Origin of the sequence: Mycoplana sp. MJR14, assembly GCF_029210525.1 — a bacterium.
GTDB lineage: Bacteria > Pseudomonadota > Alphaproteobacteria > Rhizobiales > Rhizobiaceae > Mycoplana.
In genome coordinates this window covers 223,703-280,183 of the sequence record NZ_JARGEO010000006.1, presented here as the reverse complement: position 1 = coordinate 280,183, position 56,481 = coordinate 223,703, and the positions used below count along the sequence as shown (strand labels likewise).

At 66.3% G+C, this 56,481-nt stretch carries 51 protein-coding genes (2 of these 51 only partly in view); 36 read left to right on the top strand and 15 right to left on the bottom strand.

All coding sequences use genetic code 11. The annotated features are described in order from the left end of the window. The 4 genes from P0086_RS16560 to P0086_RS16545 all read right to left on the bottom strand — a co-directional run. Window positions 1-231, bottom strand: the 5' portion of a protein-coding gene (locus P0086_RS16560) for a hypothetical protein (protein ID WP_275787455.1). It extends 177 nt beyond the left edge of the window; the window shows 231 of its 408 coding nt (coding positions 1-231); it begins with the start codon at window positions 229-231; the stop codon falls past the left edge of the window. After that, complete coding sequence (locus tag P0086_RS16555) at window positions 228-1,178, bottom strand: phosphatidate cytidylyltransferase (RefSeq protein WP_112612455.1); 951 nt, start codon at window positions 1,176-1,178, stop codon at window positions 228-230. Before P0086_RS16555 ends, P0086_RS16560 begins: the two co-directional genes overlap by 4 nt. Then, window positions 1,175-1,840, bottom strand: coding sequence for a lysophospholipid acyltransferase family protein (locus tag P0086_RS16550; protein ID WP_275787545.1), 666 nt, complete (start codon window positions 1,838-1,840; stop codon window positions 1,175-1,177). Before P0086_RS16550 ends, P0086_RS16555 begins: the two co-directional genes overlap by 4 nt. A 214-nt stretch (window positions 1,841-2,054) precedes the next feature. Beyond that, window positions 2,055-3,614, bottom strand: coding sequence for a hypothetical protein (locus tag P0086_RS16545; RefSeq protein WP_275787452.1), 1,560 nt, complete (start codon window positions 3,612-3,614; stop codon window positions 2,055-2,057). A gap of 360 nt (window positions 3,615-3,974) precedes the next feature. Between P0086_RS16545 and P0086_RS16540 the strand changes: the two genes are divergently transcribed. The 16 genes from P0086_RS16540 to P0086_RS16465 all read left to right on the top strand — a co-directional run bounded on the left by P0086_RS16540 (window position 3,975) and on the right by P0086_RS16465 (window position 19,006). Further along, window positions 3,975-4,865, top strand: a complete 891-nt coding sequence (locus tag P0086_RS16540) for a VOC family protein (protein ID WP_275787449.1) — start codon at window positions 3,975-3,977, stop codon at window positions 4,863-4,865. 1 nt (window position 4,866) lies between these two features. Further along, window positions 4,867-5,706 (top strand): 3-deoxy-8-phosphooctulonate synthase, encoded by an 840-nt coding sequence (gene kdsA, locus P0086_RS16535; RefSeq protein WP_112610895.1) that lies wholly within the window; start codon window positions 4,867-4,869, stop codon window positions 5,704-5,706. A gap of 142 nt (window positions 5,707-5,848) precedes the next feature. Further along, on the top strand, window positions 5,849-7,123 hold the full coding sequence (gene eno, locus P0086_RS16530; protein WP_275787445.1) for a phosphopyruvate hydratase: 1,275 nt from the start codon (window positions 5,849-5,851) through the stop codon (window positions 7,121-7,123). 339 nt (window positions 7,124-7,462) lie between these two features. After that, a complete protein-coding gene (locus P0086_RS16525; RefSeq protein WP_112610897.1) occupies window positions 7,463-7,771 on the top strand; it encodes a septum formation initiator family protein in 309 nt (102 codons plus the stop codon). A gap of 149 nt (window positions 7,772-7,920) precedes the next feature. Then, window positions 7,921-8,967 carry a pyruvate dehydrogenase (acetyl-transferring) E1 component subunit alpha gene (gene pdhA / locus P0086_RS16520; protein WP_275787440.1) on the top strand — a complete coding sequence of 349 codons (1,047 nt, stop codon included), beginning with the start codon at window positions 7,921-7,923 and terminating at the stop codon, window positions 8,965-8,967. 19 nt (window positions 8,968-8,986) lie between these two features. Beyond that, the gene (locus P0086_RS16515; protein WP_275787437.1) at window positions 8,987-10,384 is read left to right on the top strand and encodes a pyruvate dehydrogenase complex E1 component subunit beta; all 1,398 of its coding nucleotides are present in this window, start codon (window positions 8,987-8,989) and stop codon (window positions 10,382-10,384) included. A gap of 15 nt (window positions 10,385-10,399) precedes the next feature. Beyond that, the gene (locus tag P0086_RS16510) at window positions 10,400-11,749 is read left to right on the top strand and encodes a pyruvate dehydrogenase complex dihydrolipoamide acetyltransferase (RefSeq protein WP_275787434.1); all 1,350 of its coding nucleotides are present in this window, start codon (window positions 10,400-10,402) and stop codon (window positions 11,747-11,749) included. Between the two features lie 15 nt (window positions 11,750-11,764). Then, on the top strand, window positions 11,765-12,406 hold the full coding sequence (locus tag P0086_RS16505) for an SGNH/GDSL hydrolase family protein (RefSeq protein WP_112594032.1): 642 nt from the start codon (window positions 11,765-11,767) through the stop codon (window positions 12,404-12,406). A 79-nt stretch (window positions 12,407-12,485) separates the two neighbouring features. Next, on the top strand, window positions 12,486-12,746 hold the full coding sequence (locus P0086_RS16500) for a YdcH family protein (protein WP_112610903.1): 261 nt from the start codon (window positions 12,486-12,488) through the stop codon (window positions 12,744-12,746). Between the two features lie 90 nt (window positions 12,747-12,836). Further along, window positions 12,837-14,282 (top strand): dihydrolipoyl dehydrogenase, encoded by a 1,446-nt coding sequence (gene lpdA / locus P0086_RS16495; protein ID WP_148192303.1) that lies wholly within the window; start codon window positions 12,837-12,839, stop codon window positions 14,280-14,282. 464 nt (window positions 14,283-14,746) lie between these two features. Then, window positions 14,747-14,992, top strand: coding sequence for a GlsB/YeaQ/YmgE family stress response membrane protein (locus P0086_RS16490; RefSeq protein WP_148149041.1), 246 nt, complete (start codon window positions 14,747-14,749; stop codon window positions 14,990-14,992). Between the two features lie 47 nt (window positions 14,993-15,039). Beyond that, window positions 15,040-16,014 (top strand): lipoyl synthase, encoded by a 975-nt coding sequence (gene lipA / locus P0086_RS16485; RefSeq protein WP_112594036.1) that lies wholly within the window; start codon window positions 15,040-15,042, stop codon window positions 16,012-16,014. A 72-nt stretch (window positions 16,015-16,086) separates the two neighbouring features. Beyond that, entirely contained in the window at window positions 16,087-16,680 is a 594-nt protein-coding gene (locus P0086_RS16480) for an AAA family ATPase (RefSeq protein ID WP_275787429.1), read from the top strand. A 157-nt stretch (window positions 16,681-16,837) separates the two neighbouring features. After that, entirely contained in the window at window positions 16,838-18,247 is a 1,410-nt protein-coding gene (locus P0086_RS16475; protein ID WP_275787427.1) for a pyridoxal-dependent decarboxylase, read from the top strand. 82 nt (window positions 18,248-18,329) lie between these two features. Next, on the top strand, window positions 18,330-18,779 hold the full coding sequence (locus P0086_RS16470) for a type II toxin-antitoxin system RatA family toxin (RefSeq protein ID WP_112594039.1): 450 nt from the start codon (window positions 18,330-18,332) through the stop codon (window positions 18,777-18,779). A 62-nt stretch (window positions 18,780-18,841) separates the two neighbouring features. Beyond that, a complete protein-coding gene (locus tag P0086_RS16465) occupies window positions 18,842-19,006 on the top strand; it encodes a hypothetical protein (protein WP_162714773.1) in 165 nt (54 codons plus the stop codon). 16 nt (window positions 19,007-19,022) lie between these two features. Here P0086_RS16465 and P0086_RS16460 read toward each other — a convergent pair whose 3' ends face one another. After that, a complete protein-coding gene (locus P0086_RS16460) occupies window positions 19,023-19,517 on the bottom strand; it encodes a CinA family protein (protein ID WP_275787542.1) in 495 nt (164 codons plus the stop codon). A gap of 2 nt (window positions 19,518-19,519) precedes the next feature. Then, entirely contained in the window at window positions 19,520-20,731 is a 1,212-nt protein-coding gene (locus P0086_RS16455; protein ID WP_275787424.1) for a bifunctional 2-C-methyl-D-erythritol 4-phosphate cytidylyltransferase/2-C-methyl-D-erythritol 2,4-cyclodiphosphate synthase, read from the bottom strand. A gap of 170 nt (window positions 20,732-20,901) precedes the next feature. Here P0086_RS16455 and dusB point away from each other — a divergent pair, with 170 nt between their 5' ends. The 8 genes from dusB (at window position 20,902) to hflX (ending at window position 31,656) form a co-directional block, all read left to right on the top strand. After that, complete coding sequence (gene dusB, locus P0086_RS16450; RefSeq protein WP_275787422.1) at window positions 20,902-21,909, top strand: tRNA dihydrouridine synthase DusB; 1,008 nt, start codon at window positions 20,902-20,904, stop codon at window positions 21,907-21,909. Next, window positions 21,906-23,054: a nitrogen regulation protein NR(II) gene (locus P0086_RS16445; RefSeq protein ID WP_112594043.1), complete on the top strand. Its 1,149-nt coding sequence runs from the start codon at window positions 21,906-21,908 to the stop codon at window positions 23,052-23,054. The genes dusB and P0086_RS16445 overlap by 4 nt, the downstream gene beginning before the upstream one ends. A 3-nt stretch (window positions 23,055-23,057) precedes the next feature. Then, window positions 23,058-24,512: a nitrogen regulation protein NR(I) gene (ntrC, locus tag P0086_RS16440; RefSeq protein ID WP_112594044.1), complete on the top strand. Its 1,455-nt coding sequence runs from the start codon at window positions 23,058-23,060 to the stop codon at window positions 24,510-24,512. A gap of 191 nt (window positions 24,513-24,703) precedes the next feature. Continuing rightward, window positions 24,704-26,977: a PAS domain-containing sensor histidine kinase gene (locus P0086_RS16435; protein ID WP_275787419.1), complete on the top strand. Its 2,274-nt coding sequence runs from the start codon at window positions 24,704-24,706 to the stop codon at window positions 26,975-26,977. Further along, the gene (locus P0086_RS16430; protein ID WP_112594046.1) at window positions 26,967-28,334 is read left to right on the top strand and encodes a sigma-54 dependent transcriptional regulator; all 1,368 of its coding nucleotides are present in this window, start codon (window positions 26,967-26,969) and stop codon (window positions 28,332-28,334) included. Before P0086_RS16435 ends, P0086_RS16430 begins: the two co-directional genes overlap by 11 nt. A 30-nt stretch (window positions 28,335-28,364) precedes the next feature. Next, the gene (gene trkA / locus P0086_RS16425) at window positions 28,365-29,741 is read left to right on the top strand and encodes a Trk system potassium transporter TrkA (protein WP_112594047.1); all 1,377 of its coding nucleotides are present in this window, start codon (window positions 28,365-28,367) and stop codon (window positions 29,739-29,741) included. Window positions 29,742-30,016: 275 nt separating this feature from the next. After that, the gene (hfq, locus tag P0086_RS16420; RefSeq protein ID WP_112594048.1) at window positions 30,017-30,259 is read left to right on the top strand and encodes an RNA chaperone Hfq; all 243 of its coding nucleotides are present in this window, start codon (window positions 30,017-30,019) and stop codon (window positions 30,257-30,259) included. Between the two features lie 47 nt (window positions 30,260-30,306). Then, window positions 30,307-31,656 (top strand): GTPase HflX, encoded by a 1,350-nt coding sequence (hflX, locus tag P0086_RS16415; protein WP_275787415.1) that lies wholly within the window; start codon window positions 30,307-30,309, stop codon window positions 31,654-31,656. Window positions 31,657-31,692: 36 nt separating this feature from the next. Here hflX and mazG read toward each other — a convergent pair whose 3' ends face one another. Together mazG and P0086_RS16405 are read right to left on the bottom strand one after the other, a co-directional pair. After that, window positions 31,693-32,526, bottom strand: a complete 834-nt coding sequence (gene mazG, locus P0086_RS16410; RefSeq protein WP_112612438.1) for a nucleoside triphosphate pyrophosphohydrolase — start codon at window positions 32,524-32,526, stop codon at window positions 31,693-31,695. A 21-nt stretch (window positions 32,527-32,547) separates the two neighbouring features. Next, window positions 32,548-33,135 (bottom strand): nucleoside deaminase, encoded by a 588-nt coding sequence (locus P0086_RS16405; RefSeq protein WP_275787412.1) that lies wholly within the window; start codon window positions 33,133-33,135, stop codon window positions 32,548-32,550. A 209-nt stretch (window positions 33,136-33,344) separates the two neighbouring features. Here P0086_RS16405 and cysG point away from each other — a divergent pair, with 209 nt between their 5' ends. From cysG to P0086_RS16380, 5 genes are all read left to right on the top strand, one after another. Beyond that, entirely contained in the window at window positions 33,345-34,784 is a 1,440-nt protein-coding gene (cysG, locus tag P0086_RS16400; protein ID WP_275787410.1) for a siroheme synthase CysG, read from the top strand. Between the two features lies 1 nt (window position 34,785). Next, window positions 34,786-35,103, top strand: coding sequence for a DUF2849 domain-containing protein (locus P0086_RS16395; protein WP_112594053.1), 318 nt, complete (start codon window positions 34,786-34,788; stop codon window positions 35,101-35,103). Window positions 35,104-35,113: 10 nt separating this feature from the next. Continuing rightward, window positions 35,114-36,787, top strand: coding sequence for a nitrite/sulfite reductase (locus tag P0086_RS16390; RefSeq protein WP_112594054.1), 1,674 nt, complete (start codon window positions 35,114-35,116; stop codon window positions 36,785-36,787). Window positions 36,788-36,799: 12 nt separating this feature from the next. Then, the gene (locus P0086_RS16385) at window positions 36,800-37,300 is read left to right on the top strand and encodes a DUF934 domain-containing protein (protein ID WP_275787407.1); all 501 of its coding nucleotides are present in this window, start codon (window positions 36,800-36,802) and stop codon (window positions 37,298-37,300) included. 220 nt (window positions 37,301-37,520) lie between these two features. After that, the gene (locus tag P0086_RS16380; RefSeq protein WP_112594056.1) at window positions 37,521-38,333 is read left to right on the top strand and encodes a ferredoxin--NADP reductase; all 813 of its coding nucleotides are present in this window, start codon (window positions 37,521-37,523) and stop codon (window positions 38,331-38,333) included. A gap of 143 nt (window positions 38,334-38,476) precedes the next feature. Here the strand turns inward: P0086_RS16380 and P0086_RS16365 are convergent, their stop codons facing one another. The 6 genes from P0086_RS16365 to P0086_RS16340 form a co-directional block, all read right to left on the bottom strand. Next, entirely contained in the window at window positions 38,477-40,414 is a 1,938-nt protein-coding gene (locus P0086_RS16365; protein ID WP_345799316.1) for a M10 family metallopeptidase, read from the bottom strand. Window positions 40,415-40,956: 542 nt separating this feature from the next. Next, a complete protein-coding gene (glp, locus tag P0086_RS16360) occupies window positions 40,957-42,213 on the bottom strand; it encodes a gephyrin-like molybdotransferase Glp (RefSeq protein ID WP_275787404.1) in 1,257 nt (418 codons plus the stop codon). A gap of 2 nt (window positions 42,214-42,215) precedes the next feature. Then, a complete protein-coding gene (moaC, locus tag P0086_RS16355; protein WP_275787537.1) occupies window positions 42,216-42,713 on the bottom strand; it encodes a cyclic pyranopterin monophosphate synthase MoaC in 498 nt (165 codons plus the stop codon). Beyond that, the gene (gene trpC / locus P0086_RS16350; RefSeq protein ID WP_275787401.1) at window positions 42,713-43,528 is read right to left on the bottom strand and encodes an indole-3-glycerol phosphate synthase TrpC; all 816 of its coding nucleotides are present in this window, start codon (window positions 43,526-43,528) and stop codon (window positions 42,713-42,715) included. Before trpC ends, moaC begins: the two co-directional genes overlap by 1 nt. Window positions 43,529-43,537: 9 nt before the next feature. Beyond that, the gene (trpD, locus tag P0086_RS16345; protein WP_275787399.1) at window positions 43,538-44,560 is read right to left on the bottom strand and encodes an anthranilate phosphoribosyltransferase; all 1,023 of its coding nucleotides are present in this window, start codon (window positions 44,558-44,560) and stop codon (window positions 43,538-43,540) included. A gap of 21 nt (window positions 44,561-44,581) precedes the next feature. Next, a complete protein-coding gene (locus P0086_RS16340) occupies window positions 44,582-46,465 on the bottom strand; it encodes a peptidylprolyl isomerase (protein ID WP_275787396.1) in 1,884 nt (627 codons plus the stop codon). Window positions 46,466-46,804: 339 nt separating this feature from the next. Here P0086_RS16340 and P0086_RS16335 point away from each other — a divergent pair, with 339 nt between their 5' ends. The 5 genes from P0086_RS16335 to P0086_RS16315 all read left to right on the top strand — a co-directional run bounded on the left by P0086_RS16335 (window position 46,805) and on the right by P0086_RS16315 (window position 53,155). Beyond that, window positions 46,805-48,448, top strand: a complete 1,644-nt coding sequence (locus P0086_RS16335) for a Na/Pi cotransporter family protein (RefSeq protein WP_275787393.1) — start codon at window positions 46,805-46,807, stop codon at window positions 48,446-48,448. Window positions 48,449-48,522: 74 nt separating this feature from the next. After that, window positions 48,523-49,902: a bifunctional UDP-N-acetylglucosamine diphosphorylase/glucosamine-1-phosphate N-acetyltransferase GlmU gene (gene glmU, locus P0086_RS16330; protein WP_275787391.1), complete on the top strand. Its 1,380-nt coding sequence runs from the start codon at window positions 48,523-48,525 to the stop codon at window positions 49,900-49,902. Window positions 49,903-50,111: 209 nt separating this feature from the next. After that, entirely contained in the window at window positions 50,112-51,938 is a 1,827-nt protein-coding gene (gene glmS / locus P0086_RS16325) for a glutamine--fructose-6-phosphate transaminase (isomerizing) (RefSeq protein ID WP_275787388.1), read from the top strand. Beyond that, window positions 51,935-52,435 (top strand): N-acetyltransferase, encoded by a 501-nt coding sequence (locus tag P0086_RS16320; protein WP_275787386.1) that lies wholly within the window; start codon window positions 51,935-51,937, stop codon window positions 52,433-52,435. Before glmS ends, P0086_RS16320 begins: the two co-directional genes overlap by 4 nt. A gap of 21 nt (window positions 52,436-52,456) precedes the next feature. After that, window positions 52,457-53,155 carry a DUF502 domain-containing protein gene (locus P0086_RS16315; protein ID WP_275787383.1) on the top strand — a complete coding sequence of 233 codons (699 nt, stop codon included), beginning with the start codon at window positions 52,457-52,459 and terminating at the stop codon, window positions 53,153-53,155. Between the two features lie 3 nt (window positions 53,156-53,158). Here P0086_RS16315 and recG read toward each other — a convergent pair whose 3' ends face one another. Then, the gene (gene recG / locus P0086_RS16310; protein ID WP_275787381.1) at window positions 53,159-55,264 is read right to left on the bottom strand and encodes an ATP-dependent DNA helicase RecG; all 2,106 of its coding nucleotides are present in this window, start codon (window positions 55,262-55,264) and stop codon (window positions 53,159-53,161) included. A gap of 263 nt (window positions 55,265-55,527) precedes the next feature. Here recG and P0086_RS16305 point away from each other — a divergent pair, with 263 nt between their 5' ends. Next, a complete protein-coding gene (locus P0086_RS16305; protein WP_112598987.1) occupies window positions 55,528-55,845 on the top strand; it encodes a succinate dehydrogenase assembly factor 2 in 318 nt (105 codons plus the stop codon). After that, window positions 55,842-56,481, top strand: partial view of a transcription-repair coupling factor gene (gene mfd / locus P0086_RS16300; RefSeq protein ID WP_275787378.1) — the 5' end (the start) only. The gene runs 2,873 nt beyond the window's last position; only the first 640 of its 3,513 coding nucleotides appear in the window; its start codon is at window positions 55,842-55,844; its stop codon lies off the right edge, out of view. The genes P0086_RS16305 and mfd overlap by 4 nt, the downstream gene beginning before the upstream one ends.

Sequence of the window (56,481 nt, the reverse complement as noted above, 5' to 3'; positions counted from 1 at the left end):
GGCCGAGGCACCCCGGAACCTTCGGGCCAGCCGTTCGACCGCCGACTTGAGGAAAAGCGTGAGCAGCGCCGAAAGCGTGCCCTGGACGGCGGCGGCGGCCAGCATGCGGGCAGGGCTGTGGCCGCGATTGGCAAGAAGCGCCCATCCGCCCATGGCGAGGAACGCCACCGCCATGTGGAAGCTCGTCCTGCCCGCCATCCGGCGGATTGCGGCGTGCGCGCCGAGGCTCATGTCAGCGACCAGCCGTAGCGGACGATGTGGAAGAAGATCGGCGCCGAGAAGATCACCGAATCGAGCCGGTCGAGCAGGCCGCCATGGCCCTCGACGATGTGGCCCCAGTCCTTGACGCCACGGTCGCGCTTGATCGCCGACATGACGAGGCCGCCGAAGAAGCCCATCAGCGTGATGACGAGCGCGAGAAGCCCGGCCTGTAGCGGCGTGAACGGGGTGATCCACCAGAGCGCGGCGCCGATCAGCGTGGCGCTGGCGACGCCGCCGACGAAGCCCTCCACTGTCTTGGAGGGGGACAGGCGCGGGGCGATCCTGGTCCGGCCGAACAGCTTGCCCCAGACATATTGCAGCACGTCGCTCATCTGCACGACGATAACGAGGAAGGCGATCAGCAGCACATTGCGTCCCTCGTAGCCGGGGATCTGCAGCGTCAGCAGCGCCGGCACGTGCGAGATGCAGAAGACGCAGATCATCAGCGCCCACTGCACTTCGGCGACGCGGTCGAGGAAGCGTTCCGTGTCGCCGCGCAGCACCGACGCGATCGGCATCAGCAGGAAGGCATAGACGGGGATGAAGATCGCATAGAGGCCATACCAGTCCGTGGCGACGAGATAGTACTGGACGGGGAGCACGACGAAGAACGCGGCTGCGAGCGCCCAGTGGTCGGCGCGGCGGGTGTGCGTCAGGGTGACGAATTCACGGAGCGCTGCGAACGAGCAGAAGGCGAAGAGCACGATCACGCCGGCGCGGCCGGCGAGAAAGGCGATCCCGATCAGCGCCACCATCACCCACCAGGCGTTGATGCGGGCGTTCAGGTTCTCGATCGCCGCGTTGCTGCGATCGGGCGACAGGCGTCGTTGCAGGATCTGGCCGATGGCGGTCGCGACGACCAGGAAGGCGCCGATGGCGAGCACCAGGGTGAGGAGATCGGAGCGGGCCTCGGTCATGCGGCGGTGTCCGTGTGCGGCGATAGCGAGAGGAGGGCCAGGCGGGCGCGGTCGAGGAAAGCCTGCTTCTGCTCGTCCTCCCGCAGGCGCAGGGGTTCGCCGAAGGTCACGGTGCAGATCAGCGGGATCGGCACGAACTCGCCCTTGGGCATAACGCGGTTGAGGTTGCTGATCCAGACCGGAACGAGCTCGACATCCGGGCGCAGCTTCGCCAGGTGGTAGAGCCCGCTCTTGAACGGCAGTAGCGGGTCGTCGGTCTGGTTGCGGGTGCCCTCGGGAAAGAGGATCAGCGAGGCGCCCTCGTCGAGCGTGCCGGCCATGCGGGCGACCGGATCCTCGCTGCGGGTCTCCTGCTGGCGTTCGATCAGCACCGCGTTGAAGACGTGGCTGCCGATGAAGCGGGTGAGCGGTGACTTCAGCCAGTATTCCGCACCGGCCACCGGCCGCGTTCTGCTGCGCGCGCGCGGCGGCAGGACGGTCCAGATCAGGATGAAATCGCCATGGCTGCTGTGGTTGGCGTAGTAGACGTGCTGGCGCCGTGGCGGGCCGTCGGGCGACCAGTGGGCGCGGACCGCCGTGACGGCGCGGGCGAACAGGACGATCAGCGTGGCGACCGGGCCTGCGGCCCAGCGTCGGCTGCGACTGCGCGCGTCGGCGGATATCTCGTCAGGGGAAGCCACGTCCGTGCCCGTCGCCGTTCTTCATTGTGTCAGGGCCTCGAGACCCGGGATCGGGCCAAGGCCTGTCGCTCTCACGTTTGAAGCGGCCGGATTATTCCGGCGAAATCGCCCGCCGGTCGATCACGGCCGGCGGGCGACGTGGAAACGGCCTTGCCGGCGGAGGACGTCATGTCCCCCACCGGCAATCCGGCTGGCTTCACTCAGCCGGCGGCAACTCGCTGACATCCATCGTCTGCAGCCTGTCGCCGATTGGGGATGTGTCACCCGGCGCGGCCCGGCCGCGCAGGGAATTCTCCGAGATATCGATGATCGGCTGCGATGCCCCGGTCCGGGACACCGACAGCACGGATTCGAGATCGCCGTCCTGGTGGCGAGGCGCGGGGACGGCGCCAGCCCGGTCGCCGCGGGCGGCCTCCAGCTGCCCCGTCAGGATCGCCCGGTCGGTGCGAAGCTGCCGGATCTCCGACTTGGCGATCTCCAGGCTCGTCCGCAGCTGGCTGATCTCGTGGCGATCGGATTCCGCGCGCGTCTCCATGTCCCGGCGCGCTTCCTCCCAGTCGCGATCGCGCTGGTTGCGCACGCCTTCGTATTCGCGCAGCTTCAGCACGAGTTCGCTGTGCTGCATGGCCAGTTCGCGGCGCGCATTCTCGCTCTCGCCGCCGGCTGCACGGGCGCGGGCAAGCTCGTCGGCGAGCCGTTCGGCGCGCGCGGTCGTTGACTGCATCTCGCTCTTCAGGCGCTTCAGTTCCGCGCGGGTCGTGCGCAGTTCCTCGTCGGTCATGCGGTTGCGGCCATTGGCCGTCGCCAGCAGCTTCTCCGCCAGCTCGGCCTTGGAGCCGATCGCCTCCTGGCGCGTGTTCATATGGGCGATCTGCAGCGCGGTCGCGTTCTGGACGCCCTCCAGTTCCTCCTCGAGGTTGCGGTTCTTCTCCTCCAGGACGGTGATCTCCTGGCGCAGGCCGGCAACGCTCGCCTGCAGGCTGCGGACGAGGGTCTCCTGCTGGGTCAGCGTGTTCTTCAGCTGGCTCTTTTCCTCGTTGAGGCGGGTCATCTCGCGCGCCTGGGCGGCGGTCTCCCGGCGCGAGGTCTCGATCAGCAACTGATGGGCCGTCGATTCGACGTCGAACTTCTCCCGCAGCGCGGCGAGTTCGCGGCTGCGAACCTCGAGCTCCTTCTGCGTGCGCTTCATCAGCGCGTTCGCCTCGTCGAACTGGCTGCTCCTGTCGGACATCTCGCGTTCGGCGTCGGCCAGACGCATTTCCACGATCGAGAGCTCCTCGCAGGTCACCCCGTGCAGCGCCTGGAGCTTGACGAACTCCTGCCTTATCGCGTCGATCTCGACACGCAACTGGGCGTTGTTCGCGCGCACTTCCTTGTTGTCGGACGTGAGCCGGCTGTTGTCCTGCTCGAACCGCTTGCGCGCACCGGTCTCGTGTTCCAGGAGCGAGCCGAGGCGGTTGCATTCCGACCGCAGCCCGCCGACTTCCGACAACAGGCGCGCATGGCCGGTGACCAGCGTCGATACGCGGTCCTGCACCAGGGCGAGGGTGGAGACGAGTTCTTCGGAGGACTGCTTGCTTTCCTCGAGCGCCAGGCCGAACGCCTCGAAGTCGAGCGGATCGGCCGACACTGCGGGCACGGACGGATCGGCGGACGGCGTTGCGGGACCGCTTGTCGCAAGCCCGTCCGGGACGTAGCCGGATCCCGGACGGTTCGCATGGATGCGATTGTCCTCACTGCGACGAAAAAGGTTCATGACCATCCCTCAGCCCCCGGGCGACGTCAAAATATCCGGCAATCCGCCACCCGCCCCAAGGGTCACGCATTGCGCATTTGCTTCCGTATTCCAGCCTGTTCGCACAGTCAGCCCACTGCCTGTCCGTTGGCGAGCAGAAAAGACGCTCGCGGTAAAATTGTCAAAACGGGACAGCGTGCCGATCAGGGCAACTGCGCGTAATCAACAGCTTTTTTCGGCCGTTGAAGCCGTTCTGGAACCTGCCGTTAGGGTAGTTTAGCGGTTGCTTTTTCGCGCCGGGGTACGCCTGTGCGCGCCGCCCTTGCAATACGGTCCCAAAAAGGGCAAAGCACGGCCCATGGATGAGCCCGGATCACCTTCATGAGTGCGAAGCCCAGGACAGCGCGTCCGATCGATCACCTGGTCCTGCCGGTCTGCGAGATCGCAACGGCGCGGGCGCGGCTGACCCTGCTGGGGTTCACCGTCGCCCCCGATGCGCGCCATCCCTTCGGGACCGAGAACTGCTGCGTGTTCCTCGGCGACGGCAGCTACCTGGAACCGCTCGGGATAGCCAACCGGGAAGAATGCGAGGCGGCAACTAGGGCCGGCAACGTCTTCGTTTCCCGCGACCAGGCCTTCCGCTTCCGCCGCGGCGACGACGGCTTTTCGGCCATCGCCATGGCGACCGGCGATGCGCACGAGGACGACGCCCGCTATCGGGCAGAGGGCCTTTCGGGCGGGGAGATGCTGGCGTTTTCAAGAGACATGCTTCTGCCGGACGGCAGCAGCGCCACCGGCAGCTTCCGGCTCGCCTTCGCAGCCGACCTGCGCTCGCCCGATTTCTTCTTCTTCTCCTCGCAGCGGGTCGTGGCCCTTCCGTCGGATCGCGCGACGCTCGAGGCGCATGCCAATGGCGCCGTGGCGCTTTCGGAGGTCGTGCTGTCGGAGCAGAACCCGACCGATTTCCAGTATCTCCTGCAGGCTGCGGCCGATGAACGCGCGGTCGAGGCGCATTCATTCGGCATGAGCGTGGATACGCCGCGCGGTCGCATCAGCGTGCTCAATTTCGCCGGGATGCGGGGCTTCTATGGCGTCGAGCCTGCGTCGGCCGATCGCGGCCTGAAGGGAGAGGCCGTCGTGTTCCGGGTGAAGGACCTCGGCCATTGCCGCCGCCACCTGGAGGGCAACGGCATCGAATTCGTGGAACGCGGCGGGCGCCTGATCGTCCCGGCCGCACCGGGGCAGGGTGCCCTTTTCGTCTTTGGAGAATGACATGGAAACCAATGCAGTCGTCACCGCCGGGGAAGGCAAGGGCAAGGTCACGTTCTCGCAGAAGGAGCGGCTGACGCTGATCGCCGGCCCCTGCCAGATGGAGACGCGCGACCATGCCTTCATGATCGCCGGCACGCTGAAGGAACTGTGCGACAAGCTCGGCATCGGGCTGGTCTACAAGTCGTCCTACGACAAGGCCAACCGCACTTCGCTGTCGGGCAAGCGCGGCATCGGCCTGGAGAAGTCGATGGAGGTCTTTGCCGACCTGAAGAAGGAGTTCGGCTTTCCGGTCCTGACCGACATCCACACCGAGGAACAGTGCGCGCTGGTGGCACCGACCGTGGACGTCCTGCAGATCCCGGCCTTCCTGTCACGCCAGACGGACCTGCTCGTCGCCGCCGCCAAGACCGGGCGCGTCATCAACGTCAAGAAGGGACAGTTCCTGGCGCCCTGGGACATGAAGAACGTGCTGGCGAAGTTCACCGCCAGCGGCAACCCGAACGTACTTCTGTGCGAGCGCGGCGCCTCGTTCGGCTACAACACGCTCGTCTCCGACATGCGCTCGCTGCCGATCATGGCCTCGCTCGGCGCGCCGGTCGTCTTTGACGCCACCCACTCCGTGCAGCAGCCGGGCGGGCAGGGCGGCTCCTCCGGCGGCCAGCGCGAGTTCGTCGAGACGCTGGCGCGGGCGGCGGTCGCCGTCGGCGTCGCCGGCGTCTTCATCGAGACGCACGAGGATCCGGACAATGCGCCTTCCGACGGGCCGAACATGGTGCCGCTGAAGGACATGCCCCGGCTTCTGGAAAAGCTGCTCGCCTTCGACGCCGTCGCCAAGGGTTGAGCGGCGCCGTGGCATTGCCATCACGATGGTGTCACAAGGCTCGGCTAGCCGGAGACGGCGCGCTTGCAATTCCGTCCGCTTCGATTAAGAGCTTTTAATCGATTAGATCATCGCTGACCCGCTTAAGACAGGGAAGAGTACCATGACCGCTATCATCGACATCACCGGCCGCGAGATCCTCGACAGCCGCGGCAATCCCACCGTCGAGGTGGACGTCCATCTCGAGGACGGCAGCTTCGGCCGCGCCGCGGTTCCCTCGGGCGCCTCGACCGGTGCGCATGAAGCGGTCGAACTGCGCGACGGCGGTACCCGCTATCTCGGCAAGGGCGTCGAGCGCGCCGTCGAGGCGGTGAACGGCGAGATCTTCGAGGCGATCGGCGGAATGGAGGCCGAAAACCAGATCGAGATCGACCAGACGATGATCGAGCTCGACGGCGCGCCGAACAAGGCCCGCCTCGGCGCCAACGCCATCCTCGGCGTCTCGCTCGCCGTCGCCAAGGCGGCTGCGGCTGCCGCCGGCCTGCCGCTCTACCGCTATGTCGGCGGCCCGAACGCCCGCGTCCTGCCGGTGCCGATGATGAATATCATCAACGGCGGCGCGCATGCCGACAATCCGATCGACTTCCAGGAGTTCATGATCGTGCCGGTCGGCGCCGACACCATTCGTGACGCCGTGCGCATGGGTTCGGAAGTCTTCCACACGCTGAAGAAGCAGCTCGCCGCCGACGGCCACAACACCAATGTCGGCGACGAGGGCGGCTTCGCGCCCGGCCTCGCATCCGCGCCGGCCGCGCTCGACTTCATCATGAAGTCGATCGAGAAGGCCGGCTACAAGCCGGGCGACGACATGTTCATCGCGCTCGATTGCGCCTCGACCGAGTTCTTCAAGGACGGCAAGTACGTGCTGGAAGGCGAGGGCCGCACGCTGGAGCCGGGCGCCATGGCCGAATATCTCGCCGAACTGACCGCCAAGTACCCGATCTTCTCGATCGAGGACGGCATGGCCGAGGACGACTGGGACGGCTGGAAGCTCCTGACCGACAAGATCGGCTCCAAGGTGCAGCTCGTCGGCGACGACCTGTTCGTCACCAATTCCGCCCGCCTGCGCGACGGCATCAAGATGGGCGTCGCCAACTCGATCCTCGTCAAGGTCAACCAGATCGGTTCGCTGTCGGAGACGCTCGACGCCGTCGAGACCGCGCACAAGGCGAGCTACAGCGCGGTGATGTCGCACCGCTCGGGCGAGACCGAGGATTCCACGATCTCCGATCTCGCGGTCGCCACCAACTGCGGCCAGATCAAGACCGGCTCGCTGGCGCGCTCGGACCGTACCGCGAAGTACAACCAGCTGATCCGCATCGAGGAGCAGCTCGGCCTGCAGGCGCGATACGCCGGCCGGTCGATCCTGCGCGGCTGAGACGCCGACCCTTGCGGGTGAGGCGCTTGCCTTCACCCTGGCCCTCTCCCCGCAGGCGGGGAGAGGGGATGCGGCCCGAGCCGCGACCTTCCCTCTTCTCCATCGTTCGGGTCATGCCTCTGTCCGCCATCTCGCGCCTTGAGCAGGCAACGGAGCGGGCGCCGCATTGCCACATTGCCACATTGTCCCCTCGGCCCGCTTGCGGGGAGAAGGTGCCCGGCAGGGCGGATGAGGGGCGAATGCTCCGGCAGGCAGGCCGTCTCCCAATTCCCACATGGTCAACGCTCGGTTAACCGATCGCGGCTAGAGTGGTCCCGTACTGCGTATCGGGACCTTTCCATGTGGACCAAGCATCACAAGAAGCGCCGGCTCGGCCGTTTCATCGTTCCGGCGATCACCATCGCCTTTCTGTCCTATTTCAGCTATCATTCCGTCCACGGCGACTTCGGCCTGCGGGCGATGGAGAAGTTCGAGCGCACGCGCGTGACCCGGCAGGCGAAGCTCGACGTGCTCATCGAGGAGCGGAAGCGGCTGGAGCGCGAGGTGTCGCTGATGAGCGACGGGTCGCTGGAACGGGACATGCTGGACGAGAAGGCGCGCTTCGCGCTGAACATGTCGAGAGCCGACGAGATCGTGATTTTTCACTGATCGAGGCGATTAACCGAAAATGGGTTAATTTTAAATAATTGAATAATTTCAATTATTTAGCACGAATGCGAGCCATGCATTTATGGCATTGCTGAGGTCGCTTTCTTCCCCTATGTTGCCGCCAAAGGCAGAAACTCGGGGAGGATTGTATGGCTCCGCGCAAGACCGCGACCGTATCGAGCCGCAAATCAGCGGCAAAGCCTGTCAAGAAAGACTTCAACGGCGGCACCATCGTCGAATTTTCCAAGGACCAGGATCTGAATGCCTACCGCGAAATGCTGCTGATCCGGCGTTTCGAGGAGAAGGCCGGCCAGCTCTACGGCATGGGCTTCATCGGCGGCTTCTGTCACCTCTACATCGGCCAGGAGGCGGTCGTCGTCGGCATGCAGATGGCGCTGAAGGAAGGCGACCAGGTCATCACCGGCTATCGTGACCACGGCCACATGCTGGCCTGCGGCATGAGTGCGCGCGGCGTGATGGCGGAACTGACCGGACGCCGCGGCGGCCTTTCCAAGGGCAAGGGCGGCTCCATGCACATGTTCTCCAAGGAGAAGCACTTCTACGGCGGCCACGGCATCGTCGGCGCGCAGGTCTCGCTCGGCACCGGGCTCGCCTTCGCCAACCGCTACCGTGGCAACGACAACGTCTCGCTCGCCTATTTCGGCGACGGCGCGGCCAACCAGGGGCAGGTCTACGAGAGCTTCAACATGGCGGCGCTGTGGAAGCTGCCGGTCATCTACATCATCGAGAACAACCGCTACGCCATGGGCACCGCCGTCTCGCGCGCCTCGGCGCAGACCGACTTCTCCCAGCGCGGCGCCTCCTTCAACATCCCCGGCTACCAGGTCGACGGCATGGACGTGCGCGCCGTCAAGGCTGCAGCCGACGAGGCTGTCGCGCATTGCCGTTCGGGCAAGGGGCCGATCATCCTCGAGATGCTCACCTATCGCTACCGCGGTCACTCCATGTCGGACCCGGCGAAGTACCGCTCCAAGGACGAAGTGCAGAAGATGCGCTCCGAGCACGATCCGATCGAGCAGGTCCGCGCCCGCCTTCTGGAGAAGAAGTGGGCCTCCGAGGACGAGTTGAAGCAGATCGACAAGGACGTCCGCGACGTCGTCGCCGATTCCGCCGATTTTGCCCAGTCCGATCCGGAGCCGGACGTATCCGAGCTCTACACCGACATTCTGATCTGATCCGGGCGGAGGAAACACCATGCCAATCGATATTCTCATGCCCGCCCTGTCGCCGACGATGGAAGAGGGCACGCTGTCCAAGTGGCTCAAGAACGAGGGCGACAGCGTCAAGGCCGGCGACGTGATCGCCGAGATCGAAACCGACAAGGCGACGATGGAAGTGGAAGCCGTCGACGAGGGCACGATCGCCAAGATCGTCGTGCCGGCCGGTACGGAGAACGTGAAGGTCAACACGCTGATCGCGCTGCTCGCCGAGGAAGGCGAGGACGTGGACCAGCTCGGCAAGGGCGTCGGCGAGGACGAGGTCGATGCCGGCCCGAAGGGTGCCGAGGTCGAGGCGCCGAAGCCGGCGCCGGCCGCCGCGGCTGCTGCCCCCGTTCCGGCTGCACCGAAGGTCGAAGTCGCCGCCGATCCGGACATTCCGGCCGGCACCGAGATGGTCTCGACCACCGTTCGCGAAGCGCTGCGCGACGCCATGGCCGAGGAGATGCGCCGCGACGGCGACGTCTTCGTCATGGGCGAGGAAGTGGCCGAGTACCAGGGCGCCTACAAGATCACGCAGGGGCTGCTGCAGGAATTCGGCGCCAACCGCGTCATCGATACGCCGATCACCGAGCACGGCTTTGCCGGCGTCGGAGTCGGTGCGGCGATGACCGGCCTGAAGCCGATCGTCGAGTTCATGACTTTCAACTTCGCCATGCAGGCGATCGACCAGATCATCAACTCCGCCGCCAAGACGCTCTACATGTCTGGCGGCCAGATGGGCGCGCCGATCGTCTTCCGCGGCCCGAACGGCGCTGCGGCCCGAGTCGCCGCCCAGCACTCGCAGTGCTACGCCGCCTGGTACAGCCACATCCCCGGCCTCAAGGTCGTGATGCCGTATACGGCCGCCGACGCCAAGGGTCTGCTGAAGGCTGCCATCCGCGACCCGAACCCGGTGATCTTCCTGGAAAACGAGATCCTCTACGGCCAGCACTTCGACGTGCCGAAGCTCGACGATTTCGTGCTGCCGATCGGCAAGGCGCGCATCCACAAGGCCGGCAAGGACGCGACCGTCGTCTCCTTCGGCATCGGCATGACCTATGCGACGAAGGCGGTGGCCGAACTCGAGAAGGACGGCATCGACGTCGAACTGATCGACCTGCGCACCATCCGCCCGATGGACCTGCCGACGATCATCGAATCGGTGAAGAAGACCGGGCGCCTCGTCACCGTCGAGGAAGGCTATCCGCAGAACTCCGTCGGTACCGAAATCGCCACCCGCGTCATGCAGCAGGCGTTCGACTATCTCGACGCGCCGATCCTGACGATCGCCGGCAAGGATGTGCCGATGCCCTACGCTGCCAACCTCGAGAAGCTCGCGCTTCCGAACGTCGGCGAGGTCGTCCAGGCGGTCAAGACCGTCTGCTACAAGTAACGGGAGGGCGCAGACATGCCGATCAACATCACCATGCCTGCCCTTTCGCCGACCATGGAGGAGGGCAATCTCTCCAAGTGGCTCGTGAAGGAAGGTGACACCGTCAAGTCCGGCGACGTGATCGCCGAGATCGAGACCGACAAGGCGACGATGGAAGTCGAGGCCGTTGACGAGGGCGTCGTCGCCAAGATCGTCGTTCCGGCCGGCACCGAGGGCGTGAAGGTCAACTCGCTGATCGCGGTTCTGGCCGCCGATGGCGAGGACGTGAAGGCGGCTGCGAGCGGTGCTGGCGGCGCTGCCCCGGCGCCGAAGGCGGAGGCGGCTCCGGCCGCAGCCCCCGCGCCCGCCGCAAAGACCGAGGCTGCATCGGCCCCGGCTCCGGCACCGTCGGCGGCGGCCGCGGCTGCTCCGGCAGCCAAGGCTGACGGCAACCGCACCTTCTCCTCGCCGCTGGCCCGCCGACTCGCGAAGGAAGCCGGGATCGACATTTCGGCCGTTGCCGGCTCCGGCCCGCACGGCCGCGTGGTCAAGGCCGACGTCGAGGCTGCCGTTTCCGGCGGTGGCGCGAAGAAGGCGGCAACGCCTGCTGCCGCCGCTGCTGCGCCTGCCGCACCGCTGGCGAAGGGTGTCTCCGACGATGCGGTCCTGAAGCTGTTCGAGGAAGGCTCCTACGAACTCGTGCCGCATGACGGCATGCGCAAGACGATCGCCCGCCGACTGGTGGAATCCAAGCAGACCGTGCCGCATTTCTACGTTTCGGTCGATTGCGAGCTCGATGCGCTGATGGCGCTGCGGGCGCAGCTGAATTCGGCCGCCCACGAGAAGGACGGCAAGCCGGCCTACAAGCTCTCGGTCAACGACATGGTCATCAAGGCCATGGCGCTGGCGCTGAGGGATGTGCCGGACGCCAACGTCTCCTGGACGGAACAGGCGATGGTCAAGCACAAGCATTCCGACGTCGGCGTCGCCGTCTCGATCCCCGGGGGCCTGATCACCCCGATCATCCGCCACGCGGAAACCAAGAGCCTGTCGGCCATCTCCAACGAGATGAAGGACCTCGGCAAGCGCGCCAAGGAACGCAAGCTGAAGCCGGAGGAATACCAGGGCGGCACGACCTCGGTCTCCAATATGGGCATGATGGGCGTGAAGAACTTCGCCGCCGTCATCAACCCGCCGCATGCGACGATCCTCGCGGTCGGCGCGGGCGAGCAGCGCGTCGTGGTCAAGAACAACGAGATGGTCATCGTCCAGGCGATGACGGTCACGCTGTCGACCGACCATCGCTGCGTCGACGGCGCGCTCGGGGCCGAACTGCTGCAGGCCTTCAAGCGCTACATCGAGAACCCGATCGGGATGCTCGTCTAACGGAGTGGTTCGGCCATGAAGACGGTCCTCTGCTACGGCGACAGCCTCACCTGGGGCTATGATGCGGAGACGCTCGGGCGCCATGCGCTGGAGGACCGTTGGCCGAGCGTGCTTGCCAAGGCGCTCGGTCCCGGCGTGCAGGTGATCGCCGAGGGGCTGAACGGCCGCACGACCGCCTATGACGACAACCTCGCCGATTGCGACCGCAACGGCGCGCGCATCCTGCCGACCATCCTGCACAGCCACGACCCGATCGACCTCGTCATCATCATGCTCGGCGTCAACGACATGAAGCCGGCGATCTGCGGCACGGCCTTCGGCGCGATGCGGGGCATGGAGCGGCTGGTGGCGCTCGTGCGGCATCACGCCTGGTCCTTCGACGACACCGAGCAGCCGGAGATCCTGATCGTTGCGCCGCCGCCGATCTGCGAGACGGCGAACACGGCGTTTGCGGCCATGTTTGCCGGCGGCGTCGAGCAGTCGGCGATGCTGGCGACGCTCTATGCCGACCTGGCCGACGAGAAGGGCTGCGGCTTCTTCGATGCGGGCTCGGTGGCGGAGACGTCGCCCCTCGACGGCGTGCATCTCAATGCCGAGAACACGCGCGCGATCGGCCGCGGGCTGGAGCCGGTCGTGCGCATGATGCTCGGGCTCTAGAGGCCGGTTGACGGGGATCAAGGAGTGCAGGTCCCTGGGGACTAGGCTTGTCGCATCGACGCCAAAAAGGAGATGCGACATGTCGAACACCCCGCACAAGCTGGCAGAGGAGTTCCCCGAATATGCCGGCGCAATCCGGCATCTGCGGGAGGTCGATGGACACTTCAACCGCCTTGCCGACGCGTATGACGCGGTGAACCGGGCGATCCATCGGGCCGAGACGGATATCGAGCCGGTGGACGACTTTCGCATGACGGAAATGCGCAAGGAGCGGATGCGGCTGAAGGATGAGATCTACGGGTTGCTCGGGCGCTTCGGGGCCTTCGAAGAGCAGCCCTGAGGACGGAAGGCGTCTTCCGCTCCTCCAAGGACGACAGGCGGTTCCCGCAAACGGGAAACGCTGCAAGAGAAAAGAGGAGTGGAAGCGCTCATGGCGAATGCTTACGACGTCATCGTTATCGGTTCGGGTCCCGGCGGCTACATTGCCGCGATCCGCGCCGCCCAGCTCGGCCTGAAGACCGCCATCGTCGAGCGGGAGCACCTGGCCGGCATCTGCTCGAACTGGGGCTGCATCCCGACCAAGGCGCTGTTGCGCTCGGCGGAGGTGTTCCACTATGCCAAGCACCCGGGCAACTACGGCATCAAGATCGAGGGTAGCGTGACGCCGGACCTGAAGGCGATCGTCGCCCGGTCGCGCGGCATCGCCGAGCGCATGAACGGCGGCGTCGGCTTTTTGATGAAGAAGAACAAGGTCGACATCATCTGGGGCGAGGCGAAGCTCTCCAAGCCCGGCGAGATCGTCGTCTCCAAGCCGTCGAAGAAGCCGGTGGAGCCGCAGGCGCCGCTGCCGAAGAACGTACTGCCGGAAGGCACCTACACCGCCAAGCACATCATCATCGCGACCGGTGCGCGCCCGCGCGCACTGCCGGGCATCGAGCCGGACGGCAAGCTGATCTGGACCTATTTCGAGGCGATGAAGCCCGCGGAAATGCCGAAGTCGCTGCTGGTGATGGGCTCCGGCGCGATCGGCATCGAGTTCGCCTCGTTCTACCGCACGCTCGGCGTCGACGTCACGGTCGTCGAGGTGATGAAGACGGTGATGCCGGTCGAGGATGCGGAGATCTCCGCACTCGCCAAGAAGCAGTTCGAAAAGCAGGGCATGAAGATCCACCTGGAGGCCAAGGTCACCAAGGTGGAGAAGGGCGCGAATTCCATCACCGCCCATGTCGAGATGAAGGACGGCAAGGTCGAGACGATCACCGCCGACCGGATGATCTCGGCCGTCGGCGTCCAGGCCAATATCGAGAACATCGGGCTCGAGGCGCTGGGCGTGAAGACCGACCGCGGCTTCATCGCCATCGACGGCTACGGCAAGACCAACGTGCCGGGCATCTATGCGATCGGCGACGTCGCCGGTCCGCCGATGCTGGCGCACAAGGCCGAGCACGAGGCGGTGATCTGCGTGGAGAAGATCGCAGGTCTGCCCAACGTCCATCCGATGGACAAGCTGAAGATCCCGGGCTGCACCTATTGCCACCCGCAGGTCGCCTCGGTGGGCCTGACGGAGGCGAAGGCGAAGGAACTGGGGCGCGACATCCGCGTCGGCCGTTTCCCCTTCGTCGCCAACGGCAAGGCGATCGCGCTCGGCGAGGACCAGGGCCTGGTCAAGACGATCTTCGACAAGAAGACCGGCGAACTTCTGGGTGCGCATCTGGTCGGCGCCGAAGTGACCGAACTCATCCAGGGTTTCGTCGTCGCGATGAACCTGGAGACGACGGAAGAAGAGCTGATGCACACGATCTTCCCACATCCGACGATCTCGGAAACGCTGAAGGAGAGCGTGCTGGATGCCTACGGGCGGGCGCTGAACGCGTAGTCGACGGCGGCGGCAAGGCCTCGGCCCCGCGCGGAGTTTGCCCCTCACCCTGACCCTCTCCCCGCAAGCAGGGAGAGGGAACGAGCCCCGCTCAGTGTCGAGAGTGACGGCGAGCCGGCATGGTCCTTCGCCCCGCCTGCGGGGAGAAGGTGCCGGCAGGCGGATGAGGGGCGGGTTTGTAGCGCGTGCGGTCGGCCACCCTCGGCCGTCACCCGGGCTTGATCCGGGATCCGGTGGCGCCGCGTCTGCGGCGCCGGAAATACTCTTTTCGCGCAAGGGCTTGCGCGAGCTGGATGCCGGATCAGGTCCGGCATGACGGAAGCGAGGTGGCGGCACGGCTGCCACGTGACGAAGATGGGCGGCGCTGGCGTCTGCCCTCATTGCGGGCGGCGAGACGCCTGCCCACATGACGACGGGAGGCGGGTCGGTCGCCTCACGAGGAACGGTTGCGAAGGACGGACGGCATGGAAGTGGGCTGGTTGGCGGGTATCATCATCGGCGGTCTGGCGGGGTGGCTCGCCGGCAAGCTGATGGACATCCGGTTCGGCATCTTCATGAACATCGTGATCGGCATGGTCGGCGCGCTGGTGGCGAATGCCGTGTTCGACCGGGCCGGCATCCATGTCGCAGGCGGGTGGCTGGGTTACCTGGTGCAGGGTTTCGTCGGCTCGTGCATTTTGTTATTCATCGCCAAAATCGTCAGGCGTTGACGGGTTATTCGCGCGCGGTTTTGAGCAGCGGCTGAAGGCAGGTTTACATGGTCACCATTCTCGACAGGACGATCCCCGGCGAAGAAAAGCGCCTGCGGCACCCGGAAAAGGCGCATCGTCCCGACAACGAGGTCATGCGCAAGCCGGAATGGATCCGCGTGCGCGCGCCGGTCTCCAAGGGTTACCAGGAGACGCGCTCGATCGTGAAGGAAAACAAGCTGGTGACGGTCTGCGAGGAAGCGGGCTGCCCCAATATCGGCGAGTGCTGGGACAAGAAGCACGCCACCTTCATGATCATGGGCGAGATCTGTACGCGCGCCTGCGCGTTCTGCAACGTCGCCACCGGCAAGCCGAACGCGCTCGACATGGCCGAGCCCGAGAACGTGGCGAAGGCCGTCAGAGAGATGGGCCTCAGCCATGTGGTCATCACCTCGGTCGACCGCGACGACCTGGAGGACGGCGGCGCGGAGCATTTCGAGAAGGTGATCTGGGCGATCCGCGCAGCTTCGCCGTCGACGACGATCGAGATCCTTACGCCGGACTTCCTGAAGAAGCCCGGCGCGCTGGAGCGGGTCGTCGCCGCCAAGCCGGACGTCTTCAACCACAACCTGGAAACGGTGGCCGGCAACTACCTGACGGTCCGCCCCGGCGCCCGCTATTTCCACTCGGTCCGGCTGCTGCAGCGGGTGAAGGAGCTGGATCCGACCATGTTCACCAAGTCCGGGATCATGGTGGGGCTCGGCGAGGAGCGCAACGAGGTGCTGCAGCTGATGGACGACCTGCGCACGGCGGACGTCGACTTCCTGACGATCGGCCAGTACCTGCAGCCGACCCGCAAGCACCACAAGGTGGAGAGCTTCGTCACGCCGGAGGAATTCAAGTCCTACGAGACGGTCGCCTACACCAAGGGCTTCCTGATGGTGTCTTCCAGCCCGCTGACGCGCTCGTCGCATCACGCCGGCGACGATTTCGCCCGCCTGAGGGCGGCGCGCGAGAAGAAACTTCTGGCTGCAGCCGAATAGACATTCGCGCCACCTTGCCTTAAGTCCCGCCGTCCCACCGGACGGCGGGATTTTTCGTTTCAGGGGAAGGCCATGACGGCTTCGACGACCATCGAGACTGCCGCCGTGCGGCTTGCGACCGCGCAACGCATACTCATCCTCGGCTGCTCCGGCAGCGGCAAGAGCACGCTTTCGCTGCGTCTTTCAGACATGCTGGGTCTTCCGTATGTCTCGCTGGACCGCGAGGTGTTCTGGATGCCGGGATGGCGGAGGCGACCGCGGGGCGAGGCGCTCGCCCGTCTGGAGGCGGTGGTGGCGAGGGACCGGTGGATCATGGACGGCACCAGCCCCGGCACGTTGCCCTTGCGTCTGCCCCGCACCGACCTCGTCGTCTGGACACGGCCGCCACGCCGCGTGGCGCTGCAGGGCGTGCTGTCGCGCTGGCTGAAGTTTCGCGGGCGGACGCGGCCGGAGATGGCCAACGGTTGCCCGGAACGCGTCACCCGGGAGTTTCTGCGCTACGTCTGGAACTTCGAGCGAACGGAGAGCCCGGAGATCGAGGCGAGGCTTGCCGAACATCCGTCGGTGCCGGTGATCGTGCTCCGCTCGCGTCGCGAGGCCGACCGGCTGGCCGCTGCTGCAATCGAGGCGGCTGCCGCGCGGGTACCGGCGCGGGCAACCCGCTAACCAGAGCAACGAGAAGGGGCGGCCACGGCGGTTCGGCGCCGCCCCGGCAATCGCGCAAAAGGATTTGTCGCCCGGTCATTGCAGGCGTAGGCTGTCGTGGCCGCCGATGCGGGGAGGCGCGGCGGCGGGTTGCGACACATCACGCGGGAGGTTGCGGATGGAGGTGGACAGCCTTTTTCGCCTGGCGGCCGCCGAGGCCGCGCGTTTTCGCAATGACGTGGCCGAGCGGCCGCACCGGCCCCTGCGCGGCTATGCCGACAGCGTCTCGGTCTTTTCCGAACCCCTGCCGGACCAGGGCGCCGATGCGGAGGGCGTGCTCTTGCAACTGGTGGCGATGGCCGAGCCCGGCCTGCATCTCATGGCCGGCCCGCGCTTCTTCGGCTGGGTGATCGGCGGCTCGCATCCGGCCGGCGTCGCAGCCGACATGCTGACCTCGGCCTGGGGGCAGAACGCCGGAAACCACACGGCGGCCCCGGCTGCCGCCGCCGCCGAGGTGGTCGCCGGGCGGTGGCTGCTCGACCTGCTCGACCTGCCGCGGACGTCCTCCATCGGCTTCGTCACCGGCGCCACGGTCGCCAATTTCACCTGCCTTGCCGCCGCGCGCGGCGCGGTCCTGCGCGCCCACGGCTGGGATCCCGATACCAAGGGGCTCTTCGGCGCGCCGCCCATTGCTGTTCTGATCGGCGACGACGCGCATACCACCATCTTCTCCGCCCTGCAGTTTCTCGGGCTCGGCCACGACCGGGTGGTGCGCGTCGAGACGGACGGGGAAGGACGGATCCGGCCGGAGGCTTTCGCGCGCGCGATGGCCGCAGTCGACGGCCCGGCGATCGCCATCCTGCAGGCGGGGCAGATCAACACCGGCGCCTTCGACGAATTCTCGACGCTCATTCCGCTCGCCAAGGCGAAAGGTGCCTGGGTACATGTCGACGGTGCCTTCGGGCTCTGGGCGCGGGCGTGTCCCGAGCGGCGGGCGCAGGCCGATGGCGTCGAGCTTGCGGACAGCTGGGCGACCGACGGCCACAAGTGGCTGCAGACCCCCTATGACAGCGGCTATGCGATCGTGCGCGACGAGCTGGCGCACCGGCGGGCGATGACGATCGCAGCCAGCTACCTGCCGCTGGCAGGGGAAGGCGAGCGCGATCCGAGCCACTACGTCCCGGAATTGTCGCGGCGGGCGCGCGGCTTTGCCACCTGGGCCATGATCCGCCATCTCGGCCGCAGCGGCATAGCGGCGATGATCGAGCGCAACTGTCGGGCTGCGACGATCCTGGCCGAACGCCTGGCCGGGAACAGCGGCATTGCGGTGCTGAACGCGGTGAAGCTGAACCAGGTGGTGCTGCGGTTCGGCGCCAGGCTTTCACCGGATGCGGGCGACCGGCTGACGCAGGAGGTGATCGCGCTCGTGCAGAAGGACGGCCGCATCTTTGCCGGCGGCGCGGTCTGGCGCGGCCGGCAGGTGATGCGTCTGTCGGTCAGCAACTGGCAGACCGACGAGGAGGAGGCCGAGCTCGCGGCCGATGCCGTCCTGTCGGCCTATGAGCGGGCGGTGGACGGCGCCGGGTGAGGGCGGATGGCCCGTGTGCGAAAGCGCTGCCTTCGATGTGCGGCATCTTGTTTCGCGGCGCGGGTTTTTATATCTCCAGCGCATGCCACAGTTCGAAACCCGGCGGCCGGTGCCGCACAGCCCCGAACAGATGTATGCCCTCGTCGCCGACGTGGAGCGCTATCCGGAGTTCCTGCCGCTCTGCGAGGGACTTGCCGTCCGGTCCCGCAAGGAGCGCGACGGCAAGGAACTGCTGGTGGCCGACATGACCGTCGGCTACAAGGCGATCCGCGAGACCTTCACCACGCAGGTGCTGCTGAACCCGGGCGACACGGCGATCGACGTCAAGTATCTGGACGGGCCGTTCCGCTATCTCGACAATCGCTGGCGTTTCGAGCCGTTGGGCGAGGGCAGGTGCAACGTGCACTTCTTCATCGACTACGAGTTCAAGAGCCGCATCCTGGGGGCGCTGATGGGCTCGATGTTCGATCGCGCCTTCCACATGTTCTCCGAAGCCTTCGAGAAACGCGCCGAAACGATCTACGGCAGCTGAACAAAATCGCCGGCTCGTCCGTCACGACTGCAAGGGTCGGGCGGGATGCTGGAGTTTTGGGCATGAACGGATTGCTTCTTGCGTTGAATGTCGCCTCGCTGGTCTTCGCCGCCTTTCTCGTTCTCGCAAGTCATACGGGCATTTCCGGCAGCGGGGTCTCTTCCGTGTCGGCGTCGATGGCCGGCGCGCCGGCGCCGGGTGTGCGCCGCTTTTCGCCACAGCGTTGAGGACCAGACGAAGCCTTCAGCCGGTTCCGAGTTCGTCCAGCATCTGCAGGGCGGTCCTGACGGTGGCAAGCCGGATCTCGTGGCGACCGATAGCGCCGTATCGCATCGCCCGATGCGACGTCCGGCCGTGGCGACGGGCCGCGGCCAGGTGAACGAGGCCGACCGGTTTTTCCGGCGATCCGCCGGCAGGTCCCGCAATGCCGGTGACCGCGACGGCGCAATCGGCCCTCGATGCGGCGAGCGCACCTTGGACCATTTCCAGCGCCGTCTCCTCCGACACCGCGCCATGCGCCGAAAGTGTCTCCGGCCGGACACCCAAAAGGGCGGTCTTGGCCTCGTTGGAATAGGTGACGAAGCCGCGATCGACGACCGCGGAGGATCCGGCGATCTCGGTGAGCGCTCCCACGATGAGGCCGCCGGTGCAGGATTCTGCGGTTGCCACCAGGAGCCCGCGCGCCGCAAAATCGGAAATCAGCCGGCTGGCCGCCTGCTCGATATCGGCCGGCCACATGCTCATGACGGACGCCCCCGATAGACGACGGTGGCGGTGGCGATGGCGGCGATGCCCTCGCGGCGGCCGACGAAGCCGATCTTCTCGTTGGTCGTCGCCTTGACCGAGCAGCGCTCGAGCGCGATCCCCAGGAATTCGGAGAGCCTGTGCCGCATCTCGTCCCGGTGCGGACCGATCTTCGGCGCCTCGGCGATGAGCGACACGTCCGCATTCATGATCGTGCCGCCATGCTCGCGGACGATCCTTGCCGCGTGCTCGAGGAAGATCCGCGACGCTGCGCCCTTCCATTGCGGGTCGGAGGGCGGGAAGTGATCGCCGATGTCGCCGGCGCCGCAGGTGGCGAGCAGCGCGTCGGTCAGGGCATGCAGCGCCACGTCCGCATCGGAATGGCCTTTCAGTTTCTGGTCGTGCGGGATGAAGACGCCGCAAAGCGTGACGCCGTCGCCGGGCTCCAGCTGGTGGACGTCGTAGCCGTTGCCGGTGCGCACGTCGGCAAGCGGCGGCGAAAGGCGTTCGTCGGCCATGATGATATCCTTGTGCAGGGTCAGCTTGACGTTGGCCGCCGATCCCTCGACGAGCCGGACCGGGACCCCCGCCCATTCGGCGATCGCCGCGTCGTCGGTGAAGTCGTCGCGGCCATCCTCGGCGGCCCGCCGGTGTGCGTCCAGGATGGTGCCGAAATGGAAGGCCTGCGGCGTCTGGGCGGCGAACAGACCGGCGCGCGGGACGGTCTCCAGAACGTGACCGGCGGTGTCGGAGCGCTTCAGCGTATCGGCGACGGCGACGGCGGGCAGGACGGCGCATTCGCCGGAGACAAGCGCCGCAGCGATCCGGTCGAGCAGCGGCTTGTCGACGAAGGGGCGCACCGCATCCTGGATCAGCACGTGGTCGACGTCGAAGGAACACAACGCCTCGAGGCCGGCGAGCACGGACTGCTGTCGCGTGCGGCCGCCGGTCACGGCCTGGATCCGGTCCCTGCCGCCTTCCAGCTGGTCCAGCGCCGCATCGAACAGGTCGCGGTCGTCGGGGTGGATCACGGCGACGATGCGGCAGGCGGGGTCCCATTTGACAAAGGCGTCGAGGGTATGAGAAATAACGGGCCTTCCGGCGATCCGGCGATACTGCTTCGGGCCGTCCGGGTGCGATCCGGCCCGTTCGCCGCGCCCGGCGGCAACGACGATCACACCGCAGTTGATCCGTTTTCGTGCGCCCATTCTGTGCTGGTCCCCTGCGCTACATGCCGTTCCGGCCGGTTTAGAACGATCGCCGCCGCTTTGCCAGACGCGCTGCGGAAATTTGCGGCACTGTGCCAAAACGGCTTGGCAAGCGGTACTAAAATGGCTAAAAATAATGCACGATAGTAGATTGCTTGAAAGATAAGCATTTGGTTCCGGCGTTCCTTTCAGATCCCCTGGCGATCGGGCGGCAAGTCCTGCGCAACCGTGTCGTCCTTGCGCCGATGTCCGGCGTCACGGATCTGCCCTTTCGCGAACTCGCCTGGCGTTTCGGCGCGGGGCTGGTCGTCACCGAAATGGTCGCCAGCCGCGAGCTTGCCGCCAATGCCCCCGAATCCTGGTCGCGGATCCGCAATCGCGGCATTCGCCCGCACATGGTCCAGCTCGCCGGGCGCGATGCCGGCTGGATGGCCGAGGCGGCGAGGCTGGCCGAGGCCCATGGCGCCGACATCATCGACATCAACATGGGATGCCCGGCCAAAAAGGTGATCGGCGGGTATTCCGGGTCGGCCTTGATGCGCGAGCCCGACCATGCGCTGCGGCTGATCGAGGCGACGGTTGCGGCCGTCAAGGTGCCGGTGACGGTCAAGATGCGGCTCGGCTGGGATCACGACAGCCTGAACGCCCCGCAGATCGCCGCACGGGCGGAAGCCGCCGGCGTCCAGATGATCACGGTGCACGGCCGCACACGCATGCAGTTTTACGAAGGCAGGGCCGATTGGGACGCGATCCGCGCCGTGCGCGATGCGATCGCGATACCGCTCGTTGCCAATGGCGATGTCGACACCGTCGAGGATGCGGCCGAGATCCTGCGGCGCTCCGGCGCCGACGCGGTGATGGTCGGGCGCGCGGCACAGGGGCGCCCGTGGCATCCGGCCGTGCTTGCCGGAGCCTGCGCGGCGCCCGACGGGCTCGCCTTGGCCGGCCTCGCCGTCGAGCACTACCGGATGATGCTCGATTTCTATGGCGTCGCGGCCGGTCTGCGGCACGCGCGCAAGCATGTCGGATGGTATCTGGACCGGCACGCGCCGGGGCTCGCGCCCGCGGACAGGGCGGCGCTGATGACGTCGACCGACAGCGAATTCGTGGCCGGCCAACTGGCTGCGGCATTGATCGAACACGGCACGTCCATGCGACCGGAAGAGATAGCGGCATGACCAGTTCAGACGACGAACGCCGGCAGCAGTCCGACGGCAACGGACTGGCAATGGCGGTGCTCAACGCCATCCAGCATCCGGTCATCCTCGTCGACGAGGCCGGGCATATCGCCTTCGCCAACTGGGAGGCGGAATCCTTCTTCGGCGCGAGCGCCAGCCATCTGTCACGGCATAATGTCAGCAATTTCATACCGTTCGGCAGCCCTCTTCTCACATTGATCGAACAGGTGAGGGAGCGGCTGGCACCGGTCAACGAATACCGTGTCGATCTCAGCTCGCCGCGGCTCGGCGCCGACAAGCTCGTCGATCTCTACGTGGCGCCGGTGGCGACCAATCCGGGCTCCGTGGTGGTGGTGCTGCAGGAACGCTCGATGGCGGACAAGATCGACCGCCAGCTGACCCATCGCGCCGCCGCCCGCTCGGTGACCGGGCTCGCCTCGATGCTGGCGCACGAGATCAAGAACCCGCTGTCGGGCATTCGCGGCGCCGCACAGCTGCTGGAGACCTCCGTCGAGGACGAGGACCGGGCGCTGACGCGGCTCATCTGCGACGAGACCGACCGTATCGTCTCGCTGGTCGACCGGATGGAGGTCTTCTCCGACGAGCGCCCGGTCGACCGGGTGGCGCTCAACATCCATTCCGTGCTCGACCACGTGAAGGCGGTGGCGAGCGCCGGCTTTGCCCGCAACATCAAGATCACCGAGAACTACGACCCCTCGCTGCCGCCGGTCTATGCCAACCGCGACCAGCTGGTGCAGGTGTTCCTGAACCTGATCAAGAACGCGGCGGAGGCGGTGGGCGACCGGCCGGACGGCGAGATCCAGCTGACGACAGCCTACCGGCCGGGCATCCGCCTTTCGGTGGCGGGCACGCGCGAGAAGGTGTCGCTGCCCCTGGAGTTCTGCGTGCACGACAACGGCCCGGGCGTGCCGCCGGACCTGCTGCCGCACCTGTTCGACCCGTTCATCACCACCAAGACCAACGGGTCCGGCCTCGGGCTGGCGCTCGTTGCCAAGATCATCGGCGGCCACGGCGGCATCATCGAATGCGACAGCCAGGGCCACCGCACCACGTTCCGCGTCCTGATGCCGGCCTCCAAGGGGCTGCGCGAGGACGACGACATCGCCGCAGAGCAGAGGAAGTAGCAGATGACAGGCGCCACCGTCCTTGTTGCCGACGACGATGCGGCAATCAGAACCGTCCTCAACCAGGCGCTGAGCCGGGCGGGCTACGATGTCCGCATCACGTCCAATGCGGCGACGCTGTGGCGCTGGATTGCGGCCGGCGAAGGCGACATCGTCGTGACCGACGTGGTCATGCCGGACGAGAACGCCTTCGACCTGCTGCCGCGCATCAAGAAGGCGCGGCCGGACCTGCCGGTGCTGGTGATGAGCGCGCAGAACACCTTCATGACGGCGATCAAGGCATCGGAGCGGGGCGCCTACGACTACCTGCCGAAGCCGTTCGACCTGACGGAACTGATCGCCATCATCGGCCGCGCGCTGGCGGAACCGAAGAGGAAGCCGGCCAAGCTCGACGACGACACGCAGGACGGCATGCCGCTGGTCGGCCGTTCGGCCGCCATGCAGGAGATCTACCGGGTTCTCGCCCGGCTGATGCAGACCGACCTGACGCTGATGATCACCGGCGAATCGGGCACCGGCAAGGAACTGGTGGCGCGCGCCCTGCACGACTACGGCAAACGCCGCAACGGACCGTTCGTGGCGATCAACATGGCGGCGATCCCGCGCGACCTGATCGAATCGGAGCTGTTCGGCCACGAGAAGGGCGCCTTCACCGGCGCGCAGAACCGTTCCACCGGTCGCTTCGAGCAGGCCGAGGGCGGCACGCTGTTCCTCGACGAGATCGGCGACATGCCGATGGACGCGCAGACGCGGCTCTTGCGCGTGCTGCAGCAGGGCGAATACACGACCGTCGGCGGGCGCACGCCGATCCGGACCGACGTGCGCATCGTCGCGGCCACCAACAAGGACCTGAAGCAGTCGATCAACCAGGGGCTTTTCCGCGAAGATCTCTACTACCGCCTGAACGTGGTGCCGCTGCGGCTGCCGCCGCTGCGCGACCGGGCCGAGGACATTCCCGACCTCGTACGCCACTTCGTCCAGCAGGCGGAGAAGGAGGGGCTGGACGCCAAGCGATTCGACCAGGAGGCGCTGGACCTGATGAAGGCGCATCCCTGGCCGGGCAATGTGCGCGAGCTGGAGAACCTCGTCCGGCGGCTGACCGCACTTTATCCACAGGATGTCATCACCCGCGAAATCATCGAGACGGAACTGCGCGCGGACATTCCCGACAGCCCGATCGAGAAGACGACGGCCCGCAGCGGGGCGCTTTCGATCTCGCAGGCGGTCGAGGAAAACATGCGCCAGTACTTCTCCAGTTTCGGCGACGGCCTGCCGCCGCCGGGCCTCTACGACCGGGTTCTGGCCGAAATGGAGTATCCGCTGATCCTCGCCGCGCTGACGGCGACGCGCGGAAACCAGATCAAGGCCGCCGACCTGCTCGGGCTCAACCGGAACACCCTGCGCAAGAAGATCCGCGAGCTCGGCGTCTCGGTCTATCGCAGCTCCCGTCTGGCTTGACTTCGTCGCCGGCTGCGTTGCATTTTCGCCACATTGTGTTGCATGGTGGTAACAGATGCACGCGGGGGCGAATAGGCGGTGATCATCCCTCGTTCTCTCCCCAGAGGAGCCGGAGCTTGCGCTTGCGGACCCGTGCTTCTGCTTGAACGAGGTATCGGCCAGTCGCTGGCCGGTCGGAGTGAGTGCTTCGGATGAACGAGAATGCGACCCTCATCGGGGGTGGAGAAGACGCCGCCGGCAATGGCCGCGACCGCAGGGCCTCGTTCGCGCTTCCGGGCCTCCTGCTCGCCGGCGGCGCGCTGGTCGCCGCGACGCTGTCGCTGTTCATCCTTCTGGGGCTGACGCCGATCAAGCCCGAGGCGAACGTGATCATCGCCTCGGTGGCGGTCAACGCGCTCTTCGTCATCGGGCTCATCATCCTGATCGGCCGCGAGATCGCCCGGCTGCTCAAGGCGCGTTCGCGCGGCCGCGCGGCGGCGCGGCTGCATGTCAGGATCGTCGCGCTGTTTTCGATCGTGGCGATCACGCCGGCGATCCTCGTCGCCATCTTCGCCTCGATCACGCTCGACGTCGGGCTGGATCGCTGGTTCTCGATCCGCACGCAATCGATCGTCAGCTCGTCGCTGAACGTGGCGCAGGCCTATGTGCTCGAGAATGCGAGCTACCTGCAGGGCCAGACCGTGTCGATGTCGAACGACCTGGAGCGCAACCGCCAGCTCTACAGCCTCGATCGCACCGGCTTCAACGACCTCATCACCCGGCAGGCCCGCGGCCGCGGCATGCTCGGGGCTTTCCTGGTGCGTGGCGACGGTTCGCAGGTGCTGCAGGCCAACATCCCGACCGAGAAGCCGCTGCCGCCGGTTCCCGACGAGGCGCTGAAGGCGGCTGCCGCCGGCCAGCCGACGCTCATTCCGCCCGGGACGACCAACCTCGTCGGCGCGGTGATCAAGCTCGACAACATCCCCGACACCTTCCTCTACACGATCCGCACCGTCGACCCCGAAGTCATGCGCTCGATGCGGATGATGGAGGACAATACCGCGGAATACCGCGCGCTGGAGGCCGGCCGGACGTCGCTGCAAATCGCCTTCGGGGTGCTCTATCTCGGCTTTGCGCTGATCGTGCTTTTGGCGGCGATCTGGACGGCGATCGCGGTGGCGGACCGGATCGTGCGGCCGATCCGGCTTTTGATCGGGGCGGCGGACGCCGTCGGATCGGGCAATCTCGACGTGCACGTGCCGGTGCGGGCCGCCGACGGCGACGTCGGCAACCTGTCGCGCACCTTCAACAAGATGATCGCCGAGATCCGGGCGCAGCAGGGACAGATCCTCGACGCCAAGGACGAGATGGAGCAGCGCGGCCACTTCATCGAGGCCGTGCTGTCGGGCGTGACGGCGGCGGTGATCGGCGTGGAGGAGGGCGGCCGGCTGACGATCGCCAATTCGTCGGCCGAGCTTCTGTTCGGCCGTCCGGCGGGATCGCTCGTCGGCGCAGAACTCGCGGAGATCTCGCCCGAGGTCTTCGAGGTGCTGCAGGAGGCGACACACCGCTTCCGCAACGACCATCGTCGCCAGATCAACATCATGCGCGGCGGCACCGAGCGGACGCTGAACGTGCAGGTAACGCGCGAGGAGGCGAAGGACGCCAAGGAATCCTACGTCATCACCATCGACGACATCACCGACCTCGTCATCGCCCAGCGCTCCACCGCCTGGGCCGATGTCGCCCGCCGCATCGCGCACGAGATCAAGAACCCGCTGACGCCGATCCAGCTGTCGGCGGAACGCATCCGCCGTCGCTACGGCAAGCAGATCAACCAGGACGATCGTGCGGTGTTCGACCAGTGTACGGACACGATCGTGCGGCAGGTCGAGGATATCGGCCGGATGGTGGACGAGTTCTCGGCCTTTGCCCGCATGCCCAAGCCGACCAAGGACAGGTCGGACCTGCGCGCCATCCTCAAGGATGCGGTGTTTCTGCGCGAGATGGGCAATACGCACGTGACGTTCCTGAAGGATTTCGAACATGCGCCGCTGGTCGGGAACTTCGATTCCCGCATGCTGGGCCAGGCGTTCGGCAACATCATCAAGAACGCGGTCGAGGCGATCGAGGCGCTGCCGGCCGACATCCAGCGCGAGGAACGCAAGATCCTGGTGCGCGCAAGTCGCGACGGGGTCAGCGGCCATTTCGTCGTGGACGTGATCGACAACGGCAAGGGCCTGCCGACCGAGAACCGGCACCGGATCCTCGAACCCTACATGACGATGCGCGAGAAGGGCACGGGGCTCGGTCTGGCGATCGTGAAGAAGATCATCGAAGACCACGGCGGGCAGCTGGAACTGCACGACGCGCCGCCGGACTTCGACAACGGCCACGGCGCGATGATCCGCGTGATCCTGCCCGCCGAGGAAATCCCGGCCGTCGATGCGGAAGAAGAAGACAAGGAACTGACCCATGGCCTCTGATATTCTGGTGGTGGACGACGAAGAGGACATCCGCGAGATCGTCTCGGGGATCCTGTCCGACGAGGGCCACGAGACGCGGACCGCCTATGACAGCGACAGCGCGCTGCAGGCGATCAGCGACCGCGTGCCGCGCCTGGTCTTCCTGGATATCTGGATGCAGGGCAGCCGGCTGGACGGGCTGGCGCTGCTCGACGAAATCAAGAGCCGCTATCCCGACCTTCCGGTCGTGATGATCTCCGGCCACGGCAACATCGAGACGGCGGTGTCGGCGATCCGGCGCGGGGCCTACGACTTCATCGAGAAGCCGTTCAAGGCGGACCGGCTGATCCTGATCGCCGAACGGGCGCTGGAGAACTCCAAGCTGCGGCGCGAGGTGACCGAGCTGAAGCGCCGCTCCGGGGATGCGGTCGAACTGATCGGCACGTCGGTGGCGGTCTCGCAGCTGCGCCAGACCATCGAGAAGGTCTCTCCGACCAACAGCCGCATCATGATTCTCGGGCCGTCCGGCTCGGGCAAGGAACTGGTGGCGCGGATGATCCACCGCAAGTCTAGCCGCGCCAACGGCCCGTTCGTCGTCTTGAACGCGGCGGCGATCACGCCGGAGCGGATGGAGATCGCGCTCTTCGGCACCGAGGGCGGCGGCGGCGGGCAGCAGCGCAAGACGGGCGCGCTGGAGGAGGCGCATGGCGGCATCCTCTATCTCGACGAGATCGGCGAGATGCCGCGCGAGACGCAGAACAAGATCCTGCGGGTCCTCGTCGACCAGCAATTCGAGCGCGTCGGCGGCTCGAAGCGGGTCAAGGTCGACGTCCGGATCATTTCGTCGACGGCGTACAATCTCGAGAGCCTGATCGCGGAGGGCGCGTTCCGGGAGGACCTCTATCACCGGCTCGCCGTCGTTCCCGTCCGCGTGCCGCCGCTGGCCGAGCGGCGCGAGGACATTCCCTTCCTGGTCGACATGTTCATGCGGCAGATCAGCGAACAGGCCGGCATCCGCGCGCGCAAGATCGGCGACGACGCGCTCGCCGTGCTGCAGGCGCACGACTGGCCCGGCAACATCCGGCAACTGCGCAACAACATCGAACGGCTGATGATCCTCGCCCGCAGCGACGGTCCGGACAGTGCGATCACCGCCGACATGCTGCCGACGGACGTGGGCGATATGCTGCCGAAGGTTTCCAGCCAGGGCGACCAGCACATCATGACGCTGCCGCTGCGCGAGGCGCGCGAGATGTTCGAGCGCGACTACCTGATCGCCCAGATCAACCGTTTCGGCGGCAACATCTCGCGAACGGCCGAGTTCGTCGGCATGGAGCGCTCGGCGCTTCATCGCAAGCTGAAATCGCTCGGCGTCTGAGGCGGGCACAGGGGCTTCGGGGTAGGGCACATGAAGGTCATCATCTGCGGCGCGGGCCGGGTCGGCTACGGCATCGCCGAGCGGCTGGCACAGGAAGACAACGACGTTTCGGTGATCGATACGTCGGCGGCGCTGGTCGCGGCGATCACCGAGACGCTCGACGTCAGCGGCGTCGTCGGTCATGGCGCGCATCCGGACGTGCTGGCGCGTGCCGGCGCCGAGCAGGCCGAGATGATCATCGCCGTCACGCTGCATGACGAGATAAACATGGTCGCCTGCCAGGTCGCCCATTCCCTGTTCAAGGTGCCGACGAAGATCGCCCGCATCCGGGCGCAGAGCTACCTGGCGCCGGAATACTCCGACCTCTTCTCCCGTGACGACCTGCCGATCGACGTCGCGATCTCGCCGGAGATCGAGGTCGGCAAGATGGCGCTCAGGCGCATCTCCTATCCCGGCGCGACCGATGTCGTGCGCTTTGCCGACGACAAGATCGTCATGCTGGCGATCGAGTGCATGGAGGATTGCCCGGTCGTCAACACGCCGCTGCAGCAGCTGACGGAGCTCTTTCCCGATCTGAAGGCGACGGTGACGGCGGTCTTCCGCGAAGGCAAGCTGTTCGTCGCCAAGTCCGCCGACGAGCTGCAGACCGGCGATCTCGCCTATGTCGTCTGTGACTTCGCGCATGTCCGACGCACCCTGTCGCTGTTCGGTCACGAGGAGCAGGAGGCCCGGCGGATCGTGATCGCCGGCGGCGGCAATATCGGCTTCTTCGTCGCAAAGACGATCGAGCAGTTCCAGCCGCGCACGCGCATCAAGATCATCGAGAGCGACCGGGACCGGGCGGTCCACATTGCCGACCAGCTGCGCAACACCGTGGTGCTGCACGGATCGGCGCTGGATCAGAAGATGCAGCAGCAGGCGGACATGGAGAATGCCGACCTGTTCGTCGCGCTGACCAACAACGACCAGATCAACATCCTCGGCAGCGTCATGGCGAAGAGCCTGGGCTGCAAGCAGAGCCTCGTGCTCCTCAACGATCCGGCTTTTCACGACCTGATCGACAGCATGGACATCGACGCGCACATCAATCCGCGCGCCGTCACGATCTCCGGCATCTTGCAGCATGTGCGCAAAGGGCGGATCCGCTCGGTCTATGCCGTGCAGAAGGGCTCGGCGGAGGTGATCGAGGCGGAGGCGCTGGAGACCTCGCCGCTCGTCGGCACGCCGTTGAGGGACCTCGACCTGCCGGAGGGCATCCGCATCGGCGCGATCTATCGCGACGGAAACGTGCTGCCGCCGGGCGGCGACCTGCGCATCAAGGCGAAGGACCGGGTGGTGCTGTTTGCGACGGGTGAAGCCGTTCGCCACGTGCAGCAACTTTTCCGTGTCAGTATCCAGTATTTCTAGCACGGCCCTTTCGCCGACGGCCGCCGGTCAGAGGGGTAGGCGCTTCGTCTGCGCTGCCCAGGACGGGTTCCTCATTCGGCGTATTTTGGCGGGTTGTTGTCTGTCTGTGACAGTGCTGCCCGGATAAGCCATGATACTTTTTTCGACATTGCGGAGAAGTCTGCGATTTGATACCTAAACCGTTGGATGGGCGAAATGTGCGTCGCCTGTCTTCGGGGCATCAATGTTTTAGTCAACCGGTCGAAAGGACCGGCAATCAAGAAAGAAGCGGCGCGATGGCGGAACGTTCTCAGAATTTGCAGGATCTTTTTCTTAATACCGTTCGCAAACAAAAGATTTCCCTCACAATATTCCTGATCAACGGCGTGAAGCTGACGGGCGTTGTGACGTCTTTTGACAATTTCTGCGTGCTCCTGCGGCGCGACGGCCACTCGCAGCTCGTCTACAAGCACGCCATCTCCACCATCATGCCCGGCCAGCCGCTGCAGATGTTTGAGAACGAAGAAAGCGCCTCCTGACAAGGTGAAGGCTGATTAGCAAACGCGATACATCCCAGGATTCGATCGTGCCGGAGCTTGAAAAGCGCCGCGACGATTCGCGTGCCGTCGTCATCGCCCCGGTCATCAAGAAGGGGCGGGCCGAGGCCAATGGCGTGGTGTCGCGCTCGGACGAGGCACGCCTTGCCGAGGCGATCGGTCTGGCGCGGGCGATCGATCTCGACGTCGTCTTCTCCGCTATCGTCCCGGTCTCGCAGCCGAAGCCGGGCACGCTGCTCGGCACCGGCAAGATCGAGGAGATCAAGACGGCGCTGGACGCCAACGATGCGGGGCTGGTGATCGTCGATCATCCGCTGACGCCGGTGCAGCAGCGCAACCTCGAGAAGGAATGGAATGCCAAGGTCATCGACCGTACCGGCCTGATCCTGGAGATCTTCGGCCGCCGCGCCTCCACCAAGGAAGGCACGCTGCAGGTCGAGCTCGCCCATCTCAACTACCAGAAGGGCCGGCTGGTGCGCAGCTGGACCCACCTGGAGCGCCAGCGCGGCGGCGCCGGCTTCATGGGCGGCCCGGGTGAAACCCAGATCGAGGCCGACCGCCGGCTGCTGCAGGAGCGGATCGTGCGGCTGGAGCGGGAGCTGGAGCAGGTGCGCCGCACCCGCCAGCTGCATCGCGCCAAGCGCAAGAAGGTGCCGCACCCGATCGTGGCGCTGGTCGGTTATACCAATGCCGGCAAGTCGACGCTGTTCAACCGCATCACCGGCGCCGGTGTGCTCGCCGAGGACATGCTGTTTGCCACGCTCGACCCGACGCTCAGGCGGATGAAGCTGCCGCAGGGGCGGACCGTGATCCTCTCCGACACCGTCGGCTTCATCTCCGACCTGCCGACCCATCTCGTCGCCGCCTTCCGCGCGACGCTGGAAGAGGTGCTGGAGGCGGACCTGATCCTGCACGTGCGCGACATGTCGGATCCCGACAACGGCGCCCAGGCATCCGACGTGCTGCGCATCCTCGCCGATCTCGGCATCGACGAGAAGGATGGCGCCGAGCGCATCCTGGAGGTCTGGAACAAGATCGACGACCTGCCGGACGAGGCGCGCGAGGCGCTCGTTCAGAAGGCGGCCGCGACGCCGAACACGATCGCCGTCTCGGCATTGACCGGGGAAGGCGTCGATGCGCTGATGGCCGAGATCAACCGGCGGCTTTCCGGCGTCCTCGTCGACCGCGACGTGGTGCTGCCCGTCGACAAGCTGCAGGTTCTGCCCTGGCTCTACGACCATTCGATCGTCGATGAGCGCGAAGACCAGGAAGACGGCCGCGTGCGGATCGCCGCCCGGCTGACGGAGACCGAGGCTGCCGAACTGGACCGGCGATTGGGGCAGGGCGAGCAACGCCCCCTCGAGGACTGGGAACGGTAACGTTCATTCTGGCGGGCGGCCGTCGCCCGCGTACTGTCAGCCGAGTTGCCGCTCGATCGCCTTGGCGGCCTGCCAGAGTTCTTCCATCCGCTCCAGCGTCGCCTGTTCCAGCGTCTCGCCGGCGGCCGTGAGCTCGGTCTCAATGTGGGCGAATCGGCGGCGGAACTTGGCGTTCGTGCCGCGCAGCGCCATTTCCGCATCCGTATCGGTGTGGCGGCCGATGTTGACGACGGCGAAGATCAGGTCGCCCAGCTCGTCGGCGACCTTCTTCCGGTCGCCGTGGCGCAAGGCTTCGCGCAACTCGCCGACTTCCTCCTCGATCTTGTCGAGGATCGGTTCGGGCTCCGACCAGTCGAAGCCGACCTTGGCGGCGCGCTCCTGCAGCTTCAGGGCCTCCACCAGAGCCGGAAACGAGCGCTGGACGGTGCCCAGGTGGCCGGTATCGCTTTCGGGCGGCAGTCCGCGGCCGGCGCGCCGCTCGCGGCGCTCACGCTTTTCCGCCTGCTTGATCGCGTCCCACTGGGCTTTCACCCGCTCGGGCGTATCGGCATCGGAGCGGTCGAAGACATGCGGATGACGGCGGATCATCTTCTTCGTGATCGCCTCGACCACGTCGCCGAAGGCGAATTCTCCGGCCTCCTCGGCGATCCGGGCGTGAAAGACGACCTGCAGCAGCAGATCGCCGAGTTCGTCGCAGAGGTCGTGCATGTCGGCGCGCTCGATCGCGTCCGCGACCTCATAGGCTTCCTCGATCGTATAGGGCTTGATGGTCTCGAACGTCTGGACGACGTCCCACGGGCAGCCGGTCTCCGGCTGGCGTAGCGCGGCCATGATGTCGATGAGACCCTTTATGTCGCGTGACGGCTGCATGCGCTCCACTCCGTCCCTCGCTCAGTTGAGCGGAATGCTGTTGTCGTTCTTGCCGGACTGGTAGCTTTCCGACAACCGGTCGTAGGCGTGCCGGATGCGCGCGTCCTGCGCCTTCAGTTCGGTTTTCTCGGGCTCGCGCGCCACGGCGATCAGATCGCCGATCGCGGCCGATCGCCAGAAGGCGTTCGTCTTGGCGTAGCCGCCCGGCTCGAGGCGGAAGACTTCCTTGAGGATCTTCAGATCATGCGGGATCGCAAACGCGTCGCGCGAATCCTCGTGGGTGAAGAAGTAGTAGAAATTGTCGAAGCCGGCCCAGGTGATGGCCGAGAGGCACATGGAGCAGGGCTCGTGGGTGGAGAGGAAGATCAGCTCCTTCGGATCGGGCTTGTCGGCCTGCTCGTGGAACCGTTTCAGCGCATGGACCTCGCCGTGCCACAGCGGGTTTTCGGTCTCGTTGTTCGTCTCGGCGATCACGAGCGAGAGATCGGACTTGCGCAGGATCGCCGCGCCGAAGATCTTGTTGCCGTCGGCCACGCCCTTTTTCGTCAAGGGGAGGATGTCGTTCTCGATGACGTCGAGCAGACGTCCGGCCAGGGCTTGCTGATCCATGGCGATTTCCTCTTCGGTCGCAATCCGCGCCCACCTTTAGCGGGGCGGCCGGCGCCGAGGCAAGGGGCAACAGCGCCTCGGAGAGATTTGCTCTAAATGCCCTGCAGGCGAGCAAAAGAATACGCCGCCCCGAAAGGCTGCGAATTTCTGTTCCTTTAATTTCCATCCCGTATTGGCGATAGTGCGGCTCACTCGAACCGGACCCTGAGATGCAGCAAGCCAGCAACACGCTTTCGGTGTTTCCCGCCTTCTTCCGTGTCAGCGGACGAAGGGTCGTGGTCGTGGGTGGTGGCGAGGAGGCGTATGCCAAGGTTCGGCTATTGCGCAACACCGATGCCGAGATCGTCGTGGTGGCTTCCGGGGCCGCTGCCGATTTTTCCCGCTATCTCGCGGCCGAAGCGATCGAAGTGACCGCCGGGCCGGTATCGGCCGATGTCCTGGCAGGCGCCGTTCTCGTCTTCGCCGCGACGGGCGACGGCGCTGCCGACCGCGACGTTGCAGCCCTCGCGCGGGAACTGCGCATCCCTGTGAATGCCGTCGACCAGCCGGACGAGTGCGATTTCTTCACGCCGGCCCTCGTCAACCGCGCGCCCGTTGCCGTGGCGATCGGGACCGAAGGGGCGGGGCCGGTGCTGGCCCAGATGATCCGCGGCCAGATCGACCAGCTTCTGTCGCCGTCGCTGGGCAGGCTTGCGACGCTCGCCGCTTCCTATCGCGATGCCGTCGAGGCGATGGTGCCGCGCGGCGTGACACGCCGCGTTTTCTGGCGCCGCTTCTTCCAGGGGCAGGTGGCCGACGCCGTCAGCGCCGGCGACGAGGACCTGGCGCGCCGGAAGGCGACCGAGCTCCTGTCCCGGGCCCGCAAGGTCGAAGGCCATGTCTGGCTCGTCGGGGCCGGGCCGGGGGCGGAAGACCTTCTGACGCTGCGCGCGCAGCGGGTGATGATGGAAGCGGACGCGATCGTCTTCGATGCGCTGGTGCCGCAGGCGATCGTCGACATGGGGCGCCGCGATGCCGAGCGCATCTCGGTCGGCAAGCGCAAGGGCTGTCATTCGAAGTCGCAGGACGAGATCAACGACCTTCTGGTGGAACTCGGCCGCGCCGGCAAGCGGGTCGTGCGGCTGAAATCCGGCGATCCCCTGGTCTACGGCCGGGCGGCCGAAGAGATGTCGGCGCTGCGCGAGGCTGGGATTTCCTACGAGATCGTCCCCGGCATCACCTCCGCCTTCGCCGCGGCCGCCGATTTCGAGCTGCCGCTGACCTTGCGCGGCGTCGCCTCGTCGCTGGTCTTCACCACCGGCCACGACCTGACCGGTGCGGTTCTGCCGGACTGGGCGCGGCTTGCCGTCTCCGGGGCGACGATCGCCGTCTACATGGGCCGCACCGTCGCGGCCTCCGTCGCCGGGCGGCTGATGCAGGCGGGCCTGCCGGCCGAGACGACGGTGGCGGTCATCGAGAACGCCAGCCGATCCGACAGGCGGCTGTTGCACGGCACGCTGAAGGACCTGCCGGACCTCGAGCATCGCGACGAACTGACCGGCCCGGTGATGGTGATCATCGGCGATGCGGTCGCAGGCGCCAACTTCGAACACTCCGTCCCGCTCGTCCGCAGCCGCGCGACGACGGACACCGCATATCTGGGAGCATGACATGACAGACAAGGTCCTGACTGCGAACCGGCTGTCGGACGGCATATCCGTCTGGCTCGATGCCGCAGGCAACTGGAACACCTCGTTGCAGGAAGCCTTCGTGGCGCGCCACAAGGAGGCGGTCGAGGCGCTGGAGGCCACCGGCAAGCAGGCGTTCGCCGACAACAAGGTGGTTGACGTCAACGTCGTGGATGTCGAAGAAGTCGACGGCGTGCTGCGCCCGCTTCGGATGCGCGAGCGTATCCGCGCCGGCGGTCCGACCATCCCCTATGCAGCCGGATACTCCGGCCTGAACGCGACCCGCGCGGCCGTGGCCTGAAGGACAAGACATGTATCGCTACGATGAATTCGACCACGCCTTCGTCAACGACCGCGTCGCCCAGTTCCGCGACCAGGTCGCCCGCCGCCTGTCCGGCGAACTGGCGGAGGATGCGTTCAAGCCGCTGCGGCTGATGAACGGCGTCTACCTGCAGCTGCACGCCTACATGCTGCGCGTCGCCATTCCCTACGGCACGCTGAACAGCCGGCAGATGCGCATGCTCGCCCATATCGCGCGCAAGTACGACCGCGGCTATGGCCATTTCACAACCCGGCAGAACATCCAGTACAACTGGCCGAAGCTGTCGGAGCTTCCCGACGCGCTGGCCGACCTCGCCTCGGTCGAGATGCATGCGATCCAGACCTCGGGCAACTGCATCCGCAACGTCACCGCCGACCATTTTGCCGGCGCCGCCGCCGACGAGGTGGCCGACCCGCGGCCCTATGCGGAAATCCTGCGGCAGTGGTCCTCGGTCCACCCGGAGTTCTCCTACCTGCCGCGCAAGTTCAAGATCGCCGTGACCGGCGCCGAGCGCGACCGCGCGGCCATCCAGGTGCACGACATCGGCCTGCACCTGAAGAAGAACGACAAGGGCGAGATCGGCTTTGCCGTCTATGTCGGCGGCGGCCAGGGCCGGACGCCGATGATCGCCAAGAAGATCCGCGACTTCCTGCCGGAAGAGGATCTCCTTTCCTATACGACCGCGATCATGCGTGTGTACAACCTGCATGGCCGGCGCGACAACAAATACAAGGCGCGCATCAAGATCCTCGTGCACGAGACCGGGGCGGAGGAACTGGCGCGGCAGGTCGAGGTCGAGTTCGCCGAGCTGAAGAACACCGAGCTGAAGCTGCCCGAGGCCGACATCGAGGCGATTGCCGCCTATTTCGCGCCGCCGGCGCTGGAACCGCGCGCCGAGGGCTGGGCCAATCTCGCCCAGTGGAAGAAGGCCGATTCTGATTTCGCCCGCTGGGTTCAGCAGAACGTCCAGCCGCACAAGCACCCCGACTACGGCATGGTGACGATCTCGCTGAAGCCGATCGGCGGCATTCCGGGCGATGCCACGGATGCGCAGATGGAGGCGGTCGCCGATATCGCCGAGGAATATGCCTTCGACGAGATCCGCGTCAGCCACGAGCAGAACCTGATCCTGCCGCACGTGGCGCTCGCCGATCTCGAGCCGATCTATCGCGCGCTGGTCGCAGCCGGGCTGGCAACGGCCAATGCCGGGCTGATCACCGACATCATCGCCTGTCCGGGGCTGGACTATTGCGCGCTGGCGAACGCCCGCTCCATTCCCGTGGCGCAGGAGATTTCCAATCGTTTCGCTTCGCCCGAGCGGCAGGCCGAAATCGGCGAGCTGAAGATCAAGATCTCCGGCTGCATCAATGCCTGCGGCCATCACCATGTCGGCCATATCGGCCTGCTCGGCGTCGAGAAGAAGGGCGAGGAGCTGTACCAGATCACGCTCGGCGGCTCCGGCGACGAGAACACGTCGATCGGCGAGATCATCGGCCGCGGCTTCGAACCGGAGAAGGTGACCGACGCGATCGAGGTGATCGTCGACACCTATCTCGGCCTGCGGCTCGATCCGTCCGAGAATTTTCTCGCAGCCTACCGGCGCGTCGGGCCGCAGCCCTTCAAGGATGCGCTTTACGGCAATGCGGCAGCGGCGGCAGCGTAGGGGGGACGCGAGATGACGAGAATCTGGAAGGAAACCGGCTTCGTCAACGACGACCCGTGGGTCATCGAGAACGAGGACATCAAGGCCGGATCGAACGAGAAGGCGATCCTCGGTCTCTCCGACTTCCTGGCCCGTGTCGCCGAAGGCGACGAGGCGGGTTTCGGCGTCCTCATCAATCCTGCGGACGATGTGCGGCGGCTCGAGGGGCACCTGGACCGGATCGCGCTGGTGGCTCTGGCGTTTCCGGCCTTCAGCGACGGGCGGGCCTTCAGCCACGCTTCGCTGCTGCGCTCGCGGCTCGGCTATCAGGGCGAGGTGAGGGCGGTCGGCGACGTTCTGATCGACCACATCCCGCTGATGCTTCGGTGCGGCATCGACAGCTTCGCCGTCACCAATGCGACGGCGCTAAAGCGGCTTTCGGAAAACCGGCTGCCGGGGATCAACAATCACTACCAGCCGACGGCCAGGCCGTCGGCGGACGCGAAATCCTACAGCTGGCGCCGCGTCGGCTGACGCATATTGTCGCGATCGGGGCCCGTTTCCGGCTAAAGACGGATGCGGGCCTTTCTTCTTGTTGCGCCGCACATTATATGAGGGGTGCAAGCGCAGGCCGACCGATGGAATGCATTTTGCGCATGGCCGCTTCCTTTGGAACGCGATGCCTTCCTTCGGCGACCGCAGTATAATATCTGCCTATGCGACATTCCGTAGAGACCGCAGGAACCGACCACGAATGAATGCGCCCGCAAAGACCGAAGATCTCGCAGCAACCGTTCCCGCCGGCGTCTATGTCGAGAAGGTGACGAGCGTCCAGCACTATACCGACCGTCTCTTCCGCTTCCGGATGACGCGTCCGGACGGCTTCCGCTTCCGGTCCGGCGAATTCGCCATGATCGGCCTGATGGTCGACGGCAAGCCGGTCTATCGCGCCTATTCGATCGCGAGCCCCGCCTGGGACGAGGAGCTGGAGTTCTTCTCCATCAAGGTGCCGGACGGTCCGCTCACCTCGCACCTGCAGCAGATCCAGCAGGGCGATCAGGTGCTGATGCGCAAGAAGCCGACCGGCACGCTGGTGCTCGATGCGCTGACGCCCGGCAAGCGGCTCTACATGTTCTCGACCGGCACCGGCATCGCGCCGTTCGCCAGCCTGATCCGTGATCCGGAGACCTACGAGAAGTTCGACGAGGTGATTCTCACCCATACCTGCCGCGAAGTATCGGAACTGAAATACGGCTTCGACCTCGTGGAGGAGATCGCCAAGGACGAACTGCTGTCGGAGGTCGTGGGCGGCAAGCTGCGCCACTATGCGACGGTGACCCGCGAGGCGTTCCCCTACCAGGGCCGCATCACCGATCTGATCAGCAACGGCAAGATGTTCGCCGATCTCGGCGTCGACCCCTTCGATCCGGCGGTCGACCGCGCCATGATCTGCGGTTCGGCGGCCATGCTGAAGGAAACCAAGGCCCTGCTCGAGCAGGCGGGCCTCACCGAAGGCGCCAACAACAAGCCCGGCGAATTCGTCATCGAGCGCGCCTTCGTCGACTGAGGCTGCTTCCAGCGATCGGTTACAGAAAAAGGGGCGATGCCGTGTGCATCGCCCCTTTTGTCATTTCTGCAGGATCAGGTCGCCGGATGTCGCATGAGGCGCGCAGGGCGGCTGCGTCTGCGGCCACCCTGCGCTTTGCCGCCTCAGGCCAGGATGAAGTCGTTGGCGCCGAGATCGGCGATATCGAATTCCTTCAGGACCAGGATGTCGGTGGTCGCGAATTTCAGCCGCACGTCGTCGCCGACCTGGGTCGCCTTGCTCAGGACCGACGAGGCGGAGGAGAAATCGTAGCTGCGCAGGTCGATCTGATCCACGCCGTCGGAGAAGACCTCGACCGTGTCGGTGCCGTAGCCTTTTCCGAAGACGAAATCGTCATGGCCCTTGCCGCCGAACAGCGAGTCGTTGCCGTGGCCGCCATCGAGAACGTCATTGCCGTTGACGCCCTTGAGCACATCGCTGCCGCTGCCGCCGGAAATGCGATTGGCGGCCGAATTGCCCGTCAGCTTGTCGGAATAGCTGGTCCCGATCAGATTTTCGATCGAGGAGTAGCTGTCACCCTTGGCGGAGCCGGTGTTGTCCGAACGGGAGCCGAGGTTTGCGGTCAGGCCGGCGGAGGCGTTCTGGTAGCTCACCGTGTCGGTGCCGCTGCCGCCGATCAGCCTGTCGGTGCCAGGGCCGCCGATCAGGGTGTCGTTGCCGGCCCCGCCGTCGAGCGTGTCGTTGCCGCTTCCGCCGTTGAGACGGTTTGCGTTGCTGTTGCCGGTCAGCCTGTCGGCATAGGCGGAGCCCTGCAGATGCTCGATCGAGGAATAGGTGTCGCCGGAGGCGTCGTTGGTGTTGATCGAGGGTTTCGAGAGGTTGGCCGTCACGCCGCCGCGCGCCGAAGCGTAGGATGCGGTGTCAGCCCCGCTGCCGCCGATCAGCCTGTCGCCGGAGGACCCGCCGATCAGTGTGTCGTTGCCGGTGCCGCCATCGAGACTGTCACGGCCGCTGTTGCCATAGAGCGTGTCGTTGGCGGTCAGGCCGTAGAGCCTGTCGTTGCCGCTGTTGCCGGTCAGCGTGTTGGCGGCCTGGTTGCCTTCGATCGTATCCGCGCCCGAACCGCCCTTGGCGTTTTCGATGAGGGAGCGGGTGTCGCCCTTGTACAGAAGGGCGTTGAAGATGTTGCCGCGGGCATAGTGGTTGTCGCCGAGATAGGCCACTTGCTCGTCGCTGAACTCCGAGTGCGAGCCGGGGGCCAGGTCGATCTCGACGCCATCGGAATAGGCGGAGAGATCATAGGTGTCGCTGCCGCCGCCGTCCCAGATGGTTGCGAAGATGCGGTTGGCGCCGGGCGCTATCGCGACTTCACCGTTGACGTAGGTCTTGCCGCTGCTCGGCGTCCACTTGTAGGTGGTGTTTCCGGCATTCGTCGTGAAGTCGGCGCCGTACATGCGCTGGAGGGCGGCGATATCGGCCATCATGAAGGTCTGCGGGGCGCCGAACTCTTCATAGGTGTACATATCGGCGTCGCTGCCCTGGTAGCTTCGGTAGGTCATCACCGAATACTCGACGCTGTCCTTGGCCGAAGGCATCTTGGCGAAGCCTTCGCCGGTGTGGGCGTGCTCCAGGCCGAGTGCATGACCGAGCTCGTGAATCAGCGTGTGCCAGCCGTAGTTGCCGGCCTCGGGATCGTTGAAGTCGCTGTCTTCGCCGAACCACAGGTCGCCGGCCTCGTCGTAGGTGCCGGGGAAGTATGCCTTGGCCGTCGGGTTGTCGTAAGTCGATTCGGCGAAGCGAAGGGTTGCGCTTGACTGCGATCCTGCCGAAAGGGTCAGGCCGGTGAAGCCTTCCACCGAAAAGCCGTCATTGGCCTTGGATCCGTAGGACTGTTCCATCGCAAAGAGCGCGGCAGACTTCATCTTGCCCGAGACCGAACCGAATCCGTCGCTCGGCTCATAGTCCGAATAGCCATAGGCCGAGCTGCTGGTCGGGAAGGCATAGGTGACGGTGCCGCTCCAGGCCGTTCCGCCGAGGACCGAGTCGACGATGTCGTTGCCGGTGGCAGAAACGCTCTTGGTGCTCTTGTTGATGCCTGTCATGCAAATGTCCTTGTACGGTCTCGTGGAAGATGGTCAGGGGCGGGCACTGCCGAATACGTGTATCGGCAAAGCTTCAACAACTTGTGACGTTTAGCGGGATTCGCCACAGGTTGCCATCTTGGAAGATCTCCCGCTGGATCGCGCGGCCCGATGCCGCAGGGCGGTCCCGTGCCGGAGGCAGGCCATGGGGGGACCGAACGCGAGGAAGGCGATAACGGCAGAATGAGCCCGTCTCATGGCAAGAGGGGCCGGAGGCCGCGGCTGCGGCGCGTTGTCCCCGGCGAAGTGCGCGCTTCAGGGGGCCGGATCGTGGGCCTCGGGCGAATGGAACGGCATCATACGTTGAACAAGGCATGGGCTGCGCACGTCTGCCGCGAAAAGTTTTTGCGTCGGCGGCATTGGATTTTCGCGCTGAAACGTTGATGTCTCGAGGGTAGCGAAATCACATGCGCAACAGACGCATCGACCGGCGGCCAGGGGCGCGCCGATCGGCTGTCGATCGGCGGGCGAAAATTGCCGCGATCGGCACGGCGTGCCGGACTTCAGCCGGCGGGGCCGGGCGCAGGGAATTGACGGTTAGTGGGCGGCGGCCGAAGCAGGAGGATCTCGCAAGGATCCCCGGCTTCGGCCGGTTCCGCATGCGGCGGGCGGATCAGAAGGCAGTCCGCGGCGGCAAACACCTTCATCATCGAGGAATCCTGCTTGTCGTAGGGCGTGGCCACGAGGGCGCCGTCGTCGCGGACGGCAAGCGTCGCGCGGAGATGGTCCTGCCGGTGATCGTTGGCGGCGAGGGCCGTGCCGGCAAGCGCGAAGGTCCGCCGGTCGAAGGCCGGCAGGCGGGACAGCTTGCGGACCAGCGGCTCCAGGAACAAGAGCGCGCAGACCATGCTGGAGGCAGGATTGCCGGGCAGGCCGAGAATGTGCATGCCGCCGAGGCGGCCGACCATGAGCGGTTTGCCCGGCCGCATGGCGATCCGCCAGAAGTCCAGCTCCATGCCGGCGGAGACGAGAACCGGCTGCACCAGGTCGTGATCTCCGACCGAGGCGCCGCCGAGCGTGACGAGCACGTCCGCGCCGCAGGCCTTGGCCCAGTCGACGGCATCCATGATCGCATTGGGGTCGTCGGCGGCGATGCCGAGATCGATCACCTCGGCGCCGGCTTCGCGGGCGAGGGCGGCGACGCCGAAGCTGTTGGAGGCGACGATCTGGCTGGGACCGAGGGCGGAGCCGGGCGGGACGAGTTCGTCGCCGGTCGCAAGCAGGGCGACCTTCGGCCGGGCGTAGACGTTGAGCACCGCATGGTTCATGGCGGCAGCGACCGTCAGCCGGGCGGCATCGAGCATCTGCCCCTTTCGCAGCACCACCTCGCCCTCGGCGAAGTCCTGTCCGCGGGGACGGATGTGGCGGCCGCGCTGCGGCAGGAACGTGCTGCGGATGCGATCGTCGCCGACCGTCTCGGCATCCTCCTGCAACAGCACCGTGTCGGCGCCGGCCGGGAGTGGCGCGCCGGTGAAGATCCGCACCGCCTCGCCGGGCCCGACGGTGCCGGAAAAGGCATGGCCCGCAGCGGATCGGCCGATGACGCGCAAGGTGGCGCCGGGCTCGACGATGTCCTCATGACGCAGCGCGTAGCCGTCCATTGCGGAATTGTCGAACGGGGGCTGGGTCAGGCGGGCGGCGACGTCGACCGCCAGCACGCGGTCGCAGGCCTCGTGGAGCGGCACGCTCTCGCTTCTGTCCGGGGGGCGGGCTGACTTCAACAGGCGTTCAAGCGCATCCTCGACCGGCAAAAGCGACATCTTCAATCCTGCTCCCTGCGCCGATAGTCTCCCGAACGGCCGCCGGACTTGGCGAGGAGACGGATACCGCCGATCTCCATCTCCCTGTCGACGGCCTTGGCCATGTCATAGATCGTCAGGCATGCCACGCTGACGGCCGTCAGCGCCTCCATCTCGACCCCGGTGCGGCCGCTGAGCTTGGCCATCGCCTCGACACGCAGGCCGGGCAGATCGGGATCCTCGGTGATATCGACGGAGACCTTGGTCAGCATCAGCGGGTGGCAGAGCGGAATGAGGCTGGCGGTCTGCTTGGCGGCCATGATGCCGGCCAGCCGTGCGGTGCCGATCACGTCGCCCTTCTTGGCGTTGCCTTCGCGGATGAGCGCCAGCGTCTCGGGGCGCATCCGCACCGACCCTTCGGCGACGGCGATCCGCACCGTCTCGTCCTTGTCGCCGACATCCACCATGTTCGCCTCGCCGGAGGCGTCGATATGGGTCAGTCCGCTCCGTTCGCGCGCCATCATTCGGCAGCCAGCACGGAGGTCCTGCCGGTCAGCAGGGCGCGGGTGGCCGTCGTCACGTCCGCCTGCCGCATCAGGCTCTCGCCGACGAGGAAGGTCGTGATGCCGGACGCCTTCAGCCGCTCGCAGTCTGCATGGGTGAAGATGCCGCTCTCGCCGACGAGCAGGCGGTCGTCGGGCACCATGAGCGCCAGCCGCTCGGATACGGCGAGATCGACCTCGAAGGTGCGCAGATTGCGGTTGTTGATGCCGACGAGCTTGGATTTCAGCCGCAGCGCGCGCTCCATCTCCGCCTCGTCGTGCACTTCGACCAGCACGTCCATGGCGAGCGAGAACGCATGATCCTGCAGACGCTGGGCGTCGTCGTCCGAAAGCGAGGCCATGATGAGGAGGATGCAGTCTGCACCCCAGGCCCGGGCTTCCTGCACCTGGTAGGTGTCGAACATGAAATCCTTGCGCAGCGCCGGCAGGCTGCAGGCGGCGCGCGCCTCGGTCAGAAACGCCGGCGCGCCCTGGAAGCTCGGTGCGTCCGTCAGCACCGAAAGGCAGGTCGCGCCGCCGGCCTCATAGGCCTTCGCCAGTGCCGGCGGATCGAAATCCGGGCGGATCAGGCCCTTAGAGGGGCTCGCCTTCTTGATCTCGGCGATCAGGCCGAATTCACCCTTCGCCTTCCTGGCGAGAAGATTCGCGAAGAAGCCGCGCGGCGGCTCCTGGTCGCGCGCGATCGCCCGCAATTCCGCAAGCGGGACGGCTGCCTTGGCGGCTTCGATCTCCTTGCGCTTGTAGGCCTCGATCTTCTTCAGAATATCGGTCATGGAACGAGCCTACCCCTGATCCGCCGCGTTGGAAACCGCCACGAGCCTGCTGAGGGCCGCGCTCGCGTTGCCGCTCGAAAGCGACTGGCGGGCGATCTCCATGCCGTCCGCGATCGTGTCCGCCTTGCCGGCGACGATCAGGCCGGCGGCGGCATTGGCGAGCGAGATGTCGCGATAGGCCGTTTCGGCACCGCCGAGGACTGCGCGCAGCGCCTCGGCATTGTGGGCGCCGTCACCGCCGCGGATCGCGTCGAGGTCCACCTGCTGCAGGCCGAAGTCGGCCGGCGTCAGCTCGAAGGTGCGGATCCTGCCGTCCTCGAGTGCGGCAACCTGCGTCGTGCCCGTGGTGGTGATTTCGTCAAGGCCGGAGCCGTAGACGACCCAGACGCGCTCGGAACCGAGGTCGCGCAGCACCTCTGCGACGGGAACGAGCCATTGCTCGGCATAGACGCCGACGAGCTGGCGCTTGACGCTGCCGGGGTTCGACAAGGGGCCGAGCAGATTGAAGATCGTGCGCGTGCCGAGTTCGACGCGCGAGGGGCCGACATGCTTCATCGCCGGGTGGTGAAGCTGGGCGAACATGAAGCCGAGGCCGGCTTCGTTCACGCAGCGCGCGATCGCCTCGGGGCCGATGTCGAGCTTGACGCCGAGGCAGGAGAGCGCGTCCGCCGTTCCCGATTTCGAACTCAGCGCACGGTTGCCGTGCTTGGCAACCGGCACGCCGGCACCGGCCACGAGAATCGCGGCGAGCGTCGAGATGTTGTAGGTGCCGGCGCCGTCGCCGCCCGTGCCGACGATGTCGATCGCGCCGGCGGGTACGGAGACGGGGAGCATGCGGGCGCGCATCGAGCCGACGGCGCCATAGATCTCGTCGACCGTCTCGCCGCGCACGCGCAGCGCCATCAGGAAGCCGCCGATCTGCGAGGGCGTGGCGGCGCCGGACATGATGATCTCGAAGGCGCCGCGGGCTTCCTCGCGGTCCAGCGGCTGTCCGCTGGCGACCTTGGCGATGAATGGTTTCAGGTCAGACATGTGATCGGCTTCCCCGGGTTGTCATTGCATGCTGCGCTCGGCCAGCGACCGGTTGATCGACACACCGTAGGAGGTCTGCAGGCTGGAAACCATCTGGTCGAGGATGTCGTCGCCGCTGGCGCGGGCGATCGCCTCGATCTGCTGGTCGGCATTGGCGAGCGCGTCGCCGGCGGCGTTGCTGTCGACTTCCGTCACCTGCAGGACGATCTGGCCTTCGCCGGCGGTCCCCGGTGCGTTGGCGACATGGCCCACCGGTCCGCCGAAGGCCGCCGTGACGGCCGCCGGGCTCAGCGTGATGTCCTCGGCGCCCCGGGTCAACCCGGCCTTGGTTTCGACGGCAATGCCCATGTCCGAGGCGATGTCGGCCATCTTCTCGCCCTTGCGGATGCGCTCGGCGATCTCGGCGGCCTTCTTGCCGAGGGCGTCGCGCTGCTGCTCGGCGGTCCAGTCGGCAACGACTCCGTCGCGCGCCTCGTCGAGCGTGCGGTCCCGTTCCGGCACGATGTCGCGAACCTCGTACCAGATGTAGCCGTCGCGGCCGTAGTTCACCGGCGGGTTCTCCATGCCGGCCTCCGTTGCAAAGACGGCAGCCAGCAGCCCGGCCTGCTCGGGAAGAGCGAGCTCCTGGCCGTCCTGGCCCTTGCCGGTGTTGTCGGCGGCCTCGACCGTGACCAGCTTGAGGTTCGTCTGGGCGGCGGCGTCCTCGATCGTGGCGCCATTGGCGACGGCTTCGTCGAAGCGGTCGTGGATGGCCATCAGGTCGTCGCTCGCCAGGGTCAGCGCCATTTCGTTGCGCAGCTCTTCCTTGACCTCGTCGAACGCCCTGGTGGCTTCGGGGCGGATGTTCGTGGCGCGCAGGATCACCGGCCCGAAGATGCCGTCGACGACGGCGGAGGTGCCGCCGTCGGCGGGAATCGCGAATGCGGCCTCGGCCAGCGTCTGTTCCGGCATCGTCGCCTTGGTAAACTCGCCGAGCGTGACGTCGGCGGCGGTCTTGCCCTGCTCGGCGATCAGCGCGTCGAAGGTGGTGCCCGAGGAGAGCTTGGCTGCGGCCGCATCGGCGGCGGCGCGATCGGCGAAGGTCAGCTGCTGGACGGTGCGCATTTCGGCGGTCCGGTACTTGTCCTTCGTCCGCTCGTACTCCTCGCGCAGGGCGGCGTCGTCGATGGCGGATGCGTCGGCAATGTCCTTGGGCGACAGGGCGACATAGACGAACTTGCGGTATTCCGGCGCCTTGTACTTCGCCTTGTTCTGCTCGAACCAGGCCGACAGCACGTCATCGGCCGGCGCCTTGACCGGATCGATATTGGCATTGGACAGCAGCAGGTAGTCGACCGAGCGCGCCTCGTTGCGATACTGGCGGACGGCGTCGGTCAGCGCCTGCGGGGCGCGGTATCCGTCGGAAATCGCTTCCACGATCTGGCTGCGCACGGCGACCTGGCTGCGGTTGTTGATGTAGTCGTTCTCGCGCAGGCCGGCATTGCGCAGGATCGCCGAGAAGGCCGTGCGGTCGAAGCGGCCGTTCGGTCCGCGGAACGCCGGATCTTCCGCAATCAGCTGCGCGAGACGATCCTCGCTGAGGCCGAGGCTCATGTCGTTGGAGAGCTGGTCCAGCGCGGCGCCGGCGACGAGCTCGGCATAGACCTGGTTCTCGACGCCGAGTGCTCGGGCCTGATCGCTCGAAAGCCGGGTGCCGAAGCGCTGCGAGAGCGCCGAGAGCTGGCGTTCGTAGGCCAGCCGGAAATCCGTGGCGGAAACGTTGACGTCGCCGACGGTGACGACCGCGTTCGACGTTCCCGTCACAAGCGAGCTCGAAATGCCCCAGATGCCGAAGGAGGCCACCAGAATGAGCAGGAGGGCTTTCGCAACCCAGGTCTGGGCGCCTTTTCTGAGAGTTTCGAGCATGTATCGCATTCCTTGCTGGTACGGCGCCTCGGCCGGAGGCAACCCGTCTCATAGCGGAAAGTTCAAGCGATTAGAAGTCCGATGGTCGGCGCGTTTCCTTCGTGCTGCAGGAGAGGTCGGATGTGACGGATTTGCGGGGATTTCGGCCGGGCGCCGGAGATGAAATCGCGGGAGGGCGCAAACAGGCCAGTTGCGGACGATTTCATTTGCCGGCAAAGAAACTGTTTCTGAAATAATTGATGAATTGCGCAAGAATGACTTTCTGCGATTCTCGCCGGGCAGGCGATGCGTGGTGCGGCTCCGGTGCGGTGGCGCAGGCGTGACAGGGAAGGCGTTGGCATGGAATCGACGATCGTGATGATCAATCTGTTCGGCGCGGTGGCACTTCTGCTGTTCGGGCTCGCGCAGGTGAAGGACGGCGTCACGCGGGCGTTCGGGAGCAGGCTGCGCAAGGGGCTGGCGCTCGGCACCGGCGGTTCGTTGCGCGCCTTCGTGTCCGGCTTCCTGGCGACGATCGCCCTGCAGAGTTCGACGGCGACGGCCCTGATGACGGCCTCCTTCGTCGAGAAGAACCTGATCCGGTCGCGTATGGCGCAGATCGTCCTGCTCGGGGCAAATGTCGGAACGGCCGTGACCGCCTGGATCGTTGCGACCGGGATCGAATGGGTGGCGCCGCTCGTCATCCTCGCGGGCGTTATCCTCTACAAGGGCCGTTCGACCTTCAGGCAGGGCGCCGGCGCAGCACTCGTCGGCATCGGCCTGATGCTTCTGTCGCTGCATCTCCTGAGCCAGGCGACCGAGCCCATGCGGCAATCGGAGGCGCTCGCCGCGTTTCTCACGCTGCTCGATGGCGCCTGGCCGGTCGCGCTCGCCTTCTCCACGGTGCTGGCCTTCGTCTCGTCCTCGAGCCTTGCGGTCGTCGTGCTGATCCTGTCGCTTGCGACGACGGGGATCGTCTCGCCCGGGCTGACGGTCGTGCTGGTCCTTGGCGCCAATCTCGGCGGCGCCATCCCGCCGGTCATCGCAACGCTTCGCTCGCCCGCGCCCGCCCGCAGGGTTACCATCGGCAATCTGCTCGTGCGCGCGGCCGGCTGTCTGGTGGTGCTGCCCTTCGCTGACATGGCCGCCGACGCCCTGCTGCGGTTGCCGCTGCCGCTTGCGAAGCTTCCCGTGGACGCGCACCTGGCGTTCAACGTCGCCGTCGCCCTTTTCTTCTGGCCGTTGTCGCCGCTGCTGGCGCGGGTGATGGAGCGGCTGGTGCCGGACGAGCCGCCGGGAGAGCGCGGTCCCCAGTACCTGGACGAGGCGGCGCTCGAGACGCCGGTGGTGGCGCTGTCGGGGGCGACGCGGGAGGTGCTGCGCATCGGCGACCTGATCGAATCGATGCTCATCCACACGATGAAGGCGTTCGAGGAGAACAACCTGGATGAACTCGGCAAGATCGGCGTGCTGGAGAAACAGGTCGACGAATTGCAGCAGGCGATCAAGATCTATCTGTCGCGGCTCGGCAACAGGGGGCTGAGCGCCGAGAACGGCGCCCGCTCGATCGTGATCATCGACTATGCGATCAATCTCGAGCATGTCGGCGATATCATCGAGAAGGGCCTGCAGGAGGAGGTGCGCAAGAAGGTCGTGAACGGCCTCCGGTTTTCGACCGACGGCTACAGCGAACTCTCCGGCCTGTTCAACCTGACGATCGAGAATCTGCGGATCGCCCAGACGATCCTCGTCTCGCGCGACTTCGCCCTCGCCAAGCAACTGGTCGAAGTGAAGGTCGCCGTGCGGCACATGGAGAAACAGTCGTCCGAGCGCCACCTGGCCCGCCTGCGCGACGGCCGTCTCGAAAGCCTGCAGACGAGCTCGCTGCACCTCGACATGCTGCGCGACCTCAAGCGGATCAACGCGCACCTGGTGTCGGTTGCCTATCCGATCCTCGACGAGAGCGGGCTTCTCGTCGAGAGCAGGCTGCGCGGCACGGAATAGGCGCGAATTCCCTTTGTCTCCGACCGGTTTCGTTTGATATGGAACCGCATACGATCAGCTTGACGAGGATGCCGATGCACAAGGACGAGACGAAACGCAGCTGCCTGGCGATCATCCTGGCGGCCGGCGAGAGCACGAGGATGAAGTCCTCGCAATCGAAAGTGCTGCATCCGATCGGCAATCGGCCGATGATCTCCCATGTGGTCGACGCGCTTGCGGGGGCGGGGATTACCGAAATTGCGCTCGTGCTCGGCCGCGACGCAGACAAGGTGGAGGCTGCCGCCCGGCATCCGTCGGCCCGTTCCGAAACCTTCATCCAGACGGAGCGGCTGGGGACGGCGCATGCGGTGCTCGCCGCCCGCGCGGCGCTGGCCAAGGGCTATGACGACGTGCTCGTCGTCTTCGGCGATACGCCGCTTCTGACCGCAGCCCCGCTGCAGACGGCCCGTGCCGGGCTTGCCGAAGGCAGCGACGTGGTCGTGGTCGGCTTCATGGCTGCCGATCCGTTCGGCTATGGCCGCCTGATCGTCCGCGACGGCGAACTCTTGGCGATTCGCGAGGAGAAGGACGCGACGGCGCAGGAGCGGGAGATCGCCTACTGCAACGGCGGCCTGATGGCGATCGACGGCCGCAAGGCGCTCGGCCTGATCGAGAAGATCGGCAACGACAACGCCAAGCGCGAATACTACCTGACCGACATCGTCGAGATCGTCCGCGCCGAAGGCGGTCGCGCCACCGCGGTCGAGGCGCCGAAAGAAGAGCTGACCGGTTGCAACACACGCGCCGAGCTCGCCTTCATCGAACAGCTCTGGCAAAAGCGCCGGCGCACCGCGCTGATGCTTTCGGGCGTCTCGATGATCGCGCCGGAGACGGTCTTCCTGTCGTTCGACACAGAGATTGCGCAGGACGTGACGATCGAGCCGAACGTGGTGTTCGGGCCGGGCGTGACGGTGGAGAGCGGCGCGGTCATCCATGCCTTTTCGCATCTGGAAGGCGCCCATGTCGGGGCCGGCGCCTCGGTCGGCCCGTTCGCGCGGCTGCGCCCTGAGGCGAAGCTCGGCGCCGGTTCGAAGGTCGGCAATTTCTGCGAGGTGAAGAAGGCAGAGATCGGCGAAGGTGCCAAGGTCAACCACCTGACCTATGTCGGCGACGCCTTCGTCGGCGCCGGCAGCAACATCGGCGCCGGCACGATCACCTGCAACTACGACGGCATCAACAAGCACGAGACGCGGATCGGCGCCAACGCGTTCGTCGGATCCAATTCGTCGCTCGTGGCCCCCGTCACGATCGGCAACGGCGCCTATGTCGCGTCCGGCAGCGTGATCACCATGGACGTCCCCGACGACGCGGTGGCCTTCGGCCGGGCGCGGCAGGAAAACAAGCCCGAGCGGGCGAAGCTGATCCGCGAGCGCAACGCGGCGATCAAGGCGCAGCGCAAGAAGGCGGCCGAATAGGTCATCGGCATTAACGCATGAAATCGAAAGTGAGCGCTAGGTCATTGCGCTCGCTGCAAAAACCGCTACCAGAATGCGCCATCTACACCGCATACCCCCGAAAGACTGAGTGGCTTTTCGGGCGGCGTTATGCGTCGATCAATCGTGGGGTCCGCGTCGCTGCCGCAAGCTCGGCGGCCCGTGCGCCCGGCCAGCAATGGGGTGGTTTCATGTGCGGTATTGTCGGCATCGTCGGGACGCAGCCGGTCGCAGGACGGCTGGTGGAGGCACTGAAGCGGCTCGAATATCGCGGCTATGATTCGGCCGGCGTCGCCACCATCCTCGACGGGCGGCTGGATCGCCGGCGGGCGGAGGGCAAGCTGGTCAATCTCGAGGCGCGGCTTGCCGAGAAACCGCTCGCCGGGACGATCGGCATCGCGCACACGCGCTGGGCGACGCATGGCGCGCCGACGGAGGGCAACGCGCATCCGCATTTCACCGACGGCGTCGCCGTCGTCCACAACGGCATCATCGAGAACTTCTCCGAGATCAAGGACGAGCTGATCGCCGGCGGGGCGGAGTTCTCCACGCAGACCGATACCGAGGTCGTCGCACAATTGCTGGCGAGACTGAGGCGCGAGGGTTTCGGACGGCGCGATGCGATGCTTTCGATGCTGCAGCGGGTCAGCGGCGCCTATGCACTGGCGGTGATGTTCGAGGACGATCCGTCGACGATCATGGTCGCCCGCAACGGTCCGCCGCTCGCGATCGGCCACGGGCAGGGGGAAATGTTCCTCGGCTCAGATGCGATCGCGCTCGCCCCGTTCACCTCCGAGATCACCTATCTCGTCGACGGCGACTGGGCGGTGGTCGGCAGGAACGGCGTGCACATCTTCGACCTGGAAGGCAATCCGGTCGAGCGGCGCCGACAGGTCTCCAGTGCCGCGGCCTACATGATCGACAAGGGCAACCACCGGCATTTCATGGAGAAGGAAATCCATGAACAGTCCGAGGTGGTCTCCCACACGCTGAGCCACTATATCGACTTCATCGAGAACAAGGTGAAAAAACCGGCGGAAGAGATCGATTTTTCTACTGTTTCCAGCCTTGCGATCTCGGCGTGCGGCACCGCCTACCTCGCGGGTCTCGTCGGCAAGTACTGGTTCGAGCGGTTGGCGCGGCTGCCGGTCGAGATCGACGTCGCCTCGGAATTCCGCTACCGCGAGATGCCGCTGAACCCCACTTCCGCCGCGCTGTTCATCTCGCAGTCGGGCGAGACGGCCGATACGCTGGCGTCGCTGCGCTACTGCAAGGAGGCGGGGCTGAAGGTCGGCGCGATCGTCAATGCGCCGGAATCGACCATCGCCCGCGAGGCCGACGTGGTCTTCCCGACGCTGGCCGGCCCGGAGATCGGCGTCGCCTCCACCAAGGCGTTCACCTGCCAGCTCGCGGTGCTGGCGTCGCTGGCGATCCAGGCGGGGCACGCGCGCGGCACGCTCGCCGCAGCCGACGAAAACGCGCTGGTGCGCCATCTGGCCGAGACGCCGCGGCTGATCGCCCATGTGCTCAACACGATCCAGCCGGCCGTCGAGCTCCTGGCGCGCGAGCTGTCGAAATGCCGCGACGTGCTCTATCTCGGCCGCGGCACGAGCTATCCGCTGGCGCTCGAGGGGGCGCTCAAGCTGAAGGAGATCTCCTATATCCACGCCGAGGGCTATGCCGCCGGCGAGCTGAAACACGGGCCGATCGCGCTGATCGACGAGAACATGCCGGTGATCGTGATCGCGCCGTTCGACCGCTTCTTCGAGAAGACGGTCTCGAACATGCAGGAAGTGGCCGCCCGCGGCGGGCGGATCATCTTCATCACCGACGAGCGGGGTGCTGCGGGGACCAAGCTCGAGACGATGGCGACGATCGTGCTGCCGGCGGTCGACGAGATCATCGCGCCGGTGCTCTATGCGCTGCCGATCCAGCTGATCGCCTATCACACTGCCGTCTTCATGGGCACCGACGTCGACCAGCCGCGCAATCTCGCGAAATCGGTGACGGTCGAATGATCATCCGCGACGAGACGGCCGCGGACGTCGCAGCCATCGGCGCGCTGACCGCGGAAGCCTTTGCGACGATGCCCTACAGCGACGGCAGCGAGCCGGCGATCATCGCGCGGCTTCGCGCCGCCAGGGCACTGACGTTCTCGCTCGTTGCGGAGGAGGCAGGCGAGGTCATCGGCCACGTGGCGTTCTCGCCGGTTTCGGTGTCGGGCGAGGGAGAGGACGGGGGCTGGTACGGGCTAGGTCCGATCTCCGTCCAGCCCGCGCGCCAGCGCTCGGGCATCGGCAGCGCGCTCGTCCGCGCCGGCCTCGCGCGGCTTCAGGCGATCGGCGCCAGGGGCTGCGTGCTCGCTGGCGATCCCGGCTACTACGGCCGATTCGGCTTCGCCTGCGACCCTGCCTTCACCTCGCCCGGCATCCCTCACGAGTATTTCATGAGGGTTGTGTTTTCACCGGTTTACGCGGGCGGCACGGTTACCTATCATCCGGCTTTCTTCGGCTGAGGTTCCGGCGGCATACAGGCGATGACCGATATCGTTCCGCGACTTTCGATGGCTGCGCGGCTGCGCAACAACTTCCTGACAGGGCTCGTCATCTGCGCGCCGATCGCGATCACGATCTGGCTGACGTGGACCTTCATCCACTGGGCGGACAGCTGGGTGAAGCCCTATATCCCCAATCGCTACAATCCCGAGAGCTACCTGCAGTTCGCCATACCCGGCTTCGGGCTTCTGATCGCACTCGTCGTCATCACGCTGGTCGGCTTTCTCGGCAAGAACCTGATCGGACGCTCGATCGTCAATTTCGGCGAAACGATCCTCAATCGCACGCCGCTGGTCAGCACGATCTACAAGAGCCTCAAGCAGATCTTCGAATCGGTCCTGAAGGAAAAGGGGACCTCCTTCAACAAGGCCGGTCTGATCGAGTATCCGAGCCCGGGCCTGTGGTCGGTGGTGTTCATCGCGACGGACGCCAAGGGCGAGATGAAGTCGAAGTTCGACGCCATGGGCCGCGACATGGTCGCCTGCTTCCTGCCGCCGACGCCGTTTCCGACCGCCGGCTACCTCGTCTTCGTGCCGCGCGAGAAGATCGTGCTGCTCGACATGAGCGCCGAGGACGCGGCCAAGCTGATCATCTCGGTCGGGCTGGTGAACCCGCCGGACAAGCTGCTGACGGCGCCGATGCCGTTCGCAGCGAAGCTGAAGGAAAAGTTCAAGAAGTAGCGCTCAGCCGGCGCGTAGGAACCGGATCGCCTCGTCGCGGCGGAAGAGATAGAGCAGCGTGCGGATCGCCTGTCCGCGCACGCCTTCCAGATTCGGATCCGTCTCCAGCACGTAGGCGGCCTCCTTGCGGGCGATCTCCAGCAGGTCGCCGTGCGCCTCGATGCTGGCGACGAGGAAGCCGGGCGTGCCTGACTGGCGGGTGCCGAGCAGTTCGCCTTCGCCACGCAGTTTCAGATCCTCCTCGGCAATGCGGAACCCGTCCTCGGTCTCGCGCAGGATTCCGAGCCGCGCCCGGCCGTTCTCGCTGAGCGGGCCATTGTAGAGCAGGATGCAGGAGGAGGCGCCTTCGCCGCGTCCGACCCGGCCGCGCAGCTGGTGGAGCTGGGCGAGGCCGAAACGCTCCGCATGCTCGATCACCATGATCGTCGCGTCCGGCACGTCGACGCCCACTTCGACGACGGTGGTGGCGACCAGCAGCCGCGTTTCGCCGCTCTTGAAGGCGAGCATGGCCTCGTCCTTCTGCGGTCCGCTCATGCGCCCATGCACGAGGCCCGCCGCATCGCCGAAGACGCTTTTCAGCGTCGCATGCCGCTCCTCCACCGACATCAGGTCTGATTCCTCGGTCTCCTCGACGAGCGGGCAGATCCAGTAGGCCTTCTTGCCCTCGGCGATCGCGGTGCGCAGCCGCTCGACGATTTCGCCGGTGCGCTCCTGCGGCACGATCACCGTCTGGATCGGCTGGCGGCCGGCCGGCTTCTCGGTGAGCTTGGAGACGTCCATGTCGCCGAAGGCGGCGAGCACCAGCGTGCGCGGGATCGGCGTCGCCGTCATCACCAGCATGTGCGGCGAGATCCCCTTGGCGGTCAGCCGCAGCCGCTGGTGGACGCCGAAGCGATGCTGCTCGTCGACGACGGCCAGCGCCAGGTCGCGGTAGACGACGGTGTCCTGGAACAGCGCATGCGTGCCGACGACGATGTGCGTCTGGCCGCTTTCGATCCGCTTGAGGATCTCGTCGCGCTCGCGGCCCTTGGTGCGCCCGGTCAGCACGTCGATCCTGATGCCGGCGGGCTCGGCCATCCTGGACAGCGTCGCATGATGCTGGCGGGCGAGGATCTCGGTCGGCGCCATCAGCACCGCCTGTCCGCCGGCCTCGACCGCCGCCAGCATCGCCATGAGCGCCACTGCCGTCTTGCCAGAACCGACGTCGCCCTGCAGGAGCCGCAGCATCCGCTGGTCGGTTGCCATGTCGTCCCTGATCTCGGCGATCGCGGCCTCCTGGCTGCCCGTCAGTGCGAAGGGCAGGGCGGACAGCACCGGCGCGGACAGTTTCCCGGTGGCGATCACGGGACGGCCAGCGACGCGGCGCAGCGTCTGCCGCACCAGCGCCAGCGAGATCTGTCCGGCCAGGAACTCGTCATGGGCGAGCCGGCGGCGGGCCGGCGCCTGCAGGTCGAGATCGTGGCCGTCCTGCGGATGATGGAGGGCGGCGAAGGCTTCGGTTGCCGCGGGAAAGCGCTCGCGCGCGGCAAGGGCCGTGTCGATCCATTCAGGCAGTTGCGGCACGCGCGCCACCGCCGCCTCGACCGCCTTGCGCAGGGTGCGCGGCGACAGGCCTGCCGTCAGCCCGTAGACCGGCTCGACCAGCGGCATCGTCTCGGCTTCCGACGCCTTCACCATGAAATCCGGATGCACCATCGAGGCACGGCCGTTGAACCAGTCGACCTTGCCGCTGACGACCACCTCTTCGTCCACCGGCAGGCTCTTCTCCAGCCAGTCGCCCTTGGCGCGGAAGAAGGTGAGCGCCAGTTCGCCGGTGTCGTCGTGCAGGAACACCCGGTAGGGGACGTTGGATCTTCCCCGCGGTGGCGGCTGGTGGCGGTCGACGCGGCCGGACACGGTGACGATCGCTCCCTGCGGCGCATGCGCGATGCCTGGCTGGTTGCGGCGGTCGATCACGCTGTGCGGCAGGTGGAAGACCAGATCGACGACGCGGCAGTCCTCGATGCTCTCCTGGCCGAGCAGCTTGGCGAACAGTTCACCCGTCTTCGGGCCGATGCCGGGAAGCGAGGCGAGGGAGGCGAACAGGGGATCGAGCAGGGCAGGACGCATGACCGCAAGATGCGCCGGACGATTGCCGCTTGGCAAGGCTGACAATCGCCTTTCGAGCGTCTATAGAAACGCCGGCGAGGGTCGGCGGTGAGCCGCGCGACCGCTCGCCTGCGGCGGCCGGCCGACAAGGACAGCTGTCGCAGCAAGCGATTGAATTCGTGCATGAAGCCGTGGCGGCGGCGAGGCCGCCCCGGTGTGTCATGCGCCCCGGCCGTGTGCCTCCAGGTGGGCGGACGGGCGAAACCCCTGCGGGAAAGACAGCCATGACCGGCACCACACGCTCCAGCGCCGACATCGAACCACGCCGCAAGCGCATCCTCTTTCGCTGCTGGCACCGCGGCATCCGCGAGATGGACCTGGTTCTCGGGTCCTTTGCCGATGCCGAGATCGAGACCTTGTCGGAGGCCGAGCTGGACGAGCTGGAGGCGATCATGGCCGAGCACGACCGCGACCTCGTCATGTGGGTGACGGGCGAGCGGCCGGTGCCCGACCGCTTCCGGACCGGCCTGTTCCCGCGCATCTGCGCCTTCACGCCAGACTTCTCGCCGGTCACGGCGGAGACCTTCGGAAAGACGAAATGATCCCCGGCCTCGATACCGCAGCGCTTGCAACGATCGGCCAGCCGGCCACGATCGGTTCCGTTCCCGGCGGCGCCGAGCCGCTGGTGCTCGCCGAACTCGCCCGCACGCTCGGGCCCGTCGCCTTCGTCATGTCCGACGGGCAGCGGATCGGCGACATGGAGCAGATGCTGGGTTTTGCCGCCCCCGATATCCCGGTGCTGACGCTGCCGGGCTGGGACTGCCTTCCCTATGACCGCGTCTCGCCGAGTGCCGATACCTCGGCGCGCCGGTTGTCGGCGCTGTCGGCGCTGATCGCCCACGGCAACGACCCGCATCCGGCGATCGTGCTCGTCACCGTCAACGCCATGCTGCAGAAGATGGCGCCGCGGCAGGTGATCGCCGATCTCGCCTTCTCGGCGCGGCCGGGCAATCAGGTCCGCATGGACGATCTCGCCGCCCGGCTGGAGCGCAACGGTTTCGACCGCGTCGCCACCGTGCGCGAAGTCGGCGAATATGCGGTGCGCGGCGGCATCCTCGACGTCTTCGTGCCCGGCAGTTCCGAGCCGGTCCGCCTCGATTTCTTCGGCGATACGCTGGAGAGCATCCGCACCTTCGACGCCGCCAGCCAGCGGACCACCGGGCAGGCCAGGAGCCTCG

What these genes read in the sequence shown, in the direction of transcription:
- P0086_RS16555 (WP_112612455.1), bottom strand. Translation starts at nt 1,178, where the DNA reads ATGACCGAGGCCCGCTCCGATCTCCTCACCCTGGTGCTCGCCATCGGC.
- P0086_RS16545 (WP_275787452.1), bottom strand. Translation starts at nt 3,614, where the DNA reads ATGAACCTTTTTCGTCGCAGTGAGGACAATCGCATCCATGCGAACCGT.
- P0086_RS16540 (WP_275787449.1), top strand. Translation starts at nt 3,975, where the DNA reads ATGAGTGCGAAGCCCAGGACAGCGCGTCCGATCGATCACCTGGTCCTG.
- kdsA (WP_112610895.1), top strand. Translation starts at nt 4,867, where the DNA reads ATGGAAACCAATGCAGTCGTCACCGCCGGGGAAGGCAAGGGCAAGGTC.
- eno (WP_275787445.1), top strand. Translation starts at nt 5,849, where the DNA reads ATGACCGCTATCATCGACATCACCGGCCGCGAGATCCTCGACAGCCGC.
- P0086_RS16525 (WP_112610897.1), top strand. Translation starts at nt 7,463, where the DNA reads ATGTGGACCAAGCATCACAAGAAGCGCCGGCTCGGCCGTTTCATCGTT.
- pdhA (WP_275787440.1), top strand. Translation starts at nt 7,921, where the DNA reads ATGGCTCCGCGCAAGACCGCGACCGTATCGAGCCGCAAATCAGCGGCA.
- P0086_RS16515 (WP_275787437.1), top strand. Translation starts at nt 8,987, where the DNA reads ATGCCAATCGATATTCTCATGCCCGCCCTGTCGCCGACGATGGAAGAG.
- P0086_RS16510 (WP_275787434.1), top strand. Translation starts at nt 10,400, where the DNA reads ATGCCGATCAACATCACCATGCCTGCCCTTTCGCCGACCATGGAGGAG.
- P0086_RS16505 (WP_112594032.1), top strand. Translation starts at nt 11,765, where the DNA reads ATGAAGACGGTCCTCTGCTACGGCGACAGCCTCACCTGGGGCTATGAT.
- P0086_RS16500 (WP_112610903.1), top strand. Translation starts at nt 12,486, where the DNA reads ATGTCGAACACCCCGCACAAGCTGGCAGAGGAGTTCCCCGAATATGCC.
- lpdA (WP_148192303.1), top strand. Translation starts at nt 12,837, where the DNA reads ATGGCGAATGCTTACGACGTCATCGTTATCGGTTCGGGTCCCGGCGGC.
- P0086_RS16490 (WP_148149041.1), top strand. Translation starts at nt 14,747, where the DNA reads ATGGAAGTGGGCTGGTTGGCGGGTATCATCATCGGCGGTCTGGCGGGG.
- lipA (WP_112594036.1), top strand. Translation starts at nt 15,040, where the DNA reads ATGGTCACCATTCTCGACAGGACGATCCCCGGCGAAGAAAAGCGCCTG.
- P0086_RS16480 (WP_275787429.1), top strand. Translation starts at nt 16,087, where the DNA reads ATGACGGCTTCGACGACCATCGAGACTGCCGCCGTGCGGCTTGCGACC.
- P0086_RS16475 (WP_275787427.1), top strand. Translation starts at nt 16,838, where the DNA reads ATGGAGGTGGACAGCCTTTTTCGCCTGGCGGCCGCCGAGGCCGCGCGT.
- P0086_RS16470 (WP_112594039.1), top strand. Translation starts at nt 18,330, where the DNA reads ATGCCACAGTTCGAAACCCGGCGGCCGGTGCCGCACAGCCCCGAACAG.
- P0086_RS16465 (WP_162714773.1), top strand. Translation starts at nt 18,842, where the DNA reads ATGAACGGATTGCTTCTTGCGTTGAATGTCGCCTCGCTGGTCTTCGCC.
- P0086_RS16460 (WP_275787542.1), bottom strand. Translation starts at nt 19,517, where the DNA reads ATGTGGCCGGCCGATATCGAGCAGGCGGCCAGCCGGCTGATTTCCGAT.
- P0086_RS16455 (WP_275787424.1), bottom strand. Translation starts at nt 20,731, where the DNA reads ATGGGCGCACGAAAACGGATCAACTGCGGTGTGATCGTCGTTGCCGCC.
- P0086_RS16445 (WP_112594043.1), top strand. Translation starts at nt 21,906, where the DNA reads ATGACCAGTTCAGACGACGAACGCCGGCAGCAGTCCGACGGCAACGGA.
- ntrC (WP_112594044.1), top strand. Translation starts at nt 23,058, where the DNA reads ATGACAGGCGCCACCGTCCTTGTTGCCGACGACGATGCGGCAATCAGA.
- P0086_RS16435 (WP_275787419.1), top strand. Translation starts at nt 24,704, where the DNA reads ATGAACGAGAATGCGACCCTCATCGGGGGTGGAGAAGACGCCGCCGGC.
- P0086_RS16430 (WP_112594046.1), top strand. Translation starts at nt 26,967, where the DNA reads ATGGCCTCTGATATTCTGGTGGTGGACGACGAAGAGGACATCCGCGAG.
- trkA (WP_112594047.1), top strand. Translation starts at nt 28,365, where the DNA reads ATGAAGGTCATCATCTGCGGCGCGGGCCGGGTCGGCTACGGCATCGCC.
- hfq (WP_112594048.1), top strand. Translation starts at nt 30,017, where the DNA reads ATGGCGGAACGTTCTCAGAATTTGCAGGATCTTTTTCTTAATACCGTT.
- mazG (WP_112612438.1), bottom strand. Translation starts at nt 32,526, where the DNA reads ATGCAGCCGTCACGCGACATAAAGGGTCTCATCGACATCATGGCCGCG.
- P0086_RS16405 (WP_275787412.1), bottom strand. Translation starts at nt 33,135, where the DNA reads ATGGATCAGCAAGCCCTGGCCGGACGTCTGCTCGACGTCATCGAGAAC.
- cysG (WP_275787410.1), top strand. Translation starts at nt 33,345, where the DNA reads ATGCAGCAAGCCAGCAACACGCTTTCGGTGTTTCCCGCCTTCTTCCGT.
- P0086_RS16395 (WP_112594053.1), top strand. Translation starts at nt 34,786, where the DNA reads ATGACAGACAAGGTCCTGACTGCGAACCGGCTGTCGGACGGCATATCC.
- P0086_RS16390 (WP_112594054.1), top strand. Translation starts at nt 35,114, where the DNA reads ATGTATCGCTACGATGAATTCGACCACGCCTTCGTCAACGACCGCGTC.
- P0086_RS16385 (WP_275787407.1), top strand. Translation starts at nt 36,800, where the DNA reads ATGACGAGAATCTGGAAGGAAACCGGCTTCGTCAACGACGACCCGTGG.
- P0086_RS16380 (WP_112594056.1), top strand. Translation starts at nt 37,521, where the DNA reads ATGAATGCGCCCGCAAAGACCGAAGATCTCGCAGCAACCGTTCCCGCC.
- P0086_RS16365 (WP_345799316.1), bottom strand. Translation starts at nt 40,414, where the DNA reads ATGACAGGCATCAACAAGAGCACCAAGAGCGTTTCTGCCACCGGCAAC.
- glp (WP_275787404.1), bottom strand. Translation starts at nt 42,213, where the DNA reads ATGTCGCTTTTGCCGGTCGAGGATGCGCTTGAACGCCTGTTGAAGTCA.
- moaC (WP_275787537.1), bottom strand. Translation starts at nt 42,713, where the DNA reads ATGGCGCGCGAACGGAGCGGACTGACCCATATCGACGCCTCCGGCGAG.
- trpC (WP_275787401.1), bottom strand. Translation starts at nt 43,528, where the DNA reads ATGACCGATATTCTGAAGAAGATCGAGGCCTACAAGCGCAAGGAGATC.
- trpD (WP_275787399.1), bottom strand. Translation starts at nt 44,560, where the DNA reads ATGTCTGACCTGAAACCATTCATCGCCAAGGTCGCCAGCGGACAGCCG.
- P0086_RS16340 (WP_275787396.1), bottom strand. Translation starts at nt 46,465, where the DNA reads ATGCTCGAAACTCTCAGAAAAGGCGCCCAGACCTGGGTTGCGAAAGCC.
- P0086_RS16335 (WP_275787393.1), top strand. Translation starts at nt 46,805, where the DNA reads ATGGAATCGACGATCGTGATGATCAATCTGTTCGGCGCGGTGGCACTT.
- glmU (WP_275787391.1), top strand. Translation starts at nt 48,523, where the DNA reads ATGCACAAGGACGAGACGAAACGCAGCTGCCTGGCGATCATCCTGGCG.
- glmS (WP_275787388.1), top strand. Translation starts at nt 50,112, where the DNA reads ATGTGCGGTATTGTCGGCATCGTCGGGACGCAGCCGGTCGCAGGACGG.
- P0086_RS16320 (WP_275787386.1), top strand. Translation starts at nt 51,935, where the DNA reads ATGATCATCCGCGACGAGACGGCCGCGGACGTCGCAGCCATCGGCGCG.
- P0086_RS16315 (WP_275787383.1), top strand. Translation starts at nt 52,457, where the DNA reads ATGACCGATATCGTTCCGCGACTTTCGATGGCTGCGCGGCTGCGCAAC.
- recG (WP_275787381.1), bottom strand. Translation starts at nt 55,264, where the DNA reads ATGCGTCCTGCCCTGCTCGATCCCCTGTTCGCCTCCCTCGCCTCGCTT.
- P0086_RS16305 (WP_112598987.1), top strand. Translation starts at nt 55,528, where the DNA reads ATGACCGGCACCACACGCTCCAGCGCCGACATCGAACCACGCCGCAAG.